Raw genomic sequence first — 41,301 nt, forward strand, 5'->3', positions numbered from 1 at the left:
TGATTTATTTAAAAGGAGAGCCTTTTAAGGAACATAAAATAGAACTTCCCGATTATAAGAATGTATCATCTGCACAAGAAGTTATTGTTGTTGGAGCAGGGCCAGCAGGACTTTTTGCTGCTTTACAATTGATCGAATTGGGGTTGAAACCAATAGTTATCGAACGCGGGAAAGACGTTCGTGGTCGTCGTCGCGATTTGAAAGCGATCAATAGAGATCATATTGTTGATGAAGATTCCAATTATTGTTTTGGAGAAGGTGGAGCAGGAACTTATTCAGACGGAAAATTATATACAAGATCTAAAAAACGTGGAGATGTTACCAGAATTTTAGAATTATTGGTTGCTTTTGGAGCTTCGGGAGACATTTTAGTTGATGCTCATCCGCATATTGGAACCAATAAATTACCTCAAATTATTCAAGATATTCGAGAAAAAATTATCGAACGTGGTGGGAAAGTCTTATTCGAAACACGGGTTACCGATATTTTGATAAAGAATAATGAAGTAGAAGGAATTGTAACTCAAAAAGGAGATACTATTTTAGCGAATAAATTAATTCTAGCTACGGGACATTCTGCTCGTGATATTTTTGAATTATTAGATAGAAAAAAAGTACTTATAGAAGCCAAGCCTTTTGCCTTGGGCGTAAGAGCCGAACATCCACAATCACTAATTGACAGCATTCAATACAGTTGCGATTACCGAGGTGAACATTTGCCGCCAGCTCCTTATTCGATAGTGAAGCAGGTTAATGGTCGCGGTATGTACTCGTTTTGTATGTGTCCAGGAGGTGTAATTGCACCATGTGCCACTAGTCCTGGAGAAGTGGTTACCAATGGTTGGTCTCCATCCAAACGAGATCAAGCTACTGCCAATTCTGGAATTGTTATCGAATTGAAATTGGAGGATTTCAAGCCTTTTGAAAAGTTTGGCGCTCTTGCTGGAATGGAATTTCAAAAAAGTATCGAGCAAAAGGCATGGCATTTAGCAGGACAGACTCAAAAAGTGCCTGCACAGCGCATGGTTGATTTTACACAAAATAAAGTTTCATCAAGTATCCCAAAAACATCTTATGTTCCTGGGACTACTTCGGTAGAAATGGGACAAGTATTTCCTGGATTTTTATCTCAAATATTAAGAGAAGGATTTACAGAATTCGGAAAATCTATGAAAGGCTATCTAACAAATGAAGCCATTTTACATGCGCCAGAATCGAGAACTTCTTCACCTGTTCGTATTCCTAGGGATGCTATTTCTTATGAGCATTTGCAAATAAAAGGATTGTATCCATGCGGAGAAGGTGCTGGTTATGCAGGCGGAATTATTTCGGCAGCGATTGATGGCGAAAAATGTGCTTTGAAAATAGCGGAGGTACTGAAATAGCTTTGAAAATGTTTAGATTTATCGCTCTTTGTTATAATCAATTTGTTGTTTAATTAACGAATTTATTCATCTTCTATAGTTATAATTTTACCTACCATATTATGCATTATAAAGCCCCTAGATTTGACACATTTCGTTTTCTTTTGTTTTCATTTTTCATTTTTCTAGTTAATACTACTTTATATAGTCAAAATTTAAATGATAATCAAACTGAAATTGAAGCTATATTAAATTACATAAAAAAGAGTGAAAGGAATAATGAAAAAATAGATTTATACTTTAGTTTGTGTAAACTATATCAAAAGAGTGATATTGTTAAATCCAATTATTATGCCGAGGAATTACTCGATTTTGCTAAAAAGGTTAATAATAAAAAAGGAATTGCCTATTATAATTTGATAAAATCATATAATTATATTTATGAGGGGAACTATAATAAAGCCATAAGTGTATCTTTAGAAGCTGCTTATATTTTAAAAGAAAAAAAATATTTTGATTTATATCTTGATGCAATATATTTTCAAGTTGTTGCCAATTATTTTTTGGGTAATTATCAAGATTCAAATAGAATAGCTTTTGCTGCCATTTCTAAATATAAAAATGGACAAAACTATAAACAAATAGGATTACTCTTTAATTTGATAGGAGCTAATTATTCAAGTTTAGATAAGTCTCATTTAGCTTTACAAAATTTTGAACGAGCATCTTATTTTTTTCTAAAAGCAAAAGATAATTTTGGTTTGTTAAAGTGTTATAATCAAATTGCTGATATTTATTTTAAGTTAAATCAAGATATACATGCATTAAATTATTCAAAAAAAGCAATTCAAATTGCAAACGAAATCAAAAATATTGACATTCAAAGTTATACCATTTTGTTGTTGTTTAATACCGAAATTAACCTTAAACTAAAGAAAGTAGCACCTGTTTCAAGCAACTTAAATAAAATCAATGTTTTATTACAAAAGATAGATAATAAAGGGTTAAAGGCATTTTATTATTTGTTACATGCAGATTTGTGTTATTTAAAAAAAAATTACGATTTAAGTATTATTTATTGTAATAAAGCGAAAGAGTTGAATGTTGATTACGAAAACTCAAAAACACGTATTGATTATCAATTAGCAAAATCTTACCATCAAATTAATCAAACTGCAGAAGCTAGTATTTATTTTAAAAAAATAGAGCAAGAGTTGATAAAGAATAATTCACAATACATTGGTATCAATACTGCTGCTTTTTATTTTGATTACGCAGATAATGAAAAATCCATAGGGAATTATAAGAAAGCGTATGATTTATTAAAAAAATATTCGGAATGGCAAAAAAATAAAACGGAAAATGAAAATAAGGAGCGAATTCTGTATTTGTTGACTAAATATGATTTGAATCAAAAAGAGATTGAAATCAAAAATAATTTCATTGACAAGCAAAAAATGATTTTGGAATTGCAGAAAAGTAATTATAAAATGTATTTTTTTATTACAATATTGTTATTTGCTGTTTTGTTATTTTTATTTTTCTTTTATAAGTTTAAAAAAGAAAAGATTTTTAATCAGCTAGTATCGGATAAAAGTAAAACAATTGAAGAAAAAAACGTGCTAATAGAAAATTCATTAGCCAAACTCGAACAATTACTCAAAACAAAAGAAGTTTTGTTAAAAGAAATACATCATAGGGTTAAAAATAATTTGCAATTGGTAATGAGTTTGTTACGAAGTCAAGCTAGAAATGGAGCCGATAATGATATTCATGATTTTATCGAGAAAAGTCAGTCCAGAATTGGAGCAATAGCATTGATCCATCAAAATTTATATCAAAGTCCCCAAGTAGAAAAAGTCGATATACAAGAATATATTAGCTGTTTGTGTGAAACAATTATTGAATCATCCTCAAAGGATACAACAAAAATAGTTGCAAAAGTTAATGCAAATAATGTGTTTTTAGATATCTCAATAGCGATTCCAATTGGCTTAATAATTAATGAATTAATAACAAATGTGATTAAATATGCTTATCCCAATGTTTCTTCTGGTTTGATTAGCATTGATATAAAAAACGTGAACGATACTGTATATCAACTTGTTGTAATAGATTATGGGATTGGTATTGATTATCAATATAAAAAGAAAAATTCATTTGGGATGGAGTTAGTGTCTTTGTTGGTAGAACAAATAGGGGGTAGTCTATCGCTTATTAATGAGGAAGGATTACAATACAATATAATTTTTGATAGTAATAATCATGAGTAAACCGCTGATACTTGTAGTCGAAGATGAATTTTTGATAGCCAATGATATAAAAAACATATTGACTGATAATGGATATGAAGTCATTGCTAATGTTTCTAATGTAGCAAAGGCCAAGGAAATTATCAATTTGAATAAACCACAATTAATACTTTTGGATATCAATCTAAAAGGAGAGGAAGATGGGATAGACTTAGGAAATTATCTGTTGCATTTAGACACCATTCCTTTTTTGTATTTAACCTCTTTTTCCGATACTGTTACATTGGATAGAGCGAAAAAAACAAGGCCTTATGGTTTTTTGGTAAAGCCTTTTAAATCAATTGATTTGTTGACTACTGTTTCGATTGTTTTAAATAATTATATCCATAAAAAAATTGATATAGTACGATCTGATGAAGTAATAACTGATGATTCGCCTTTGAGAATAAAACAGGTTGTGAGTTATATTAACGAACATATTAATGATAAAATTGAAATTGATGATTTGGCGGCTATAACCCGTTGGAAAAATCATCATTTTATACGAATGTTTTCAAAATATATTGGCATGACCCCTTATCAATATATACTTAAAATTAAAATAGAAAGAGCCAAATCCTTATTAATAGAAACAACAGAGCCTATTGCAAATATAGCTACCGACCTAGGTTTTAGTGGCTATAGTAATTTTTGTGTCGCTTTTAAAAAGTTGAATAATAATGAACCTCCTGACTCTTTTAGAAAAAGAAATACTGCTTTTAATTCCAGCTTGATTTGATCGTATACTGTTTTTGAAATACGATTATTGAATCTTTATTTTAGAGGTATGTGATTGATTTTTAAATTCTTAAAAATTAGTTGGTATTGCCTTAGCTTAAATAGGTAATAGTGTGTATAATTTGAATTTTTAATACCCAACAAATATATATTAGTCCAACAAGATTGTCTTTTGTAGAAACTTATATATTAATAAGTTTCAGAAATTCTCTCACATATTTATAAATTATGATTCTCGCAAAGACGCAAAGGCGCAAAGTGATTCGTCCGATCTTAGCGCCTTTTGCGTCTTTGCGAGAAAAAAAGCTTAACCCTATTACTCTTGGTAAAGAAACATCGAGATAGAAATGTATTTGGTTTAATTTTTATTTGGTATAAATCCAAAATCTTGACTGCTTAATCAAACTGGATAGTTTTATAAAAGCGAGAACTCGAGATTTATTTTTAAATGAAGAATGCTATTGTATTTTTAAATTAAAAATTTGGTTTTGAAGAAGAATTTAGAAGAAATAGCTTTCAAATATATAATCTGGTTTGAATATGATTACAACTATAGGTGTACTTCTTTGTAGACACTGTATTATAAAATGTTGTATATCAAAATTATATCCATAATCAATAGGTGATGGCAATTTTCAATCATCTTAATGATTCTGTGTTATTTACTTTTGCTCCAAAATAAGTTTTCAACAAAAAAGCTTGTTTTAATTATTAGTTGTTAATGCTAGTTTTTTAGCGTAAGCAAAAATACCACCTTTTTGCCAGTTGTTTTTATTAATAGAAACATCCAAATTGAATTTTTAAAACCTTTTTATGAAAAAAAAATACTTTAATTGCAATAGTAGATCTATTGTGTTTTTGTCTTCTCTTGCCCAATTCTTTTTTAGTTGCCTTTTTTTACTAATTTTTCTTTTTAGTGAGTGTCTTACTGCGCAAACCGCCGCAACAAGAATTTATACGGACTGGAATGGGTATTGGACTTCTAACACTGCTACTGCTGCTGGAAATAGGCCAACTTCGGAAAATAATTTATTGGCTTTTCGAATTGGAGCTACCGTTTATTCTACAGGAGTCAATGACGCGGCTTTAACGGCCAATGGACAAACTTTTACACCTTCATTGTTCAAGAATTTGCCCATTAATACTGTTAATTGGAATATTACATCTACTTTCTTTATGCAAGGAGCCAATATTGATGGTAGTCTTGCTACGGGCACTTTAGTCCCTCCGCTAGCTGGTGCAACAGCTACCACTGCTGAAACGGCATCAAAATTAAAAGATGGTATTCGTGGTTTGAGTTTAGGGACAGGAATAGCAAATATTAATGCTGGTGCAGCATCATTTACTGTTGGTTCTGGTGCTATTAATACAAGTGCAATTGGTGATGGTGTACCAGATTTTGTAATTTCTCAAATTGCGGTTCCCCATGCAACTGCATTTGATAAGGTTAAATTTGTCAATTCGGCAGGTGTTACTGTAGGAACAGAAGTGTCTATTGGTTTTAATGGTATTGCTGTAATGGGAACATATCTTTTGGATCGCTTTCAAATGAATGGCGCTTTAGCAGCTGCAAATGAAACTAGAGATATAAGACTAGTTTCATTAGAGTTATCTAATATGGGTATTACAGCCGTTAATGCTTCACAAGTAAATAGACTCGTTGTAACTTTTTCAGGAGAGTCGGATTGTGCATTTATAGCAGTAAACGCTGCTTCATTGCAAGTACCAGAACCTTCTTTGGCATTAGTTAAGACCGCTGTAGTAGGAGGTTCTGGTGCCGTAGGCGATGTGATTACGTATACTTTTGCAGTAACCAATACTGGAAATGTTCCCTTAACCAATGTTTCGGCAACCGATGCCTTGCCAGGAATTGTTTTAACAGGAAATCCAATTGCTACTTTGGCAGTTGGCGCAACAAATAGTACAATTAAAGGAACCTATACCATCAAACAATCTGACGTAGATGCAGGTGATGTGACTAACAGTGCATCTGCAAGCGGTACGGACCCAGATGGGAATACTGGCATTTCAGATATTTCGGGATCAACTATCTTACTTGATGATCCTTTAGTTACTACTTTACCTCAAACGTCCTCATTGGCTTTGGTAAAAACAGCAGTAGTATGCGGAACAGTAGCAGTAGGCGATGAGATTACGTACACTTTTGCGGTAACCAATACTGGAAATGTTACGTTAAGCAATATCGCTGTAACCGATGCGATGGTTGGAGTAACGATAACGAATAGCCCAATAGCAAGTTTAGCACCAGGCGCTACTAATTCAACAGTAACAGGAACATACGCCATCAAACAATCGGATATCGATGCTGGAAAAGTAGTCAATACGGCAACAGCCACAGGAAAGAATCCGCAAGGAGTTGATGTAAGCGATGTTTCAGGAACAGCCAACACTAATAATACGCCAACCGATACGCCATTACCGGCAAGTGCAGGAACAAGCGGCAGTTTGGTAATCTGCGCAGGAAGTACAGTAACAGAAGCGCAATTATATGCATCCATTACAGGAGAAGCAGTGGGAGGAACTTGGACGCCAGCGTTAGCAGGAGCCGGGACTTACATGTACACACAAGCCGCGACTTCACCTTGTACAGTTGACAATACATCCACTGTAACAGTAACCGAACAAGCATTACCGGCAAGTGCAGGAACAAGCGGAAGTTTGGTAATCTGCGCAGGAAGTACGGTAACAGAAGCGCAATTATATGCATCCATTACAGGAGAAGCAGTGGGAGGAACTTGGACGCCAGCGTTAGCAGGAGCCGGAACTTACACGTACACACAAGCCGCGACTTCACCTTGTACAGTTGACAATACATCCACTGTAACAGTAACCGAACAAGCATTACCGGCAAGTGCAGGAACAAGCGGAAGTTTGGTAATCTGCGCAGGAAGTACAGTAACAGAAGCGCAATTATATGCATCCATTACAGGAGAAGCAGTGGGAGGAACTTGGACGCCAGCATTAGCAGGAGCCGGGACTTACACGTACACGCAAGCTGCGACTTCACCTTGTACAGTTGACAATACATCCACCGTAACAGTAACCGAACAAGCATTACCGGCAAGTGCAGGAACAAGCGGCAGTTTGGTAATCTGCGCAGGAAGTACAGTAACAGAAGCGCAATTATATGCATCCATTACAGGAGAAGCAGTGGGAGGAACTTGGACGCCAGCATTAGCAGGAGCCGGAACTTACACGTACACGCAAGCCGCGACTTCACCTTGTACAGTTGACAATACATCCACCGTAACAGTAACCGAACAAGCATTACCGGCAAGTGCAGGAACAAGCGGAAGTTTGGTAATCTGCGCAGGAAGTACAGTAACAGAAGCACAATTATATGCATCCATTACAGGAGAAGCAGTGGGAGGAACTTGGACGCCAGCGTTAGCAGGAGCCGGGACTTACACGTACACGCAAGCCGCGACTTCACCTTGTACAGTTGACAATACATCCACCGTAACAGTAACCGAACAAGCATTACCGGCAAGTGCAGGAACAAGCGGAAGTTTGGTAATCTGCGCAGGAAGTACAGTAACAGAAGCGCAATTATATGCATCCATTACAGGAGAAGCAGTGGGAGGAACTTGGACGCCAGCGTTAGCAGGAGCCGGGACTTACACGTACACACAAGCCGCGACTTCACCTTGTACAGTTGACAATACATCCACCGTAACAGTAACCGAACAAGCATTACCGGCAAGTGCAGGAACAAGCGGAAGTTTGGTAATCTGCGCAGGAAGTACAGTAACAGAAGCGCAATTATATGCATCCATTACAGGAGAAGCAGTGGGAGGAACTTGGACGCCAGCATTAGCAGGAGCCGGGACTTACACGTACACGCAAGCCGCGACTTCACCTTGTACAGTTGACAATACATCCACCGTAACAGTAACCGAACAAGCATTACCGGCAAGTGCAGGAACAAGCGGAAGTTTGGTAATCTGCGCAGGAAGTACAGTAACAGAAGCGCAATTATATGCATCCATTACAGGAGAAGCAGTGGGAGGAACTTGGACGCCAGCGTTAGCAGGAGCCGGGACTTACACGTACACGCAAGCTGCGACTTCACCTTGTACAGTTGACAATACATCCACCGTAACAGTAACCGAACAAGCATTACCAGCAAGTGCAGGAACAAGCGGAAGTTTGGTAATCTGCGCAGGAAGTACAGTAACAGAAGCGCAATTATATGCATCCATTACAGGAGAAGCAGTGGGAGGAACTTGGACGCCAGCGTTAGCAGGAGCCGGAACTTACACGTACACACAAGCCGCGACTTCACCTTGTACAGTTGACAATACATCCACCGTAACAGTAACCGAGCAGCCTCAATACCAACCTACAATAGGAACGGTAACACAACCTAACTGTAGTTCCGCTAATGGTAGTTTCCAAATTATAGATTTTAATTCGGCTAATATTTATGAATTCACACCGAGTGATGTGAGTATTTCATCATCTGGATTGGTAAACGCTAATGCTGGAAGCTATACTTTCACAGTAACCAACACAGCAGGTTGCATATCTTTACAATCAGCAGATATTGTTATCTCAAATGTTATATGTGCCGTAACCGAAACGACTCCAAGTATTAATGGATTACCAGGTGGAACAACTGCGACATTAGTAGCCAACGACACCTTAAACGGAAGTCCAGTAGTGATCGGAACCAACCCAGGAGAAGTAACCTTGACAGGAGTAAGTGTCCCAACAGGATTAACCTTGTATGCAGATGGAACAGTAAGTGTTGGAGCAAATACCCCAGCAGGTAATTATAATGTAGAATATAGAATCTGTGAAGTAACGAATCCAGTCAATTGCGAAACAGTAATTTCAGTGGTAGTAGTTGGAGTTCCAGTAATAGATGCCGTAACCGAAACGACTCCAAGTATTAATGGATTACCAGGTGGAACAACAGCGACATTAGTAGCCAACGACACCTTAAACGGAAGTCCAGTAGTGATCGGAACCAACCCAGGAGAAGTAACCTTGACAGGAGTAAGTGTCCCAACAGGATTAACCTTGAATGCAGATGGAACAGTAAGCGTTGGAGCAAATATCCCAGCAGGTAATTATAATGTAGAATATAGAATCTGTGAAGTAACGAATCCAGTCAATTGCGAAACAGTAATTTCAGTGGTAGTAGTTGGAGTTCCAGTAATAGATGCCGTAACCGAAACGACTCCAAGTATCAATGGATTACCAGGCGGAACAACAGCGATATTAGTAGCCAACGACACCTTAAACGGAAGTCCAGTAGTGATCGGAACCAACCCAGGAGAAGTAACCTTGACAGGAGTAAGTGTCCCAACAGGATTAACCTTGAATGCAGATGGAACAGTAAGTGTTGGAGCAAATACCCCAGCAGGTAATTATAATGTAGAATATAGAATCTGTGAAGTAACGAATCCAGCCAATTGCGAAACAGTAATTTCAGTGGTAGTGGTGAATACAATCGATGCTCAAGATGATGCATTATTACCCATATACGATACATTTGGTGGCACAACCGATAACATACTGTTGAACGACACCGTAAATGGAGTGTTATTAACAACATCTACAGTAAATACAGTAACCGTATCCCAAGTAGGAAGCTACCCATCAGGCATAACAATCAATACCGATGGTACTTTGAATGTTACCGCTGGTACAGCAATAGGATCTTACGTATTACAGTATCAAATATGTTCTGTGGCAGCGCCATTAGTATGTGATACCGCTAGCATCACTATAGACATAGAAAAAGTTCCCGATCCGGCACCACCAGTAATTTTTGCAGATATTGATTTGGCAGGTCCAATAGCGAGTAGCACAACAACGCAAGCAGTTTTGAATGTTTTATCGAATGATTTTGTAGCATTGGATCCAGCTACTATAAGCAATGTAGCAGTAACTACTGTTACAGCGGATCCAAGTGGTTATATGACATTAAGCGCTGATGGTAGTATTGCATTAGCGGCTAATACCCCAGCAGGAACGTATACATTAACCTATTCTATTTGTGAACTAGTACGCCCAGCTAATTGCACTACAGCCGTTGTAACAGTAACAGTTACTTGTAATTCATCTACAGCAATTTCAGGAAAAGTATTTAATGCTTCAAATAATGCGCCATTGGCCAATGTACCAATTACTTTAAAACCAATAAATACTACTACAGGTCCAGTTTTATTGCGTCTAACCAAAGCAGATGGCTCCTATTCATTTACAGGAATGATACCAGGGGATTATGTAATCCAGGTTCAAGACGCGAATTTGAATGCGGCCCAAGAGTTGTATAATACAACACCAAGTTTCTTGATATTAAAAGTAGAAGATTGTAAATATCAAAAGATTGATTTTGGATATAATAAAACTGATTTATTAGTTTTAGGTGATTTTGTATGGTACGATTTAAACAACAATGGAGTGCAAGATGAGTGGTACGATGCCAATAACGATGGTCTTGTGACTAAAAACATACCAGATGCAAATGGCGTAATTGATTTCAGTAAATGGGAATGGATTGATTTTAATGGCGATGGAAGTTATAAAGGGATCCAAAATGCGGGAGAATTGAACGCAGCCGGATTTGGAAATGGAACCACAAATGTTCCTAATATATTTGTAACGGGTCCTAATGGATTCTCCAGAAGCGTAACGATGGGAGTTGAAGGCTATTGGAGAACAAGAGCGCCACAAGGAGCTTATGGAGAATATAAAATTGAGTTTATAAAAGAAGCTAATTTCGAACAAGCTTCTGAGGCGATGTCAGCTTCTGGATTGGTTAAAGTATTGCCAAGCGGAACACTAAAACAAGCGCGTACAGAAAAATCAAAAAGTTATGTTGACTGTGGTTTAACCACCAATACTATTTTGTACGCTCAGTTTACAGAATCAGTAAAAGTTAATTTGAATTTAGATTTTGGAATCAGTTGTAAAACCTATGCCGATATTCTAGCGGTCAATGACGATGCAGGAACAGTAGATGGAACTCAAGCATTAACAGGAGTTCTCAATGTATTGTCAAATGACACAATCAATGGATTGCCGGCTAAGGCTTCAGATGTAAGTATCACATTGACACCAAGTCCAAATTTCACAATAGGAACAGATGGGCTGTTGAATGTGTTGGGCAATACACCAGGGGGTAGCTATAGCTTAAATTACAGCATTTGTGAGAAAGCCAATCCTAGCAATTGCAGTCAAGCCACGATCACTATTGTAGTAGAAAGGCCTAGTATTGCTTTAGTGAAAACGGCGAAATTCAGGGATGAGAACAACGATGGATATGCACAGCCAGGGGAAACCATTACCTACAGTTTTGAAATAACCAATACAGGTAATACACCATTGAGTAATGTAACTATTAGTGATCCATTACCAGGAGTTATCATGTCAGGATCTCCATTAACATTGGCCATAGGAGAAGTCAGTACGACACATTTCTCGGGCTTGTATTTTATTAAGCAATCAGATATTAATTTAGGAAGTATTTCAAATCAAGCTACTGTTTATGGTACCGCACCAAGCGGAAAAGTAGTAGAAGATAAATCGGACGAGTTGAATTTGGTGGATGATAATCCAACGGTACTGAGTGTTTCGGGCTGTGCAATAGAAGTCTTCAATGCAGTGTCACCTGATGGTTCGGCAGGGATCAATGACAAGTTTTATGTAAAAGGCTTAGAATGTTATCCGGAGAATTCGATAGAGATCTTCAACCGTTGGGGTGTTTTAGTATTCGAACGCGAGCATTACAATAATGAAGATAGGGCTTTTAAAGGAGTTTCCGAAGGTCGAGTAACCATAGAGAAATCATCAGAATTACCCGTAGGAACCTATTTTTATATACTGAAATACAGAGACAGTGCCAATAATGCATTTGAGAAATCAGGATATTTGTATTTGAACAGAAAATAGTTGGATAAGTCCCTAAGCTTAAAAAAAACACACACATGAAAACGAAAATAATAGGGTTGGTATTAATGCTTTTATCCTTTGTAGGCTTTGCCCAACAAGATGCGCAATACACCCAATACATGTACAATACGATAGTCGTGAATCCAGGTTATGCAGGATCTCGACAAGCCATGAGTATTTTTGCATTACACCGCAATCAATGGGTAGGAATAGATGGCGCACCGGTGACGAACACCTTTTCGATCAATACACCAATAAATGATAGTAAAGTAGGCTTGGGATTGTCATTTGTAAACGATCAAATAGGGCCATCGGATGAGAACAATATAGCCGTTGATTTCTCATACACTATCCCTGTAAATTATAAATATAAAATGTCATTTGGAATAAAAGGTAGCGCAAATTTATTAAACGTTGATTTTACAAAACTGAAACAAAAGCCAGGCGATGCTATTTTTGAAGAGAATATCGACAATAAATTTTCGCCCAATATTGGAGTTGGGTTTTACTTGCATTCGGATAATGGTTATTTAGGATTGTCAGCGCCCAATTTAATCGAAACGGTACATTTTGATGGGACGGCCACCTCGAGTTCAAGCAGCCATATTGCCACCGAGAAAATCAATTATTACCTGATAGCAGGATACGTATTTGATTTAAATCCAAGTCTAAAATTCAAACCCTCGTTGCAAAGCAAATACGTACAAGGAGCACCACTTCAGGTGGACGTGAGCGCCAATTTCATGATGAACGAAAAATTCGTAGCGGGATTAGCCTACAGATGGAGTGCTGCGATGAGCGCCATGGTGGGCTTCCAAGCCAGCGATTCATGGTTTATAGGATACAGTTATGATTTTGACACAACAGAATTGGCACAATACAATTCGGGTTCCCACGAAATCTTTTTGCGATACGAATTGTTTAACAAGTTTGACAAAATTATCTCCCCAAGATTCTTTTAAAACCACACCTATGAAAATTAAAACTACACTATATAGCCTTTTTATATTGCTTTTGTTGACCTCAGGGTACGCCCAAAAAAAAACAGTTGCCAAAGCTGATGTCAATTACGATCGTTATGCTTATGTCGATGCCATAGTCAATTATGAGAAAGTGGCAGCCAAAGGATACCAAGACGAAAAGATGTTTCAAAAGTTAGGGAATGCCTATTATTTTAAAGCCGAATTGCCACAAGCATCAAAATGGTATGAGCAACTATTTACATTGTATCCCAATCAAGAGGCCGAATATTATTACCGCTACTCACAGACCTTAAAATCAACAGGAGATTACAAAAAGTCGGATCAAATGTTGGAACAGTTTAATTTAAAAAGTGGTAACGATAAAAGAGGGATATTATTCAAAGAGAATAAAAATTATCTAGAGGAAATCAAGGCCAATTCGGGACGTTTTCAAGTAGTGGATGCAGGAGTTAATTCGGCATTTTCAGATTATGGGAGTTCCTTTTTAGGCGATAAATTAGTATTTGCTTCCGCAAGAGATACTGGAGGTGTTTCCAAGAAAGTATTCAAATGGACCAACAAATCCTTTACCAATTTGTATGCATCAGAGATGAAACCCGATGGAGAGATGGGAATTCCGGAACGATTTGTACGTACTATCAATTCGAAGTTCAATGAATCAACTCCGATATTTACCCAAGACGGCAAAACCATGTATTTTACACGAAACAACTACCTAGAGGGCAAAAGAGGAAGAGATTCGAGTAAAAACACTTTATTAAAACTCTACAAAGCCACTCTGAATAAAGAAGGCGAGTGGAGCAATGTAGCAGAATTGCCATTTAACAGCAATGAATACAGCGTGGCTCACCCAGCATTAAGCCAAGACGAAAAAACCCTGTATTTTGCCTCGGATATGCCTGGGACATTAGGGCAGTCGGATTTGTTTAGGGTTAAAATCAATCAAGATGGTACATATGGAACTCCAGAGAATCTAGGGCCGGAAATCAATACCGAAGGCCGAGAAACCTTTCCGTTTGTATCGGAAGAAAATGAATTGTTTTTTGCCAGCGATGGCCGCCCAGGTTTAGGAGGATTGGATATTTTTGTGGCCAGAAAAGAGGTAGATGATAGTTTTTATGGCATTCAAAACGTTGGGGAGCCAATAAATAGTAATCAAGATGATTTTGCGTTTTTAATCAATAAAAAGCGCAATGGATTTTTCACATCCAATAGAGAAGGCGGAAAAGGATACGATGATATTTACCGATTTGTGGAGTACAAAAAATTGATTTGTGATCAAATGCTTTCGGGCTTGATAACAGATCAAGAAACCAAAGAAATAGTGTCGAATGCAAAGATGAGTTTATTTGATTCCAATTTCAAACCGTTGCAAGTTGCCCAAACCGATGCTCAAGGCAGGTATAGTTTTGCAGTAGATTGCAGTAAAACGTATTATGTAAGAGCCGAGAAAGAGGACTATCAAACCAAAGAAGGATCAGTTAGATCAAAAAGTTTCAGCGGAAGCAAAGACTACTCGATGGAGTTGGAGCGAAGAATCAAGCCAATAACCGTAGGAACAGATTTGGCCAAAACCTTGGACATTCCGATGATTTATTTTGATTTGGACAAGTCATACATTCGTAAGGATGCCAGTTACGAGTTGGCCAAAGTATTGACCGTTATGCAGCAATACCCAGCGATGAAAATCGAAGTTCGTTCGCATACCGATAGCCGCCAAACCGCTGCTTACAACGAGAAATTATCCGATAGAAGAGCCAAAGCTACAGTGGCTTGGTTGGTTAAAAACGGTATTAATTCAGCACGATTAATCGGGAAAGGATATGGAGAATCTCAATTGGTCAATCCATGTTCCGATGGTGTAAAATGTTCCGATGAAGAACACCAAGCCAACAGACGAAGCGAATTTATAATTGTTTCGATGCAGTAAATACCATTTGTTTTAAACAGATGCTGCATTGGAAAGTTACTGTTTCAATTGGTATATAAATTAAAATAGTTAAGGCTCCGATTTTTTAATCGGAGCCTTTTTTTTAAATAGCTCCCTCTTATTTTTAAAACAAAAGAGAATAATCTTTCTTCTTTTTAAAGTTGTTCGTTTTCATTGTATATTCCAGCTACACAACATCTAATATAGAATTTGGTTATTATTTTTTTTGACTTAATACACAACCAAACATTAAATATTATAGAAACGAATTTCATTCTTAAGAGGTTTTAGGAATGTGTTTTTCTATAAATTGCAATATTTCATTATGATAATGTTGGTCAATAGTATTCACAGCCATTAAAAACAGCTGAAAAGATTAATGTCATTCGACTTAATATTTGGTGTTTAAGTATGTAACTCGATTGATTTTAATGTATTGTCAAAAAAGTAATTTCAGTGCTCTCCTGTATTGAAACCCCCTTTTTTATTGGTTTCAAAAATAGCTAAAACGATGTGCTTTAGTGTGTTTTCCTTTCAGGTTCTAAAAATATCCACCGCAAATTCGTAAATTATTTTTTTTCCAAGTCTTTAAATATCCGAATTTGCGATGGATTTTACTTTTCAACATCACAGACTTTCAGTCTGCCAAATCAATCTATGGACTTTAAGTCCATAGTGGTTTAATTGTTTATATCTTCTAAATTTAAAAGAAAAGCAAAATTTAAGGCTACATCTTTTAAATAATCAAAACGACCACTTGCTCCACCATGCCCAAAATTCATATTAGTGTGAAGCAATAACAAGTTATTGTCGGTTTTCATATCTCTTAATTTGGCTACCCATTTCGATGGTTCAAAGTATTGTACTTGACTGTCGTGTAGGCCAGTTGTAACAAGCATATTAGGGTAGTTTTTCTTTTCTACATTTTCATAAGGGCTATAACTTTTTATGTATAAATAAGCCTCTTTATTTTTTGGATTTCCCCATTCGTCAAATTCATTCGTAGTAAGCGGAATACTTTCATCAAGCATAGTGTTTACTACATCAACAAACGGAACCGCGGCAATGACACCATTATAAAGTTCTGGTGCCAAGTTTACAACAGCTCCCATCAAAAGGCCACCTGCACTTCCTCCCAATGCATACAAATGTTCTTTGCTGGTGAATTTTTCTTGAATTAAAAATTGGGAACAATCAATAAAATCAGTAAATGTGTTTTTCTTTTTCATCAGTTTACCATCTTCATACCATTGACGTCCCATTTCTTGGCCCCCTCTAATGTGTGCAATAGCAAATGCAAAACCTCTATTTAATAAACTCAAGCGGTCACTTGAAAATCTCGCGTCTGTACTGTTTCCATAACTTCCATACGCATAAAGTAACAAAGGTGCTTTTCCGTTTTTTTGAAATTCTTTTTTGTAAACAATTGAAATGGGAATTTTAGTGCCGTCTTTTGCGGTTGCATACAAACGTTCTGTTGTATAATCTTTTGAATTGTAACCACCCAAAACGGTTTGTTGCTTCATCAATTTTTTGTCTTTTGAAATCATATTATAATCAAAAGTAGAATTTGGAGTAGTCAATGAAGTGTACTCAAAACGGAAGGTTTTGCTGTTGTATTCCGGATTTGGTCCAAAATCTGCGGTGTAAGTTGGCTCGCCGAAATTGATATAATGCTCCGAATTATCCTTTGCGTTTCGAACTCTCATACTTGCTAAACCATTTTTGCGTTCATTGATTACTATGAAATCTTTAAATTCTTCAACTCCTTGTAGTAAAACATCAGATCGATTAGGAATAACTTCTTTCCAATTGGCAGATTCTGTTTTGTCTAAAGGGCATTCCATTAATTTGAAATTATTGGCACCATCTTTATTGGTTCGAATTAAAAATTTATTGTCTAAAGTAACAACATCATAAAGTACGTCTTTTAATCGAGGTTGAAAAACAGTGAAAGAATCCGTTGGATTTTCGGCTTTTATCATTCTGATTTCAGAAGACATTGTGGCAACCGAATAAATCATAATGTATTTGTTGTTCTTGGTTTTTGCAACACCGATGTAATTGCTAGGATCCTTTTCCTGAAAGACTTCTACATCATTCGTGCTTTCGGTACCAAGTGTGTGACGGAATATTTTTTCGGACAATAGCGTAACCGGATTTTTTGAAGTATAAAAAAAAGTTTTGTTGTCACTTGCCCATACCGCTTGTCCTTCTGTATTTATAACGGCATCCTTCAGAAGTTCTCCAGTTTCTAGGTTTTTAATGTAAATCGTATATTGTCTTCGGCTGACTTCGTCTACTCCAAAAGCCAATAATTTATTGTCATCACTTATTTCAAAACCAGTTACACCATAGTAGGAATGTCCTTTCGCCATCTCATCGACGTCTAATAGTACTTCTTCTTTAGCATTTAAATTCCCTTTTTTTCGGCAATATTTATAATATTCTTTCCCGTTTTCTGTTCGAGTATAATAAAAATAGCCGTTTTTGAATAAAGGAACACTTTCGTCTTTTTCTTTTATTCGAAGTTTCATTTCTGTAAATAAATCAGCTTGTAATTTTTGGGTAGCGCTCATTACTGTTTCTAGATAAGCATTCTCTGCTTTTAGATAATCAACGGCTTTTGTGCTATCAGGTCCTTTTCCAAAATAATCATACATCCAATAATAAGGATCGTTGACGCTCTCTCCATGAATGGTTCGAATGTGCTCTTTTTTATCGGCTATTGGGGCGGTTGCTTTTTGGAATTGTGCCATTACGGGATAGGAAAGTAAAAATAAAATTAAAACTGATTTTTTCATTTTATAAGGTTTGATTAGAATTTTGACTTATAAAGCCAAATGTAAAAATCAAATTTAATTATAATTTCGGTTTTTTAATATTAAAACATATTGTAATTTAAGGTTTTAACAATTGTTTGATTTCTGTTTTAGTTTTTTATAATAAGGTATAAAAATAAAAAACCTCGAGTCGATCGAGGTTTTTAAAGTGTTTATGGAGTTTAATGTATTATGGGATCAAGATAATTTTTCCAGTGCTTTTTCGGCTTTCCAGATAATCATGTGCCAATTTCCCTTCGGATAGTTTGAAAGTAGTCGGTGCTGCAATGGTAATATCTCCATTTGCAATCCAATCAAATAAATGATGTGCTCTTTTAATTCGTTCTTCTTTCGATTTTAAATAACTCCACAAATCGCCACCCGTTAATGTTTTGGATGTATCCATCAACATTCTTGGGTTTACCAATTCGGGATCACCACCGGCCATTCCGAAGAACACAACTTGGCCACATTCTTTAGTGACTTCAAAACTATCCGTCAAAGTACTGCCAATACTATCGTAAACAACATCAACACCATTTGGACAAAAATCGAATACCTGTGTTTTCCAATTTTCAGAATATAGAAAAACAGCGTCGGCTCCATTTTGTTTTGAAACGGATGCTTTTTCAGCAGATGATGTCAGTCCGATAACTCTCGCGCCCAAAAGTTTACTGATTTGTGTTAAGAATTGCCCAACTCCTCCAGCAGAAGCATGAACCAAAACGGTTTCTCCTTTTTGTGTTTTGTGACTGTCAGTTGCCAAATAATGAGCGGTTAAACCTTGTAATAGAATTGTAGCTGCGGTTTCGAAAGAAATATTTTCAGGCAACGGAATTACATGTTCAAGAGGAACGGCAACGAACTCGGCATTGGCAAAAGGAACGTCGGCAAAAGCGACTCGGTCTCCAATTTTAAATTCGGAATTTCCATTGGCATTAACTACAATTCCGGCGCCTTCGTAACCCGCAATAAATGGGGGATTTCCTTTGAGGTGATAATTCCCTTTTCGTCTGTACACATCGGCAAAGTTGAGGCCAATAGCTTTCATTTCGACCAAAATCTCATCGGTTTTTAAAATTGGTGCAGGTATTTCTTTATATTCAAGAACATTGGAGTCTCCAAACTTGGAGAAGGTAAGTGCTTTCATATGTTGATATGTATTGTTTTTTATCGGTCATATGTAATTTGCATGCCTAATTGGTGCTACTTGCCAATTTAAAGTTATGCTCATTTCATATTTCATTTTTTTGAGGATGCAAAGAAAGCTAAATTTTACGGGTTAATAAAAGATTGATTCTCCTTTTTTGATATCCAATTGTTATGGGTCATTTCAAATTTTATTTCGTTTTTACCGTGAGTGCCAATTTCTACCCAGCCTGCTTTTCTATAAAAATATTCCGCTCTTGTCATTGGTGAAGTGCCTAGCCAAAGAGTGTTTTTTGTCTGCTCAAAACACCAATCAAGCATGTAATCATGAAGCTGTTTGCCAATTCCTTTTTTCTCAAATTTAGGATTTAAAAACAATGCCCAAATATTATTTTCTTTTAAATCTACAATTGCAAAACCAACAATTTCATTATCAATTTCACAAACCCAACCTTTTCCTCTTATTGTTAAGAATTCTTTGCAATCTTCGTCTGTTACCAAGTTAGGGTCTGACAAAGTATTTTCTGTTACCGAATTTCGCACTGCTTGAATCTGTTTAATATCTTCAATTAAAGCTTTTCTAATGATCATTTTTTTAATTTATTGAATTCTTTTTTTGATGTATAAAAGTAAATAAATCAGCCAGATTTTGGTTTTTAAATTTTATTTAAATTAATGATCATAGCTTATCACCCTTGATAGTTTCCATTGATTGTTTACTTTTTTCCAAATCATTACAAATTTAAAAGTGCCAATTTCTTCTTTTCCGTTTTCCATGTGTCGGAATTGATGAACGCCAATTTCAATTGCACCAAAATCTTTTATGGGATGCACCTCAAGACTTCCTTTCACTAATTGTCTAGTGAGTTTGTTTTCGTTTTTAAACATTTTTTCAAAATTGGTAAAAACGGTTTCGTAAGAAAGTAATCCGCCATTGTCTTGATACCATTCAAGATCTTCGGTAAAAAGTGGTTTGAATTTGGCCATGTCTTTTGCATTAAATGCATCGAAAAGGACAGTATCCATTGCTGCAATTTCGTTGTATAATTCTTGAGAAGTTGGCGCTACTTTTTTTTCTTGCGCCAGAGTTAAATTTAAACCTATGATTAATAGGAATAAGAGGAAAAATACTTGGTTTTGTACAATTTTTTCTTTCATTTTCTTTTAAATTAGTAAGGTGTTGAAATTAAGCTTTATTTTTGAAATTGTAGTTTTTTAGTATTTTGTAGGGAGGAGTAATTTTGCACGTTTTAGGTCTATTTTTTCATCTTGGGTAACTTCCAAGAAATAATCCGATTGCCATTTCTGTGTTTTTTGGGCTTGTTTACTAGTAGTGCGATCCCAAGGAGGGTAAACTCGGATAGCCCGTTTTCCTTCTTTTGTATCTGAAACAATTTGGTTATTAATAAGAACAGATTTTGGAAAAATAAATAATCCGAAGTGATCTCCTTTTCGGGCGCTAATGATAAATACATCAATAGCATCGGTACTATCAAAAGGTTGGATAGGTCCTTGGTTTACTCTTTTCCAAAGTGTCACAAATTGTCCAATTTTGGTTGGTGTAGTTTTTGCAGTTCGAAATAGAATATTTACATTATTTATCATGAAAGCACAGGCACCATATTCAGTACTTTCGGGTTCAAGAACAAATTGCGATATTTCGAAAGTACCATTTTTACTCAATATTTTTTTGGTATAAATGAAATCTTGGGGTAATTCTTCAATTGATATTCTTGGTTTTTTGAGGTTCATTTATGGAGAATTTTAATTATTGTCAAAGGCATAAAAAAAGGCGAAGATACTATCTCGCCTTTTAAATGATATAATTATTTTTTACTTTTCAGCTTATCTTTAAATACTTTTTCAAATTTTTCTAATTTGGGTTGAATAACCATTTGACAATAAGGCTGATTTTTATTATTGGCATAATAGTTTTGATGATAGTCTTCGGCTTTATAAAATTTAGTAAAAGGTTCCAATGTAGTTACAATTGGGTTGTCATATACCTTTGCGTTTTTTAATTCAGCAATAATTGACTGCGCTTCTTGTTTTTGTTCTTCATTGTTATAAAAAATTACAGAGCGGTATTGTGTACCTCTGTCTCCTCCTTGTCTATTCAGGGTTGTAGGATCGTGTACGGTAAAAAACACCTTGAAAATTTCATCCAAAGTAGTTACGTTTTTGTCAAAAGTAATTTGTACAACTTCGGCATGTCCAGTGGTGCCAGAGCAAACTTCTTCATAACTTGGATTCAATGTTTTGCCTCCCGAAAAACCCGAAACAACCGATTTTACTCCTTTCAAGTTTTCATAAACAGCCTCCACACACCAGTAGCATCCACCGCCTAAGGTTATGGTTTCAAAATTAGATTGTGTCATTTTTTTTGTAGTATTATTGTTTTGAGAATAAAAAGTTCCAGTAATAAGTAAGCAAGCTAATAGGGTTAATATCGTTTTCATTATTTGTTTATTTAGCATCAGGTTCAAAATCAAGGGCTATAGAATTCATACAGTATCTTTTGCCGGTGGGAGCAGGGCCATCATCAAATAAGTGTCCCAAATGACCGCCACATCTACCACATAAGGCTTCAATTCTTTCCATTCCGATTGAATTATCGTTTTTGAATACCACACTTTTTTTATTTTCCTGTTCAAAAAAACTGGGCCATCCACAACTGCTGGCAAATTTGGCTCCAGAACGAAAAAGCAGATTGCCACAAGCAGCACAGTAATAGGTTCCTTTGACATCGGTGTTCCAGTATTTACCTGTAAAGGCTCTTTCGGTATCGGCTTTTCTGGAAACCAAATAAACATCTTCTGGTAAGATTTTTTTCCATTCGGCATCCGTCAAATTTAGTTTTGTAGTGTCGGTATGAGAATAATATGGGTTACCAGGTTTGCTCTGATTGTTTTCGATTGGTGTCATAGCGTTATTTTTTGTTTCTTTATTCTGCCCACAAGCTTGAAAAAAAAAGAAAGGGAGAAATAGTAAAATGCAAAAAAATGAGGTTCTTGTTTTCATAAGGTTTGTTTTTTTATACTCCAAAAGTAGAGAGCAAATAACAATCAAAATGTCGGGTATTTTACAAATCAATTTCTATTTATAAAATCTTTAACAGTTGTTAGCTAATTTAAAATTGGTTTCAGTTTTTTAAAAAGAGAAATAGTGCTTTTTATATACCCAATCGCATGTTGATTAAATGCTTTTTGAATCCTACCTTTTCATATGCTTTTATTGCCGAAGGGTTGTCATTATATACATCCAATCGGATCTCAAATATGCCTTGTGAACGAATCCAGTTGCTTAATGCTTCAATAATTTGTTTGTTTACTCCTTTTCCGCGATGGTCTGGATGGGTGTACATAAAACCCAAATACGCAAATAATTCATGGTTCAAATAGGATTTTGCATTATTAATTCGAGCATATCCAGAACCAATAATTTGATCGTTCAATACGGCAACAACGACTTCAACATCATGAGCAGTAATCATTTTTTTTAGATCGTAATAGCTTATTTCTCCCTCTTTCAGTGTTGGATCAAAAGGGCGTTCAGCTGCTATAATTCCTTGTTCAAATTCCAATAATATTGATAGGTCTTCGGGGATTGCTTTTCGAATATAAATCATATAATTGATTTCAAATTTAGAGTATCAAATATACAAAAAAGAGTAGTCGTAATTTCTAAGGTTAAGTATTTAAAGGTTTCTCAAAAAAATAGCTTCCACAAAAAGCAAAAGAATGTTAAAGCCTTTACAAAGGATATCTTTTTTGTACTTTTGTTTCATCAATACGTACTATGGAAGAAGAAAAAGTAATTTTAGTAAATGAGTTAGATGAACAAATTGGTTTAATGCCAAAATTAGAAGCACATGAAAAAGCTATTTTGCATCGTGCTTTTTCTGTTTTTGTTTTAAATGAGAAAAAGGAAATTATGCTCCAACAACGAGCCCATCAAAAATATCACTCTCCTTTATTATGGACAAATACTTGTTGCAGTCATCAACGAGAAGGGGAGACTAATATTCAAGCAGGCAGTCGAAGATTGTTTGAAGAAATGGGTTTTAATACCGAGTTGAAAGAACTTTTTCATTTTATATATAAAGCCCCTTTTGATAATGGTTTGACAGAGCATGAACTCGATCACGTTATGATTGGTTATTATAATGGAGAACCAATGATTAACACAGAAGAAGTTGAAGACTGGAAATGGATGAAAATTGAAGATGTAAAAAGTGATATGCTTTTGAATCCATCAAAATATACGGTTTGGTTTAAAATTATTTTTGATGAGTTTTATCATTTTCTAGAAGAACATACATTATAACAAGATTGCAGATTTCAGTTTCCAGAATTCAGGAAGTCAATAAATTACAGAAAATAATCTACAATCAAAAAACTATATGAGAGTAACCATATCCAGAAAAGCCCATTTTAATGCAGCGCATCGCTTGTATCGAAAAGACTGGACATTCGAACAAAATGATTCCGTTTTTGGCAAATGCAACAATCCTAATTTTCACGGGCATAACTATGAATTAATAGTAAGTGTCACTGGCGAAATAGATCAGGAAACAGGCTATGTCATGGATGTAAAATTCCTTACCGATATTATCAAAGAAGAAGTAGAGAATCAAATGGATCACAAAAATTTGAATCTCGATGTTCCTGAATTTCAAGATTTAAATCCTACAGCAGAAAATATTGTAGTCGTAATTTGGAATAAAATACGAAAAAGAATAAAATTAGACTTGGATTTAGAAGTGATCCTTTATGAAACACCTCGCAATTTTGTAACCTATAAAGGAGAATGATGGAACTAAAAGTAGGAGATAAAATTCCAAAGTTTACTGCAAAAGATACTTATGGAAATGATTTTGATAGTCAAGAAATAATAGGTAAAAAGCCATTGGTTATTTATTTTTATCCAAAAGACAATACTCCAGGATGTACCGCGCAAGCCTGTAGTTTTAGGGATCAGTATGAAGATTTTAAAGATTTGGGAGCAGAGGTAATTGGGATTAGTAGTGATAGTGTTGTGTCACATCAAAAATTTACTCAACGCTTTAAATTGCCTTTTATACTTTTGTCCGATTCAGAAAAAAAAATAAGAAAACTATTTGGTGTTCCAGCAGGATTATTTGGGTTATTGCCTGGCAGAGTAACTTATGTTGCTGATAAAACAGGAACAATCATTATGACATTTGACAGTATGATGGCTACGCGTCATATTCCAAAAGCACTTGAAGCCATTAAAAAATTACAGCAATAGATTGACAAAATAGTATTATTGTTTGATCGCAAAAGTGTTGAAATTTGTATTAAAAAAAACAAGATGAAATCAAAAATATATCCATTACGTTTCGAAGCTATTCTTAAAGAAAGAATTTGGGGGGGCGAAAAATTAAAAACAATTCTAAACAAACCAATTACTTCGAATATTACTGGAGAAAGTTGGGAATTGTCTACTGTTGAAGGCGACGTTAGTGTGATTGCAAATGGCGAGTATAAAGGAACAGCACTAAGCGAATTAATCAATGAATTTCCAAATGAAATTTTGGGAACGGCAGTTTATAAAAGATTTGGGAATCAATTTCCATTGCTTTTTAAATACTTAGATGCTCGTGAAGATTTATCGATTCAAGTACATCCTAATGATGAATTGGCCAAAAAGCGACACAATTCATTTGGAAAAACTGAAATGTGGTATATTATGCAAGCTGATGATGATGCTAGAATTATCGTTGGATTCAAAGATAATTCTAATGCTGAAGAGTATTTAAAACATCTAAAAGACAATACTTTGGTGTCTATTCTTGATGATGTAAAGGTAAAACCCGGTGATGTTTTTTTTCTGGAAACAGGAACTGTTCATGCCATAGGAGCTGGATTATTAGTGGCCGAAATTCAACAAACGTCTGATATTACCTATCGTTTGTATGATTTTGATCGAAAAGATGCCAATGGGAATACTAGAGAATTACATGTAGATTTAGCATTAGAGGCAATTAATTATAAAAAAGTCAATACTTATAAGGAATATTCCAAAGAAGTTAATCAATCGAATAGTATTGTAGCATGTCCTTATTTTACAACCAATTTTATTCCTTTAGAGAATGATAAAAAAGTTGAAAATACAGGATTAACTTTTATAGTATATATGTGTATTGAAGGTACTTTTGAAATAGAATATGATGCAGTAACCTATTCATATAGAAAAGGAGATACTGTTCTTGTTCCTGCAGCTATGAAGTCTTATGATCTTAGGGGAAAAGCTTCAATTTTAGAAATTTACATTTCATAGCTGGGATTAGAAAGATTATGTGTACTTTTGCAAACGCAAATTAAATAAAAAATAAAATGGCAAACGTTAAGAATTTAAAGAAAGACATCAACTACGTTTTAGGAGATATTATTGAAGCAGTTTACTTGTTTGAAATCGCTACAACAGGAAAACCAACTGACGAAACGAATGCATTAATTGATGAAGCTATTGCTGCTTTTGACGTTTTGATCACTAAAGTGAATGCGAAAAATGTTGAAAATAAGAAAGCACATTTCAAACAAATAAATGTAGAATTAGAACAAACTGCTAATCAATTGATTACTAAAATCAACGATTTACAGTAAAAAAAAAGGCAAAAAAAGTCTGGATTTATTTTGGAAAAACGAAATACAGACTTATATTTGCACCCGTAATGAGTCGCCAGCGTAGCTCAGTTGGCTAGAGCAGCTGATTTGTAATCAGCAGGTCGTGGGTTCGAGTCCCTCCGCCGGCTCAAAAAAACCATCTATTCATTTAGATGGTTTTTTATTTGAAAAGGCAGATTTATTACACAAACATATTGAGTCCGCCAGCGTAGCTCAGTTGGCTAGAGCAGCTGATTTGTAATCAGCAGGTCGTGGGTTCGAGTCCCTCCGCCGGCTCTTTAAGAAAACCATCTAACTTTTGTTAGGTGGTTTTTTCGTTTATAGCTGTTTTAGGATCAAACCAAAAAAGGATTGATCCATTTTAAAGATATTGAGGATCAGTTGCAAAAGTTGGGGATTAAGTAAAAAGATTGGATAATCTAAATAAGAAGAAATCAATTTTTCTCACCCCTCTAAAAACGGATCTTCTTGTCCAAAAAGTAAGCCTAAATATTTTTTGAAATCTTTTTTGTGTATATTAAAGATATTGAAAATCCATAATTAAGTCAATAATCGGTTTTTTTAGACATTCATCGAAAATAGTATTAATAAAGTAAATTCTGATGTATATTTAATAACCACGTTTATAGGAGGTTAAGTTTATGGTAGATTTAGGGCAAAAAGGAAGTACTTATGATTATCTAATGAAAACTCACTAATTTAAAGTAAGTATTTTATCTATTAAAACAACAAATAGATGTATTTAAACGATTATATTTGCATTTAAACAGTATATGATGTAACTTTAAGTAATGATATTTATTGGCTTCAAAGATTTTGTCTTATTATAAACAACTTTTATGTTTTTTAGTTTTATTTTTTTATAATGTTCATTATGATTAATGGACGCTATAAAATCATTTGAAATTAAGGGAATTAGAAAAATAGTAAACTTGATTTTTTTTACTAATAATTAGAATAACCATTTAATTAATTTTTAAAACAATCGTTATTATGAAACTATTTTTTATTTGCATACTTCTTTTTAGTGTGATTGGAGTATCAGCACAAGGATTAAGATTTGGGGATAGTGAATATTTTACTTTCTCAGCATTTGGAAGCCCTTCGATTTCTGTAAACGAAAGTGATCTTAATTTTGGTGTAGACATTGAATTGGTGTCCTATGCAAAGTACATTAGATTTGGTGTAAATAGATTTCAAAATTTAGAGGGATCCTATACACAATTCATGGGTTCGGCTGGTTTAAATTTAACTAGTGGTTATTTTGAAAATTTAAGATATTATGGAGGATTGCGATTGGGTTTAATATACCGAACCAACGTTTATCCTACAGGTGGTGTCGAATGCGGAGTAGATGTTGATTTGTCAAAAGACTTATATGTAGGGTTAAAAGCAGCTTATGGCTATAGATCGGATTTAATGGCCATTTCACTTCCAACTAAATGGGAAGAAAGTACTTCTATTAGGATTGGATATGCGTTTGAATAAAAAAGGACTATTATAAATGGAAAGTCTTATGGTTGTTAGAAGTTGTTTTTTTAAATTTCATTACTAGTGATTCAATACCTATGTAAATAATTTATATCCAAAAAAAAACCGCCTTTTGATGAGGCGGTTTTTGGTGTTTTAAGAAGTACTTAGATTAATTTCCTTCACTTTTTTTGATAGTATTCACATATTTAGTCAATTTCTCACCATACAAAGATTTTGCTACTTTAGGAGTCATTGATTTTTGAATAGTATCCAAATATTTGATATTAATATCATAAATTTCAGCCAATGCAATATAAGGTGAAACTTCATGGTCTTTATTGTTTACCGTAAAATTTGTAGCATATAAGTATTTACGTTTGACATTATTGTCTTGTAAAATAGATATGCTATCTATTGCTTTGGTATTCTTCCTTTTTATGGCTTTGAATTTTTGTTCGATCAAGGTTAGATTTTCATCTGTGAAGCGAGCGTTTATTTTGCGATATTCTTCGAATAATTCATGGTTTTTTGAACCTGTTATTTTAGCACTTGAAAGATAGGTATCTAAGTTAGTATCGATATTTATAGTTCCTGGTTCTGCAAAAAACATAATGTTGTTGTCAAGGGAATTGGTAACTCCTCGGTCAAGAAATAAATACAGCATTTCGGGTGATTTTAAATCAATGTTACATTCAAAATTTGAGTTTCCATCAATTTTTATGCTATCTATAGCAACAAGAGATGGTTCAACATATCGCTGTATATATAAAGTACCTTCTTTAAGTCCTTTTATATTTCCTGTGATGTGTAAATTGGTTTTAGATTCATTTTTGTTACAAGAAACCAACAGGAATAGGGCAACAAAAGCAATAATAGAATTTTTCATGTGTATTTAATATTTGTTTTGTAAACAAAAAACGCTGTTTTCATTTTTGAATTAAAACGATTTTAAGTTTGTTTATTTTTGACGCAAAATAAAGAAAATTGTTGGAATGAATCTATTTAACGGGAATGATTTTCAAAAAAAATCCCAATCTAAACTAGATTGGGATTAAATAAAGAGTTATTAGGATTATCCTTTCAGCCAAGTATTTCTCAAATTTGCTTTAGAAGCATCTGTTGCATCCATACCTTCGGTATCTATGTAAGGGAATTTTACAACTCCTTTTAATATTTGTTCTTTACCGTCACGTTTTATTTTTAGGGTAATTGGGTCGTTTTCTTTCCATTTCATACTCTCTGTAATCATATCGTATATGTTATCCAAAGAATATGGAATGTCATTAATGCTAACAATGATATCTCCACCTTTTAGATCAAGTGTGCTATAAAATATGTTTAATTCTTTATTTGGGGCAACATATATTTCTTTGGTTGCTTGATTTACGCCAATATAGGGTACTTGACCTTTTAGAAAGATTCCTTCAGGAGTTTTTTGTGTTATTTTTGTCACTCCTACTTTTGATAGAAAATCATAATAAGGAATAGGAGTTGGTCCTGAAACGTATTTTGAGAAAAATTCCCCAACTTCAGGATAGGTTAGTGAAGTTATTTTTGCAAACAATTCTTCATCGTTAAAGGGTTTTGATACTCCGTATTCGTTTGATAATTGGTGCATTAGATCTAATATGCCTCTTTTGCCTTCGCTTTTTTCTCTAATTATAATGTCTAAGCACATTCCGATTAAGGCTCCTTTTTCATATACATTTAGGTATTGATCTTTGTATGGTTCTGTTAGAACATTTGCACTCATAACCGTAAATGGCATTGTATCATTCATGGTATTGGCATGCTCTATTTTTCCTGCCATACGGGTATAAAATTCAGTTTCTGGAATTAATCCTTGGTTTATTTGGAATAAATTGGCAAAATATTCCGTTACGCCTTCATACATCCATAAGTGTTGAGACATTTTTGGGTCATTGTAATCAAAATATTGAATTTCTTTGGAATGTACTGTTAATGGAGTAAGTATATGAAAGAATTCATGTGAAACTACATCTTTCATTTGTTTTACCAATTCTTCTTTTGGCATCATTTCTGGCATGACAACTGTAGTAGCTGTAGGGTGTTCTAACGCTCCAAAGCCTTTAGCATCTGTTGGAGTCATTGAAGATAGATATAAAATAACAGTATATTTTTTAGTAGAATTGACTTTTCCTAAAAATGTTTTTTGTGCAGTCATCATTACTTTCATCTCTGGAGTAATATTTTCTGCAGTAAATTTTCCTGATGGCGAATAAACTGCAATTTGAATATCCATACCGTCTACCATGAAAGTGGTGTAATCTGGTTTAGAATACATGATAGGATTTTCTAATAATTCTGAATAAAGTGGCATTTCAAAAAGATCTACAGTTTTAGAACCGTCTTTATCAATCATTGAAGTGGCTCCCCAAAGTGTTTCTGGGTGAGTAATGGTAACTTTGTAGGGTATTCCTTTTTTGTCTTGAAAATATCCTATAAAGCCATGTAAGTTTAACATGAAGTTTTTGCCTGCATCAATATTAGTTCCTGATGGAGAAAATACATCATCTTTCCCAAAACCTCTTCCTTTTTCGATATCGAAAGTATCGTTTACTAAATAGGTAATCTTCACCAATGCCTTTGCGTTTTTTATTACCCAAGTATTATCATCGGTTTTAGTTACCGTCAATAAATTTCCTTTACTGTCGATTGCTTTAAAGTCGGCAATATATTTACCATAATTATCAGTCGAATATGTTCCAGGTACCGTTTTAGGTAGACTGAATGTGATGTCATTCGTTTTTATTTTTGGGGCTTTTACCGTAACCAATACTTGGTCATCTTTTACATCAATCAGATTAATGCTTACTTCTATCTCTTCTTTTTTTGAATCTGTTGTGGTTGTAGTGCTTGCTTTACTTGTCCATATAAGACATGAAAAAGCAAGTGCAAAAAATAATTTTTTCATATTGTAAGTGTTTGTTTTCAAATTAGTGTTTCAGAACTTTAAATTGTTACAAAAATGCTTTGAAAAATTTAAAAAAGAATAAAAAATATTTCTTCTAATTTTAATAGGGCTTATTTTAGAGTCTATTCTTTAAAAAAAAAGCAAAAAAAACTCCTGAAATACAGGAGTTTAAAAGGTTAGGTTAGTCTAGTTTGTTTTTTATGTAATATTTACCATCTAAATCTTCGTCAAAGTCGTCAATCTTTAGAGGTTTTGGTTTCGGTTTACTTGCGATCGCTTTCTTTTTCCACATTTCGTATTTCTCTGTTGGCATTTTCTTTTTCATAATCTCAAGAACTTCTTTTTCGTCTAAACCGAATTCTTTCTTAATAATCTCAAAAGGATTTCTTTCTTCTTGGGCCAATGTAACAAGTTTTTCTGTTTGTTCCCAGTTCAATTCTTTGCGGTTACTCTTTTTCATCACGTGAAAATTAATTCTATTTTTTGTTAATGATTAATAAATCTGATTTTAAATCTTATTCAATATTAATAAAAAATTGTATTACTTTTTATTTTAATTAAAAAAATTTTCATTTTTTTTTATTGGTTATAGCTGAAGTAGAAAACAATGTCATTTAAGGTGTTTTACTTTTACTTCTAATAAATATTTGGACACCGATTAATTGGATTATTATTGAATAATCTGTGCGGATCTTTTTATGCTGTCGCTAATTAGTTACATTAACTTTGCAGGTTTTAATTTTGCCAAACAATTCAATGGGATTTTTAGTGTAAATTGAAGTTTATTTAATGAATCGAAAGGTGAGATTTATTCTAGGTCCAATTGGTTTTGTTGTCTTTGGTACTTGGTGTTTCCAAAAATGCTGTGTTGCTCCTTTCATTAACAACAAGCTCCCATGCTCTAATTTGATATTCATTTTTAGATCAGAATTGATCTTGTGTTTTAATTTAAAAACGCGTTCCGTACCAATACTTAGGGAGGCAATTATAGGGTTAATTCCAAGTTCTTTTTCATCATCAGCATGCCAACCATTACTGTCGTTTCCATCTCTATAATGGTTTAATAGAACCGAGGTGAATTTATTTTCGGTGATATTTTCTACAAGAACTTTTATCTTTTGCAAAGGTAAAGTCCAATTTAGAGGTTGCATCACGATATTGGAATAGGAGTAAGGCTTACCTTCATTTCCATATAATGCAGTTAGTCGTGGTTGTAAATGTTTTTTTCCATAAACCGTAATATAGTCATGTTGCCAAGGAGTATTATTCATTAGTTCCTGAAAAAGCACATCGGCTTCTGTTTTTGATAGAAAATTTGGGAAATAGGTAATATCGGCATCTGGAAGATTAAGATGTATAGGGTCGGAATTAAATAGTGAATTCATAAAACAAAAATAAAGAGAAAAACAAAATATTCAATTTCGTTTTTCTCTTTAGTATAATAATCTTTTTAAATATGCTATCCTTCTGAATGGTCTTGCAGTAAATTTTTATAAATAAAACCAGCTACGATTGCTCCTAATATAGGTGCTACCCAAAACAACCAAAGTTGAGATAATGGTTCTCCACCCACAAATAAGGCTTGCGAAAGTGATCTCGCTGGATTTACTGATGTATTTGTAATTGGAATACTAATTAAATGGATAAGTGTCAATCCCAATCCTATAGCGATTCCTGCAAATTTTCCATTTGCAAATTTATCTGTTGCTCCAAGTATTATTAAAAGGAAAAATAATGTAAGTACAAATTCAGCAATGAATGCCGCTTGCATGGAATAACCGTCGGGAGAAAATGCACCAAATCCATTTGAAGCAAAAGCACCTGCTTTTGTATTGTCTATCATGAAACCTGCTTTTCCTGAAGCTATTGTATAAAGAGTTCCTGCCGCAGCTATTGCACCAACACATTGAGCAATAATATAAGGAAGTAATTCTTTAGCCGAAAATCTTCCACCAGCCCATAGTCCAAAAGAAACTGCGGGATTAAAATGTCCTCCTGATATGTGTCCAACAGCATAAGCCATTGTTAATACGGTTAAACCAAAAGCCAGTGAAACTCCTATAAATCCAATTCCTAGATCTGGTATCCCTGCGGCAAACAGCGCACTACCACAACCTCCAAAAACCAACCAATACGTTCCGAAAAATTCTGCAAAAAGTTTTTTCATAATAAAAAAATTAAGTTAATAGTTACTATCATAAAATGTATAAAATTGCTACAATACAGACTCATTACAAATGAAAACCGATTGTATGAGTAACGAATTTATAAAATTTTTAACACATAATACCTATAACTTTATTTTTTTTACTGCTGATAATCAGTATGGTTGCTGTTTTTTAAATTTTACATTCATTATTATTATAGCAACTAGTATAAGGAGAATTCCTATCCATTGAATAAATACCACTTCTTCATTTAACAGAAAGTAAGCCATCATAACAGATACAGGTAATTCTATAGCCGAAACAATACTGCCGAGTCCAATTCCTGTTAACGGAAAACCTGCATTCATAAGCATTGGCGGAATAATAGTCCCAAAAAGCGATACTATTATTCCCCATTTAAGGAATATGGCAAAATTAAATGGAGTGGTTTGTGTGGCAATTGCAAAACCAATTACAATAGTGAGACCACCTAAAAGCATGAATAAACTGCGTTTTGCATTCGAAATTCCAAGTCCAACGCGATTGGCTGTAAACATTGTAGTAGTAAATGAAGAGGCGGCTAACAGTCCTAAGATAATTCCACGCCAATCCAATTGGATTTCATTTTTCAAAATGTTTGTCGCCAAAAGGGTACCCATTAAGACAATTAAAGCGGCAATTATTTTTTGTGTGGATGGAATTTTTCTTTCTAATATCATTTCTAATAATAGGCCAATCCAAACAGTTTGCATTAACAAAACAATGGCAATAGAAACAGGAATGTATTTAACGGCCATGTAATAAAAAACACTGGTCAATCCCAGTGAAGTACCAGCTATCATTAATTGAAAAATGTTCTTTGGAGTAGGTTTTACAACTTCATCAGTATTGTTAGATTTTTGGAATGCATTTATGATTAATATACCAATGATCCCTAATATAAATTGAGCAATTGTTACTTCTGCTGTGGTATAACCTTCGGCATAAGCCATTTTTACAAAAGTTGCCAGCATGCCATAGCTTGTAGCGCCTAATCCTACCAAAAAAGTTCCTTTTAATACTTGATTCTTTATCATTTCTATATTTTTAAAAAGCGGCCAAAGATATAGTATTTTAAATTGGAAAAAATAATAAATTGTATTTTAAAAACTATCTTCTTCCATGAGAGAGTTTTAAATTGTGCTAAAATGCATTCCCCAATCATAATTTTTCAATATGATTCGTCTTTAATTTTTTTAAAAAATTAAATTCCAAGTGGTCTGTATTGGTAATATTTGAATAGTGGTGATCTGAAGATTACCGTTTTTTAAATCGTTTTTTTAATCGTTTTTTTAATCGTTTTTTATTTCAATTGGTGGCATAATCGAACAGCCTCAACCGGCAATGATAGCTTGTTTTACAGCTTCATTTCAGGTAAGTTCTAATTTCGTTCGGACATTTAATTTATGAAGTAAAATAAATTGTTTCATAACTTGTCTTGTTCCCGAACCTTATTTTATTTGAATTATTGGCAATTTTATTTCCAAAATCGTTACATATAGTTTTCGGTCAATCATTTCTGTAAGTGGAATGTCAAATTGATCTTGAAAATTTTTTAGCTGAATCGAAAGTGTTGGTTGAGTTAAATGTAATTCTTGTGCAATTTTGGTAATGTTTTGATATTGTGTTGCTAGAAGGAATACGTTTAATTAATGCAAAGTATGGCCCATAAAAATATTTTATATTTATCATTACAATTATAAATAAAAATTTATGATTGATTCGTTTCACCTTTGCAGCAAATAATGTGTTTCACTTTAATATCTAAAATAAATATGCAAAATAAGTTTGAATTTCAATTGATTGAAGGTTTATTTTTACCACAGGAAGCAGGTAAAGTGGTGTTGACTCTTATTAATGATAAAATAAAATATCATGCTTTGGAAAATTTTAGTGATAAAATCCGATTTGATTCGGATAATAATCATTCAAAAGAACGAATTAAAGACTTGAATCAAGCGAGTGATTCACTAAAAGAGTTGATCGAATTTGCGAAACAAAACAATAGGCAGCTCAGAATTAACAGTAGAATTGAAATTGTCTTAGAATAATAATCAAAACAAAAATCATAAAATATGAACTTAGATTTACTTGTAGAAAACCTAACAAATCCTGCCTTATTGTTTTTTTTGCTTGGCATAATAGCCGTATATCTCAAAAGTGATTTGGAAATACCAAACAATACTTCCAAGTTTATTTCTTTATATCTCCTCTTTTCAATTGGATTTAAGGGAGGTCAAGAACTCGCTCACAGTGTTTTTACTTTAGATATTATGTGGTCAGTGATTTTTGGAATAACAATTTCGATTTTAATACCCTTATATACTTTTTTTATTCTAAAAAGAAAGTTTAGTATTGATAATGCTGGAGCAATTGCAGCTGCTTATGGCTCAGTTAGTGCAGTAACATTTGTGACTGCAGTTTCATTTTTAGAAATGCAAGATTACGCTTTTAGCGGTCACATGGTAGCAGTAATGGCTCTTATGGAAGCTCCAGCCATTATCGTTGGTGTCATATTAATACGTATGTTTAATAAAAAAAATGATTCTCCTTCCAAAATAAGTTCAATAATAAAACATTCTTTTACAAACGGAAGTGTACTATTAATTATAGGCAGTTTAATCATCGGAATGTTAGCAAGTGATAAACAAGCTTTAGGAATAAAACCATTTACCACTGATATTTTTAAAGGTTTTTTGGCAATTTTTCTTCTAGATATGGGAATTGTGAGCGGAAGAAAATTAGGGGATTTTTTTAAAAGTGGTTGGTTTAGTTTTGTTTTCGCAATTGTAATACCTCTAATAAATGGATCTGTTGTTGCATACTTTAGTCAATTGGTCACAAATGATATCGGTAACCGATTCATATTTGCCGTGCTCGCAGCTAGTGCATCGTATATTGCAGTGCCTGCAGCTATGAAAATTGCTGTTCCAAAAGCCAATCCTGGTTTGTTTTTGCCCATGGCATTGGCTGTAACTTTTCCCTTTAATATTACATTTGGAATGCCAATTTACTTGTCAATAATAGTTGGGTGATGTGTTTTTTCAAGTTCTTTGTGTGTCAAATCACTCAAATGAAGGCGTAAAGCATCAACTGATATGTTGATTTCCCAAAAACATAATGCTAATGAAGTCAATAATGACAATAAGCTAGCAGCAAACAAATAAATTCCGGCTACCTGATGGTCCAAAAATAAAACCAACATAGTGAAAACCGATAGAAAAAGACTCATTACACCAGCCATTTGCATGTAACGTATAAGGGTGAGTCTAATGTTAAGGTTCTTTATTTCAAGCAATATCATGCTATTTTCTTTTTCTTTATATGCTTTTTTCAAGCCTCTGATAATAGTAGCAACCGTCAAAAAACGATTAGTATAAGCCAATAGAATCAATGATGTTGCTGAAAATAATAAAGCAGGAGTTTCAATGTGAAGTGTCATTTGTGGTGTTTAATTTGAAGTTGCAAAGTTCGGTATTTTTATGCACATTCAAATGGCATTCTTTATAAAATAGGATAGAAAGATCGAAGTGTATATTGAATTCATATCTATTTCTATATTAATTGATTTGAAATATAGTTTAGGTAAGGAGCTTAAACCTGCTATCCGTTACAATCTTATGAGCCGAACACCGGCTCATAAGGATTTCCACTACTATCAGGGCTAGAACACCCGTTTTCAAGAGAACATATTCGTAAAATTAAAGAACCTTATATATAGGTAAAGAAGAAACAAAGAAAATCCGCGTCTTACCGCGCCCAATTATATTAAGTTAACCCGTTGGGTGAAATTATTATAAGGAAATAAATAAGTAAAAGATATTGGTCAAGATACTGAAATTCAGTATCTTGAAGTCGAAAAACAAACCAATATCCATGTCAAATATAGTAAAAAATTATTTTAGAGTTTTAGAAGTTATAAGTTCTTTGAATATTGATTTGAACAATAAATTTCAAGTTGGCAGAAAAGCAAAAATGACTGATATTGAAGTAGTTGCTTTGAGTTTAACCGCTGAGTATATGTCTATTGACAGTGAAAATGATTTGTTCAAACAATTAGCTAATACATCAATTCCGAATTTAATTGAACGAAGTCAGTTCAACAAAAGACGCAGAAAATTGTTTGAATTTTCAGAAACAATCAGAACAACTTTAGCTAGTTCGTTTTTAGAATTTGAAGACTATTTCATTATAGACAGTATGCCTTTGGAAATATGTAAAAAAGCTAGAGAAAATAGGCTTAAAATTTGTAAAAAAGATTTTGAGACTGCTCCCTCTAAAGGATTTTGTGCATCGCAAGACACTTGGTTTTATGGCTATAAATTACATGGAATTTGTTCGGTTTCTGGAGTGTTTCATTCCATTGATATCACTAAAGCAAGTGTTCATGATGTTCAAATTTTGAATGATGCAAAAAATCAATTATCTGATTGAGTGTTACTTGGAGACAGAGGATATTTATCTTCAACCCAACAATTAGATTTATTTCAAACAGCAAATATAGTTTTAGAAACACCAATGAGAATGAATCAAAAAGGGTATGTAAAACAACCATATATATTTAGAAAATCAAGAAAAAGAATAGAAACTTTGTTCTCACAATTATGCGACCAATTCAAAATAAGAAACAACTATGCTAAATCTTTCGAAGGTTTTAAAACCAGAATTTTAGCAAAAATTACAGCATTAACAATGGTTCAATATATCAATAAATTTATATTTGACAGACCAATTAATAACATTAAAATTCAAATCAATTAATTTCACCCAACGGGTTAAGTTAAGCTTTGTTTTTTCTCACCAAGACGCCAAGGCGCCAAGTTTAGAACTGTTTTCTTTGCGCCTTCGCGCCTTTGCGAGAACTGTGTTTGTTAATAGGACACAGCTATACAGAGCTAGAAAAACCACATTATATTAAGGAAGGGAATTAAAATCCGCGCTCATCTGCGGTTTCGCATTAGCGAATCAATAAAATCCGCGTCCCACCGCGCCGAATTAGATTGAGTTGAGTTTTTTTTTCTCGCCAAGACGCAAAGACGCCAAGTTTAGAACAGTTTTCTTTGCGCCTTTGCGCCTTTGCGAGACCTATATTTTATAATAAGATTCAGCTATAAAAGCCCCACTATATTAAGGAAGGGAATAAAAATCCGCGCTCCTCCGCGCCTTCGCATTAGCGAATCCGTCAAATCCGCTTCCCACCGCGCCGAATTAGATTAAGTTAAGCTTTGTTTTTCTTGCCAAGAAGCAAAGGTGCCAAGTTTAGAACAGTTTTCTTTGCGCCTTCGCGCCTTTGCGAGACCTATATTTTATAATAAGATACAGCTATAAAAGCCCCACTATATAAAGGAGGGAATAAAAATCCGCGCTTCTCCGCGCCTTCGCATTAGCGAATCAATAAAATCCGCGTCCCACCGCGCCGAATTAGATTGAGTTAAGCTTTGTTTTTCTAGCCAAGACGCCAAGGCGTCAAGTTTAGAATAGTTTTCTTTGCGCCTTCGCGCCTTTGCGAGACCTATATTCTATAATAAGATACAGCTATAAAAGCTCCACTATATAAAGGAGGGAATAAAAATCCGCGCTCCTCCGCGCCTTCGCATTAGCGAATCAATAAAATCCGCGTCCCACCGCGCCGAATTAGATTGAGTTAAGCTTTGTTTTTTTAGCCAAGATGCCAAGGTGACAAGTTTAGAACTTTTTTCTTTGCGCCTTCGCGCCTTTGCGAGACCTATATTTTTAATAGGACACAGCTATAAAAGCCCCACTTATAAAGGAGGGAATAAAAATCCGCGCTCCTCCGCGCCTTCGCATTAGCGAATCCGTCAAATCCGCGTCCCACCGCGCCGAATTAGATTAAGTTAAGCTTTGTTTTTCTCGCCAAGATGCCAAGGTGACAAGTTTAGAACTTTTTTCTTTGTGCCTTCGCGCCTTTGCGAGAACTGTATTTTTTAATAGGACACAGCTATAGAGAGGTACAAAGACCACCTTATATTAAGGAAGGGAATAAAAATCCGCGATCCTCCGTGCCTTCGCATTAGCGAATCGGTTAAATCCGCGTCCCAAAGAGTGATAAAAGTCTATTAGTAAAACCCAGGCGAATACAACCAGGAACAAAGAGTAGTACTAACAAGCCGTAAAAAGGGCAATACATCTGGTATTAATCCCTTCTGAAAAGGCACAAAAAGTGATAAAACCTCAAAAAGGGCCTAAAATTTTCAGTAAGAACGATGGATTTGATAAAAAAGGGGTTGTATAAAGCTCAATATACCAATAGATTAAAAAATAAATCAAAAAAACCTCAAAAAAGTCATTGTTTAAAGGGATAAAGGGTCTACTTTTGCACCCGCAACAGCGACTAAGTTCTTTAAAACACTGACAAGTAATAAAAATCACAAAGAAGATTTATTTTCAAAAAAGATTAAAAAAAGCTTGTGGGAATTAAAAGAGTATGTTACTTTTGCACCCCGCTAAACGCGCAACGTTCCTTGAGAGGCTGATAAGAAAAGAGAAGAAACTGAGAAAAATATTTTTCAAAAAAACTTCAAAAAGTTCTTGCCAGTTACAAAAAGAATTGTTAGTTTTGCACCCGCTTTGAGAGACAACGAAAAGTGGATTAAACGATAAGAATACGTTCCTAGACATATTGAATTGACAGCCGTTTTAACAGAGATGTTAAAACAAAAGAATAAGAGTAATAGAATCGAAAGATTTGGGAATAGACCACTAGAATTGGAGTCGCATAATAATAGCTTAATTAATTAAGCGCACAATATACGATGAAGAGTTTGATCCTGGCTCAGGATGAACGCTAGCGGCAGGCTTAACACATGCAAGTCGAGGGGTATTGGTTTTCGGACCAAGAGACCGGCGCACGGGTGCGTAACGCGTATGCAATCTACCTTTCACAGAGGGATAGCCCAGAGAAATTTGGATTAATACCTCATAGTATAGTACAACCGCATGGTTGAACTATTAAAGTCACAACGGTGAAAGATGAGCATGCGTCCCATTAGCTAGATGGTAAGGTAACGGCTTACCATGGCTACGATGGGTAGGGGTCCTGAGAGGGAGATCCCCCACACTGGTACTGAGACACGGACCAGACTCCTACGGGAGGCAGCAGTGAGGAATATTGGACAATGGGCGCAAGCCTGATCCAGCCATGCCGCGTGCAGGATGACGGTCCTATGGATTGTAAACTGCTTTTGCACAGGAAGAAACAACATTACGTGTAATGTCTTGACGGTACTGTGAGAATAAGGATCGGCTAACTCCGTGCCAGCAGCCGCGGTAATACGGAGGATCCAAGCGTTATCCGGAATCATTGGGTTTAAAGGGTCCGTAGGCGGTTTAGTAAGTCAGTGGTGAAAGCCCATCGCTCAACGGTGGAACGGCCATTGATACTGCTAGACTTGAATTATTAGGAAGTAACTAGAATATGTAGTGTAGCGGTGAAATGCTTAGAGATTACATGGAATACCAATTGCGAAGGCAGGTTACTACTAATGGATTGACGCTGATGGACGAAAGCGTGGGTAGCGAACAGGATTAGATACCCTGGTAGTCCACGCCGTAAACGATGGATACTAGCTGTTGGGAGCGATCTCAGTGGCTAAGCGAAAGTGATAAGTATCCCACCTGGGGAGTACGTTCGCAAGAATGAAACTCAAAGGAATTGACGGGGGCCCGCACAAGCGGTGGAGCATGTGGTTTAATTCGATGATACGCGAGGAACCTTACCAAGGCTTAAATGTAGATTGACCGGACTGGAAACAGTTTTTTCGCAAGACAATTTACAAGGTGCTGCATGGTTGTCGTCAGCTCGTGCCGTGAGGTGTCAGGTTAAGTCCTATAACGAGCGCAACCCCTGTTGTTAGTTGCCAGCGAGTCATGTCGGGAACTCTAACGAGACTGCCAGTGCAAACTGTGAGGAAGGTGGGGATGACGTCAAATCATCACGGCCCTTACGCCTTGGGCTACACACGTGCTACAATGGCCGGTACAGAGAGCAGCCACTGGGTGACCAGGAGCGAATCTACAAAACCGGTCACAGTTCGGATCGGAGTCTGCAACTCGACTCCGTGAAGCTGGAATCGCTAGTAATCGGATATCAGCCATGATCCGGTGAATACGTTCCCGGGCCTTGTACACACCGCCCGTCAAGCCATGGAAGCTGGGGGTGCCTGAAGTCGGTGACCGCAAGGAGCTGCCTAGGGTAAAACTGGTAACTAGGGCTAAGTCGTAACAAGGTAGCCGTACCGGAAGGTGCGGCTGGAACACCTCCTTTCTAGAGCTTTAGTGTTAGTTGAAAGACACGCTAAAGAAAGAAGACGAAGAGACTATTGGTTACAAATTTAAGGTTATATTACTCTTGCTGTTAATTTAAAAAAAAAATAATTGAAAGATTTAAAATTTTAAAATTTTAAAGATTAAAAAATTCGAAAGAATGGTTCAATCTTTAAATTATTTAATCTTTAAATCAAAGAAAAAAGAGTGTCTCGTAGCTCAGCTGGTTAGAGTACTACACTGATAATGTAGGGGTCGACAGTTCGAGTCTGTCCGAGACAACAAAATAATTATTAATTGTAAATTGATAATTATAAATTGAAAAGACGTTCATAGAAACAGATTGAAAGGAAATTCTAGGGTTGAAAGATTACGAATTACAGCAATTCATAATTCATAATTCACAATTCATAATTAAATTGGGGGATTAGCTCAGCTGGCTAGAGCGCCTGCCTTGCACGCAGGAGGTCAACGGTTCGACTCCGTTATTCTCCACTATTGTAGTGAATAGTAAAGAGTGAATGGTAATTAGTTTAGACTAATCACTACTCACTAAAAACGACTCACTTAG

General features: G+C 34.9%; 30 protein-coding genes, 4 tRNA genes, 1 rRNA gene and 1 pseudogene (1 of these 36 only partly in view). 20 read left to right on the forward strand and 16 right to left on the reverse strand.

Annotated features, from left to right (window positions below; translation table 11 throughout):
• The 6 genes from OYT91_RS17135 to OYT91_RS17160 form a co-directional block, all read left to right on the forward strand.
• Positions 1 to 1,385 carry the 3' portion of an NAD(P)/FAD-dependent oxidoreductase gene (locus tag OYT91_RS17135; protein ID WP_281238902.1) on the forward strand. It extends 175 nt beyond the left edge of the window, so only the last 1,385 of its 1,560 coding nucleotides appear in the window; its start codon lies off the left edge, out of view; its stop codon occupies positions 1,383 to 1,385.
• Positions 1,386 to 1,780: 395 nt separating this feature from the next.
• Entirely contained in the window at positions 1,781 to 3,637 is a 1,857-nt protein-coding gene (locus OYT91_RS17140) for a tetratricopeptide repeat-containing sensor histidine kinase (RefSeq protein ID WP_281238903.1), read from the forward strand.
• Positions 3,630 to 4,394: a response regulator transcription factor gene (locus OYT91_RS17145; protein WP_281238904.1), complete on the forward strand. Its 765-nt coding sequence runs from the start codon at positions 3,630 to 3,632 to the stop codon at positions 4,392 to 4,394. Before OYT91_RS17140 ends, OYT91_RS17145 begins: the two co-directional genes overlap by 8 nt.
• Before the next feature lie 812 nt (positions 4,395 to 5,206).
• Positions 5,207 to 12,319: a CLIPPER-2 domain-containing protein gene (locus OYT91_RS17150; protein WP_281238905.1), complete on the forward strand. Its 7,113-nt coding sequence runs from the start codon at positions 5,207 to 5,209 to the stop codon at positions 12,317 to 12,319.
• 35 nt (positions 12,320 to 12,354) lie between these two features.
• Complete coding sequence (locus OYT91_RS17155) at positions 12,355 to 13,281, forward strand: PorP/SprF family type IX secretion system membrane protein (RefSeq protein ID WP_281238021.1); 927 nt, start codon at positions 12,355 to 12,357, stop codon at positions 13,279 to 13,281.
• A gap of 10 nt (positions 13,282 to 13,291) precedes the next feature.
• Positions 13,292 to 15,232, forward strand: coding sequence for an OmpA family protein (locus tag OYT91_RS17160; protein ID WP_281238906.1), 1,941 nt, complete (start codon positions 13,292 to 13,294; stop codon positions 15,230 to 15,232).
• A 680-nt stretch (positions 15,233 to 15,912) separates the two neighbouring features.
• On the opposite strand, the gene OYT91_RS17165 is transcribed toward OYT91_RS17160, so the two are convergent.
• The 8 genes from OYT91_RS17165 to OYT91_RS17200 all read right to left on the reverse strand — a co-directional run bounded on the left by OYT91_RS17165 (position 15,913) and on the right by OYT91_RS17200 (position 22,831).
• Positions 15,913 to 18,036, reverse strand: coding sequence for a S9 family peptidase (locus tag OYT91_RS17165; RefSeq protein ID WP_281238907.1), 2,124 nt, complete (start codon positions 18,034 to 18,036; stop codon positions 15,913 to 15,915).
• A 208-nt stretch (positions 18,037 to 18,244) separates the two neighbouring features.
• Positions 18,245 to 19,204: a quinone oxidoreductase family protein gene (locus OYT91_RS17170; protein ID WP_281238908.1), complete on the reverse strand. Its 960-nt coding sequence runs from the start codon at positions 19,202 to 19,204 to the stop codon at positions 18,245 to 18,247.
• Positions 19,205 to 19,329: 125 nt separating this feature from the next.
• On the reverse strand, positions 19,330 to 19,794 hold the full coding sequence (locus tag OYT91_RS17175) for a GNAT family N-acetyltransferase (protein WP_281238909.1): 465 nt from the start codon (positions 19,792 to 19,794) through the stop codon (positions 19,330 to 19,332).
• A gap of 81 nt (positions 19,795 to 19,875) precedes the next feature.
• Positions 19,876 to 20,361 carry a nuclear transport factor 2 family protein gene (locus OYT91_RS17180; RefSeq protein ID WP_281238910.1) on the reverse strand — a complete coding sequence of 162 codons (486 nt, stop codon included), beginning with the start codon at positions 20,359 to 20,361 and terminating at the stop codon, positions 19,876 to 19,878.
• A 57-nt stretch (positions 20,362 to 20,418) separates the two neighbouring features.
• On the reverse strand, positions 20,419 to 20,955 hold the full coding sequence (locus tag OYT91_RS17185; protein ID WP_269223722.1) for a MepB family protein: 537 nt from the start codon (positions 20,953 to 20,955) through the stop codon (positions 20,419 to 20,421).
• A 74-nt stretch (positions 20,956 to 21,029) separates the two neighbouring features.
• A complete protein-coding gene (gene msrA / locus OYT91_RS17190) occupies positions 21,030 to 21,662 on the reverse strand; it encodes a peptide-methionine (S)-S-oxide reductase MsrA (protein ID WP_281238911.1) in 633 nt (210 codons plus the stop codon).
• Between the two features lie 7 nt (positions 21,663 to 21,669).
• The gene (gene msrB / locus OYT91_RS17195) at positions 21,670 to 22,224 is read right to left on the reverse strand and encodes a peptide-methionine (R)-S-oxide reductase MsrB (protein WP_281238912.1); all 555 of its coding nucleotides are present in this window, start codon (positions 22,222 to 22,224) and stop codon (positions 21,670 to 21,672) included.
• 151 nt (positions 22,225 to 22,375) lie between these two features.
• Entirely contained in the window at positions 22,376 to 22,831 is a 456-nt protein-coding gene (locus OYT91_RS17200) for a GNAT family N-acetyltransferase (protein WP_281238913.1), read from the reverse strand.
• Positions 22,832 to 23,001: 170 nt separating this feature from the next.
• On the opposite strand from OYT91_RS17200, the gene idi reads away from it, so the two are divergent.
• From idi to OYT91_RS17240, 8 genes are all read left to right on the forward strand, one after another.
• A complete protein-coding gene (gene idi, locus OYT91_RS17205) occupies positions 23,002 to 23,529 on the forward strand; it encodes an isopentenyl-diphosphate Delta-isomerase (protein ID WP_269223719.1) in 528 nt (175 codons plus the stop codon).
• 76 nt (positions 23,530 to 23,605) lie between these two features.
• Positions 23,606 to 24,016: a 6-pyruvoyl trahydropterin synthase family protein gene (locus OYT91_RS17210; protein ID WP_281238914.1), complete on the forward strand. Its 411-nt coding sequence runs from the start codon at positions 23,606 to 23,608 to the stop codon at positions 24,014 to 24,016.
• Positions 24,016 to 24,474 carry a peroxiredoxin gene (locus OYT91_RS17215; protein ID WP_281240399.1) on the forward strand — a complete coding sequence of 153 codons (459 nt, stop codon included), beginning with the start codon at positions 24,016 to 24,018 and terminating at the stop codon, positions 24,472 to 24,474. The genes OYT91_RS17210 and OYT91_RS17215 overlap by 1 nt, the downstream gene beginning before the upstream one ends.
• Positions 24,475 to 24,537: 63 nt before the next feature.
• A complete protein-coding gene (locus OYT91_RS17220; RefSeq protein WP_281238915.1) occupies positions 24,538 to 25,506 on the forward strand; it encodes a type I phosphomannose isomerase catalytic subunit in 969 nt (322 codons plus the stop codon).
• Positions 25,507 to 25,562: 56 nt separating this feature from the next.
• Positions 25,563 to 25,832: a hypothetical protein gene (locus OYT91_RS17225; RefSeq protein WP_269223718.1), complete on the forward strand. Its 270-nt coding sequence runs from the start codon at positions 25,563 to 25,565 to the stop codon at positions 25,830 to 25,832.
• A gap of 75 nt (positions 25,833 to 25,907) precedes the next feature.
• Positions 25,908 to 25,981, forward strand: a tRNA-Thr gene (locus tag OYT91_RS17230).
• 74 nt (positions 25,982 to 26,055) lie between these two features.
• Positions 26,056 to 26,129, forward strand: a tRNA-Thr gene (locus tag OYT91_RS17235).
• 717 nt (positions 26,130 to 26,846) lie between these two features.
• Positions 26,847 to 27,341: a hypothetical protein gene (locus OYT91_RS17240; RefSeq protein WP_281238916.1), complete on the forward strand. Its 495-nt coding sequence runs from the start codon at positions 26,847 to 26,849 to the stop codon at positions 27,339 to 27,341.
• Positions 27,342 to 27,495: 154 nt separating this feature from the next.
• On the opposite strand, the gene OYT91_RS17245 is transcribed toward OYT91_RS17240, so the two are convergent.
• The 7 genes from OYT91_RS17245 to OYT91_RS17795 all read right to left on the reverse strand — a co-directional run bounded on the left by OYT91_RS17245 (position 27,496) and on the right by OYT91_RS17795 (position 34,060).
• Positions 27,496 to 28,212 (reverse strand): DUF4369 domain-containing protein, encoded by a 717-nt coding sequence (locus tag OYT91_RS17245; RefSeq protein ID WP_281238917.1) that lies wholly within the window; start codon positions 28,210 to 28,212, stop codon positions 27,496 to 27,498.
• 186 nt (positions 28,213 to 28,398) lie between these two features.
• Positions 28,399 to 30,261, reverse strand: coding sequence for a M61 family metallopeptidase (locus OYT91_RS17250; protein ID WP_281238918.1), 1,863 nt, complete (start codon positions 30,259 to 30,261; stop codon positions 28,399 to 28,401).
• A gap of 181 nt (positions 30,262 to 30,442) precedes the next feature.
• On the reverse strand, positions 30,443 to 30,721 hold the full coding sequence (locus OYT91_RS17255; RefSeq protein ID WP_269223714.1) for a DUF2805 domain-containing protein: 279 nt from the start codon (positions 30,719 to 30,721) through the stop codon (positions 30,443 to 30,445).
• A 322-nt stretch (positions 30,722 to 31,043) separates the two neighbouring features.
• Positions 31,044 to 31,646 (reverse strand): alpha-ketoglutarate-dependent dioxygenase AlkB family protein, encoded by a 603-nt coding sequence (locus OYT91_RS17260; RefSeq protein WP_281238919.1) that lies wholly within the window; start codon positions 31,644 to 31,646, stop codon positions 31,044 to 31,046.
• A gap of 74 nt (positions 31,647 to 31,720) precedes the next feature.
• On the reverse strand, positions 31,721 to 32,428 hold the full coding sequence (aqpZ, locus tag OYT91_RS17265; RefSeq protein ID WP_269223713.1) for an aquaporin Z: 708 nt from the start codon (positions 32,426 to 32,428) through the stop codon (positions 31,721 to 31,723).
• Positions 32,429 to 32,581: 153 nt separating this feature from the next.
• Entirely contained in the window at positions 32,582 to 33,484 is a 903-nt protein-coding gene (locus OYT91_RS17270) for an EamA family transporter (RefSeq protein WP_281238920.1), read from the reverse strand.
• Positions 33,485 to 33,898: 414 nt separating this feature from the next.
• Positions 33,899 to 34,060 (reverse strand): helix-turn-helix domain-containing protein, encoded by a 162-nt coding sequence (locus tag OYT91_RS17795; RefSeq protein WP_432419430.1) that lies wholly within the window; start codon positions 34,058 to 34,060, stop codon positions 33,899 to 33,901.
• A gap of 162 nt (positions 34,061 to 34,222) precedes the next feature.
• Between OYT91_RS17795 and OYT91_RS17275 the strand changes: the two genes are divergently transcribed.
• Positions 34,223 to 34,498 (forward strand): hypothetical protein, encoded by a 276-nt coding sequence (locus OYT91_RS17275; protein ID WP_269223711.1) that lies wholly within the window; start codon positions 34,223 to 34,225, stop codon positions 34,496 to 34,498.
• Between the two features lie 24 nt (positions 34,499 to 34,522).
• Positions 34,523 to 35,482, forward strand: coding sequence for a sodium-dependent bicarbonate transport family permease (locus OYT91_RS17280; protein ID WP_281238921.1), 960 nt, complete (start codon positions 34,523 to 34,525; stop codon positions 35,480 to 35,482).
• Here OYT91_RS17280 and OYT91_RS17285 read toward each other — a convergent pair.
• Positions 35,458 to 35,889, reverse strand: a complete 432-nt coding sequence (locus OYT91_RS17285; protein WP_281238922.1) for a DUF2721 domain-containing protein — start codon at positions 35,887 to 35,889, stop codon at positions 35,458 to 35,460. The two genes, OYT91_RS17280 and OYT91_RS17285, sit on opposite strands and share 25 nt — an antisense overlap.
• Before the next feature lie 434 nt (positions 35,890 to 36,323).
• On the opposite strand from OYT91_RS17285, the pseudogene OYT91_RS17290 reads away from it, so the two are divergent.
• From OYT91_RS17290 to OYT91_RS17305, 4 genes and pseudogenes are all read left to right on the forward strand, one after another.
• Positions 36,324 to 37,208, forward strand: a pseudogene (locus tag OYT91_RS17290) (IS982 family transposase).
• 2,009 nt (positions 37,209 to 39,217) lie between these two features.
• A 16S ribosomal RNA gene (locus OYT91_RS17295) occupies positions 39,218 to 40,731 on the forward strand.
• Between the two features lie 207 nt (positions 40,732 to 40,938).
• Positions 40,939 to 41,012, forward strand: a tRNA-Ile gene (locus OYT91_RS17300).
• 139 nt (positions 41,013 to 41,151) lie between these two features.
• Positions 41,152 to 41,225: transfer RNA gene (locus tag OYT91_RS17305), tRNA-Ala, on the forward strand.
• Positions 41,226 to 41,301 lie beyond the last annotated feature (76 nt).

This window comes from Flavobacterium praedii (genome assembly GCF_026810365.1).
In the GTDB taxonomy this organism is placed as follows: Bacteria; Bacteroidota; Bacteroidia; order Flavobacteriales; family Flavobacteriaceae; genus Flavobacterium; species Flavobacterium praedii.

Excerpts from the sequence above, each read along its gene's own strand:
- OYT91_RS17145 (WP_281238904.1), top strand. The coding sequence starts at position 3,630 with ATGAGTAAACCGCTGATACTTGTAGTCGAAGATGAATTTTTGATAGCC.
- OYT91_RS17150 (WP_281238905.1), top strand. The coding sequence starts at position 5,207 with ATGAAAAAAAAATACTTTAATTGCAATAGTAGATCTATTGTGTTTTTG.
- OYT91_RS17155 (WP_281238021.1), top strand. The coding sequence starts at position 12,355 with ATGAAAACGAAAATAATAGGGTTGGTATTAATGCTTTTATCCTTTGTA.
- OYT91_RS17160 (WP_281238906.1), top strand. The coding sequence starts at position 13,292 with ATGAAAATTAAAACTACACTATATAGCCTTTTTATATTGCTTTTGTTG.
- OYT91_RS17165 (WP_281238907.1), bottom strand. The coding sequence starts at position 18,036 with ATGAAAAAATCAGTTTTAATTTTATTTTTACTTTCCTATCCCGTAATG.
- OYT91_RS17170 (WP_281238908.1), bottom strand. The coding sequence starts at position 19,204 with ATGAAAGCACTTACCTTCTCCAAGTTTGGAGACTCCAATGTTCTTGAA.
- OYT91_RS17175 (WP_281238909.1), bottom strand. The coding sequence starts at position 19,794 with ATGATCATTAGAAAAGCTTTAATTGAAGATATTAAACAGATTCAAGCA.
- OYT91_RS17180 (WP_281238910.1), bottom strand. The coding sequence starts at position 20,361 with ATGAAAGAAAAAATTGTACAAAACCAAGTATTTTTCCTCTTATTCCTA.
- OYT91_RS17185 (WP_269223722.1), bottom strand. The coding sequence starts at position 20,955 with ATGAACCTCAAAAAACCAAGAATATCAATTGAAGAATTACCCCAAGAT.
- msrA (WP_281238911.1), bottom strand. The coding sequence starts at position 21,662 with ATGAAAACGATATTAACCCTATTAGCTTGCTTACTTATTACTGGAACT.
- msrB (WP_281238912.1), bottom strand. The coding sequence starts at position 22,224 with ATGAAAACAAGAACCTCATTTTTTTGCATTTTACTATTTCTCCCTTTC.
- OYT91_RS17200 (WP_281238913.1), bottom strand. The coding sequence starts at position 22,831 with ATGATTTATATTCGAAAAGCAATCCCCGAAGACCTATCAATATTATTG.
- idi (WP_269223719.1), top strand. The coding sequence starts at position 23,002 with ATGGAAGAAGAAAAAGTAATTTTAGTAAATGAGTTAGATGAACAAATT.
- OYT91_RS17210 (WP_281238914.1), top strand. The coding sequence starts at position 23,606 with ATGAGAGTAACCATATCCAGAAAAGCCCATTTTAATGCAGCGCATCGC.
- OYT91_RS17215 (WP_281240399.1), top strand. The coding sequence starts at position 24,016 with ATGGAACTAAAAGTAGGAGATAAAATTCCAAAGTTTACTGCAAAAGAT.
- OYT91_RS17220 (WP_281238915.1), top strand. The coding sequence starts at position 24,538 with ATGAAATCAAAAATATATCCATTACGTTTCGAAGCTATTCTTAAAGAA.
- OYT91_RS17225 (WP_269223718.1), top strand. The coding sequence starts at position 25,563 with ATGGCAAACGTTAAGAATTTAAAGAAAGACATCAACTACGTTTTAGGA.
- OYT91_RS17240 (WP_281238916.1), top strand. The coding sequence starts at position 26,847 with ATGAAACTATTTTTTATTTGCATACTTCTTTTTAGTGTGATTGGAGTA.
- OYT91_RS17245 (WP_281238917.1), bottom strand. The coding sequence starts at position 28,212 with ATGAAAAATTCTATTATTGCTTTTGTTGCCCTATTCCTGTTGGTTTCT.
- OYT91_RS17250 (WP_281238918.1), bottom strand. The coding sequence starts at position 30,261 with ATGAAAAAATTATTTTTTGCACTTGCTTTTTCATGTCTTATATGGACA.
- OYT91_RS17255 (WP_269223714.1), bottom strand. The coding sequence starts at position 30,721 with ATGAAAAAGAGTAACCGCAAAGAATTGAACTGGGAACAAACAGAAAAA.
- OYT91_RS17260 (WP_281238919.1), bottom strand. The coding sequence starts at position 31,646 with ATGAATTCACTATTTAATTCCGACCCTATACATCTTAATCTTCCAGAT.
- aqpZ (WP_269223713.1), bottom strand. The coding sequence starts at position 32,428 with ATGAAAAAACTTTTTGCAGAATTTTTCGGAACGTATTGGTTGGTTTTT.
- OYT91_RS17270 (WP_281238920.1), bottom strand. The coding sequence starts at position 33,484 with ATGATAAAGAATCAAGTATTAAAAGGAACTTTTTTGGTAGGATTAGGC.
- OYT91_RS17275 (WP_269223711.1), top strand. The coding sequence starts at position 34,223 with ATGCAAAATAAGTTTGAATTTCAATTGATTGAAGGTTTATTTTTACCA.
- OYT91_RS17280 (WP_281238921.1), top strand. The coding sequence starts at position 34,523 with ATGAACTTAGATTTACTTGTAGAAAACCTAACAAATCCTGCCTTATTG.
- OYT91_RS17285 (WP_281238922.1), bottom strand. The coding sequence starts at position 35,889 with ATGACACTTCACATTGAAACTCCTGCTTTATTATTTTCAGCAACATCA.